Origin of the sequence: Paenibacillus allorhizosphaerae (assembly GCF_042659105.1) — a bacterium.
Lineage (GTDB): Bacteria > Bacillota > Bacilli > Paenibacillales > NBRC-103111 > Paenibacillus_G > Paenibacillus_G allorhizosphaerae.
Genome location: NZ_JBHSRV010000015.1, coordinates 57,672 through 115,342 on the forward strand (window position 1 = coordinate 57,672; position 57,671 = coordinate 115,342).

Below are 57,671 nucleotides of genomic sequence, written 5' to 3' on the forward strand. Positions count from 1 at the left end.
TTTGCGGATCATCACGGCTTCTCCCATCGTTCATTCCTAAGTTACGGTTATTGTACCATGTCGGTATATGAAAATTATAGACGATGCATGAGGGGCAATGCTATAATCAAGTCATCAGATGACCTGATTAATATTCGGTATCGCAGACGATACGATCGGACAGCCGTTGTGTTCTGATACAATAAGGCGTTGCCGTAATTCGGGATGCCTTTCCGTTCGTCGCGGCTTTCCGGGTATACAATCGGCTTGGAGGGATTGGATTGTTAGCACAGCCTGTACGGGCGCAGTTGAGCGCCATCGTCGGGGAGCGTTGGTTCCGCGACGACGCCGAATCGCTCGTGTCCTATAGCTACGACGCGACGCCGCTTTATCAGTCGATGCCGGACGGCGTTATTTTTCCTGCGTCTACGGAGGAAGTATCGGCCATTATGAAAGTATGCGCAGCGCATAAAATTCCGGTCGTCACCCGCGGAGCCGGCAGCAACCTGTGCGCCGGCGTCGTGCCGCTGCATGGCGGCCTGGTGATGGTGATGACGCGCATGAACCGGTTGATCGAGATCGATCAGGACAACTTGACGGCGACGTTCCAGACCGGACTTAATACGAAGCAGTTTCATACCGCTGTCGAGGAGACGGGATTGTTCTACCCGCCGGACCCGAGCAGCATGATTATATGTACGATGGGCGGCAATATCGCGCTCGGCGCGGGCGGCTTGCGCGGGTTGAAGTACGGCACGACCAAAGATTACGTAATCGGGCTCGAAGCGGTGCTCGCGAATGGAGACATCCTGCGAACGGGTGGCAAGCTGGTGAAGGATGTGGCAGGCTACGACTTGACGAGACTGCTCGTCGGCTCCGGCGGGACGCTTGCCGTACTGACGGAAGCGACCGTGAAGCTTGTGCCGAAGCCGGAATACCGCCGGGCGATGGTCGCGGTTTTCGCCGATCTTCCGTCTGCGGCAAGAACGGTATCGCAAATTATAGCCAACAGGATTACGCCGTGTACGCTGGAGTTCATGGATCAGGCGACGATCAAGGTCGTAGAGGATTATGCGAAAATCGGGCTGCCGGTCGATGCCGAGGCGATATTGGCTATCGAACAGGATGGCGAGGAATCGCAGGTAGAGAAAGATTTGCAGCTTATCGAGCAAATCTGTACGAACGCCGGAGCGATCCAGGTGAAGGTGGCGGCGACTCCGGAGGAAGGCGCGAAAGTTATGGAAGCGCGGCGCAGCGCGCTGGCGGCGTTGTCCCGGTTGCGGCCGACGACGATACTTGAAGATGCGACGGTGCCGCGTTCGCGAATCGCCGATATGGTGCTCGAGATCCAGCGGATCGCCGGCAAATACGACGTACAGATTTGTACCTTCGGGCATGCAGGCGACGGGAACCTGCATCCGACGGCGATGACGGATGCCCGCGATCCGGAAGAAATTCACCGAGTGGAGAAAGCGTTCGAGGAAATTTTCGATGCGGCGATCCGGATGGGAGGCACGATTACCGGCGAGCACGGGGTCGGCCATGTGAAGGCGCCTTATTTGGAATGGAAGGTCGGCGCTTCGGGCATCGACATTATGAAGCGGTTGAAAGCCGCGTTTGACCCGGACGGACTGCTGAATCCCGGGAAGCTGTTCGCCGAGACGCGCAAACGGATCGTCTTTACGGCGCCTGAAGCGGCAGCGGCGCAGGAGCTGGAGCAGGAACAGGCTGCGGCCGGAACGAAAGCGGGTGAATCCGATGGCAACGGCTGATCCGAAACAGCTGGCGGAACGGCTGAAGCTGACGCTCGACTCCGACCAGCTGACGAACTGCATGCGCTGCGGCTTTTGCCAGACGGCCTGTCCGACGTTCCAGGAAACAGGGCTGGAGGCGGCTTCGCCGCGCGGGCGGATTGCGCTCATGAAAGCCGTGTACGACGGCAAAATGGAGCCTGATGCGCTGTTCCAATCGCAGATGGATCTGTGCCTCGGCTGCCGCGCTTGCGAACCGGCATGCCCGTCGGATGTGAAGTACGGTCAGTTGATCGAACAAACGAGGGAGTCCATCGCGGAAGTGGCTGTTCACAAGTGGCCGGTCAAGCAGCTGCGCGGCTTGTTTATGGAAGGCTTGTTCCCGCACCACGGCCGGATGCGGGCGCTCGGAGGCTTGCTGAAGCTGTATCAGGTCAGCGGGCTGCGGAAAATAACGCGCAAGCTGGGGGTCATGAACTTGTTCCCGTCGCATATGCGGGAGATGGAAGCGGTGCTGCCGGAAGCGTCAAGCGACGGCGTCATCCGCCAGTGGCAAAAGCACGGCCTGCCCGCACGCTGGGAGCAGGCGGGAGCGGATGCGCAGCCGATGCTGGTCATCCCTGCCGTAGGCGAAAGCCTCGGCCGGGTCGGCCTGTTCCGCGGCTGCATCATGGATGTGCTGTTCACGGAAACGAACGTGAACACGGTCAAGCTGCTCCGCCTGGCCGGCTACGAGGTCGCGATCCCGACCTCGCAGACATGCTGCGGCGCGCTGCACGCGCACGCCGGTGAGGCAGGCAGTGCCCGCCGGCTGGCGCGGCAGAACATCGCAGCCTTCGGGGCGGCTCGCGTCGACTTCGTCGCGAGCAATGCCGGCGGCTGCGGCGCCAGCTTGAAGGAGGCGGACCACCTCCTTCCCGGCGATGACGCGGCTGCGGGCTTCGCCGCCCGCGTGCGCGACGTCTCCGAGCTGCTGGCGGAAGGCCGTCCGCTGCCGCTGAAGCCGCTGCACGCCCGGGGCGGAGCGGTGACCGCGACGTACCAGGACTCGTGCCACTTGCGCAACGTCATGCGCGTGTCCTCGCCGCCGCGGCAGTTGATCGGCGCGATGCCCGGCGTCAAGCTGCAGGAGCTGCAAGGCGCCGATCGCTGCTGCGGCTCGGCCGGCATTTATAACTTGACGCAGCCGCAAATGTCCGCCGACGTGCTCGATCACAAGATGGAGCACGTGGAGAAGACGCAGGCGCAGGTCATTTTGACCGCGAATCCCGGCTGTTTGCTGCAGATGAAGTGGGGCGTACACCGGCACGGAAAGAGCGGTACGATGGAAGCGATGCACCTCGTTGATTTCCTCGCGGAAGCGGTGGAGGAGCGGGGCGAGCAGTAGCTCGGAGCGCAGCACAGCGCGGGAACCGGTGGACCCTGTAGCAAGCGCGGCAATACGCAGCGTGCCAAACACGCTGCTGCCGCGAATACCCGGGCGCACGTTCGTACAGCGAAGCGGTCGCTGAATCTCGTCTGCCGGCTGCGCTGCTTTGGAACGACGATGTGAACGGTCGTTTCGGCTCGGTTGCAAGTTTTTGCGGTTGTTCCGCACTCGAATGGAACACGAACCAAAGAGGCCTCGGACGTACCTTATCGGTACGCCGAGGCCTCTTTTCTGACGCTTTGCTACGGTAAAAGGTTTTGAACAATATTGTCGACTTTTGTCCATCGCTCATGTTTGGACAGGTCCTCCGGGCCGGTTCCGATCGACGAAGATACTCGCCGGCTGCATCCATTCGATGCTTTGGCGCCGTTAGTCCTGTATGCTTCGGACATGAGCCCAGCCGGATACGGACGGCCGAAAAATAAATTTGCTAAGCGTCCCGTCCGGCTTTTCCGCTGCAACCAATATCCCGCCCTCAACCGGTAATATATGAAGAATTTCACTGTCCGGCAAAAGCCGCTCGACTTGAGGGGCGATCGCCGGAATGAGCGCGTCCTCCAGCCACATTCGTTCCTTGTGCCATTGCGGAGCAGGCGCTGGGGGCGGATAGCCACCGGCGGGTGCGCCAAGCGCGGAAGCCAGCTCGCTCGGCTCGGAGGGCAGCTTTCGTCCGGCGCCTACGGCGGCGACGAAGCGCAGGCATAGCTCGATGGTGCGGATCACTTCTTCGTAATCCAGAGAGCCGTTCGCATAGCGGATTTCCACCGTACCCCAATCGAACCAGGAAGCTGCGTTAATGCCGCAGCGGTGGGATTGGGGCCGACCGCGATGGCGAAGCGCATGCGGACCGGGGCTCGCTTCGAATCGCTCCAGCATCTCCTGCGTAACTGGAGGGCAGAAGATGAGGCGATGCTCGCTCGTCTGCAATATCGATCGCAGCGCATCCTGATACAGCAGCGAAGCTTCGAGCAGCGGCTTGACGATCGCCTCGTCCCACTTCTCCAGGCCGACATGCACATGCAGTCCGCAGCTCCAATTGGCCTGTGTGTTTTGCGCTTTCAGCCGGTTCAGCATTTCCCGTATTTGCTCCCGCTGTTCCCAGCGAATCGGAGGCGGCTTCAGCTCGCTGCCCGATTCCCGGCCGGCTTCATCCGTTTGCTGCTCATCCAGCGCCATGATCCAGCCCGGCAGCAACTCCACTTCTTCCGGCGCACCGCCGACGAACTCGATTTCCACCCCAAATTGCAACTCATTCCATTTCACTTCGCTTGGCCACATCGTTTGTTCCCACCTTCTCTTTTCATTGATTTTTTGCCAAACCAACGAAAAGAGGGGGCGGACCCCGGGCTTAGCGGGGGATTTTTTCTGGAGTCAAGGCTTTTTCCTCCTCACGCTTAGCGCATCTGTTGCGGCCATTATACCCAATAATTTCCGTTATGACAATGAGATGACGGGTTTGATCGCAGGGGGAGGCCGGTACCGCGGAGAGCCACGGTTCAGCTGTAGCCCGTTCATTTTCGGCATGATCATGCTCATTCGCCGTACGCATCATCGCACGAGTAACGGTTCAAGGATGATAGGTTGGCCTCTCTTAGTGGTAAATGTACATTCCGGGCGCAATTTAGATACGGCGTGTATCCCTTTACTTAGCCTTAGGTCTAGGTAACGTTCGGACTATTGTCTAATCCAATTTACTACCAAAGTGCGTGTCGATCATTTTCGATCTCCTCTATGATGGAATTAACAGAGAAACCGGGTCGCTTTAGGCAACAGACGGCAGCGCGGAAATCTTCACTGGCAGGAGGAAGATCCAATGAAAGTAACGTCTTTGAAATCGTACTTGTTATCTTTATGTTTGCTTTTATCGATTCCCGTGTTGGGGCTCATTTACACGCAACTTAACCGTGCAGGAGAGAAGACATATAGTCTGGTCACCGACTTCGATCGGCAAATTCCTTTTATCAAATGGTTTGTGCTGCCTTACCTCGGCTGGTACTTGTTTCTTTTCGCCGCTTTCCTGTACTTGGCCTATAAAAATCGCGAAGCGTATTACAGCACGGTCATTCAATTCAATGTCGGATTGCTTGTGTGCTACGGAGTTTATGCGGTGTACCAGACGTACGTTGCGCGTCCGGTGCTGGGCGGGGATGACCCGCTGCTGCAGCTCGTTCAGTTTGTATACCGTTCGGATCAGCCCTATAACTGCTTTCCGAGCACGCACGTACTTACTTCGTACCTCATGATGAGAACGTATTTGCAGGCAGCGAATATTCCGCGGCTCTACGTTACATCCGTAACCATAATGTCTTTGCTCATTATCGCCTCAACCCAGTTTATGAAACAGCACGTTTTATTCGATATTGTGGGAGCCGTCTTGGTTGCGGAAGGCGTCATCTATGCCGTGAAACGAGTTCAAGCCGTATGGCCCGGCAAACCGCTGGTTTCCGGCGCTCCGTATGGAACATTGGAAAGGAGCCTAAAATAATGCAGACGAAAGGGAAATTGCTGATTCTCACCGGGGCGCTCGGCGACGGGCATAATAAGGCCGCGCAAGCGATAGTGGAAGCGGCTCGGCATCATCGCCCTGAAATGGAAGTGAAGGTAGTCGACTTCTTGGAATGGACCCACCCGTACATGCATGTTGTCGGCAAATATTGTTTCATGCAATGGGTGAAAAGTCTGCCTTCGGTCTACGGGTTCTTGTACCGCAAGACGCGCGACGATAATACGCTCTCGGGCTGGTTCAAACGGATGCGAACGTTCAGCGCGGATCGCATGGTCGAACTGCTGAAGGAGGTTCAGCCGACGGAAGTCGTAAGCACGTTCCCCGGCGCCGCCGCGGCGATGTCTTACTTGAAGATGAAGGGCTTGGCGGATGTGACGACGGCAACGGTGATCACGGATTTTACGGATCACAGCTACTGGATTCACCCGCTCACCGACCGGTATATCGTGGGGGCCGAGCACGTCAAGCAGGCGCTGCTTCGGCACCGGGTTTCCGGGGATCGCATCGTAGTGACCGGCATTCCGATCCGGCTCCCCTTTACCCAATCCTATGATCGGGCGGCGCTTCGCGAGAAGTTCGGCTTGAATCGCCTGATGCCGACTGTGCTCGTCATGGGAGGGGGGCACGGACTGATCGGCAAACAATTCGCCTCGATCCTTCGCGAGATCCGGTTTCCTTGTCCGGTGCAGTTCATTATCGTCTGCGGCCGGAACGATAAGCTGCGGCAGCGTCTCGAAGAAGAGCTGAGCACGGCCGACATGCCGCACCGGGTGATGATCACCGGATTTGTCGACTATGTGCACGAGCTGATGGCTTTGTCCGATCTGATCGTAACGAAGCCGGGCGGGCTTACCGTATCCGAAGCGTTGGCGCTTGAGCTGCCGATGCTGCTCTACAAGCCGATTCCCGGGCAGGAGCAGGATAATGCGCGCTACTTGATTCGGATCGGAGCGGCGGTGGAGGCGCATAGCGCCGCCGAACTGACCATGCAGCTGCAGGACATCATTGAAAACCGTTCCGTGTTATTTCGGATGAAGCAAAATGCAAAATCCGCCCGCTGCAAAGAAGGCGCGGCGCAGGCGTTGACGGCCATTCTGGAAGCGAAAGCTTGCGGCGATATGATGTGGAGGGTGCCCGCGGTGGCGGCAAATGCGTAAGCTGCGGCAAGCCTCGGCACCAAAAAGCGCCTTGAATCGTGCAAGAGCGCAGCGCCATTACGCCGCTGCGAGCGCGCAAGGCAATGGCCTCCTCCAGCTCACAATGGCCGCCGATACGATGCCGACAGAGACAAATGTCGGCTTAAAACGGTTGACATGAAACCATTTGGTTTCGTATAATGTAAAAAGCGAAACCAAATGGTTTCACAAATAAGCGCTAATGGAGGCAACTTTATGTCGAACAATAATCAACCGACACTCCCGGATATTCGCAAGACACTCGTTTTGAACGCATCGATTCAGAAAGTATGGAATGCCGTCGCCACTTCGGAAGGCATTGCCGCCTGGTTCATGCCGAATGATTTTCAACCTGAGCTCGGCTATGAATTTCACCTTAATGCAGGGCCGTTCGGCAATTCCCCCTGCAAAGTAACGCAGCTCGATCCTCCGAACCGCATGTCTTTCGAGTGGGGAAGGGACTGGACGTTGACATTTGAGCTGGCCGAGCTGGAAGGAAAAACGGAATTTACGCTGATTCATGGCGGCTGGACGGCCGACATGGCTACCGAGTTCGGAGAATCTCACACCGTCGTTCGCGAACGAATGGATCAAGGATGGAGCGGCCTGGTACAAAAGCTCAGTGCGTATGTCGAAGCTTGAATCGACGGCTTCCTCGCCAAAGCATGACGTCTTTCAAGCGGTCGCCGATCCGACGCGCCGCCAACTGCTGGGGCTGTTGGTCGACCAGGAGATGCCGGTTACGGTTATCAGCGGGCATTTTCCGATGAGCCGCACGGCCGTCTCCAAGCATTTGCGCGTATTGGCGGATGCGGGGCTGGTGAAGGAAAGGAAGGTCGGGCGGGAGACGCGCTACCGTCTGGAACCGGAGCCGCTGCTCGAGCTGAAGCGATGGCTCGCCTTTTACGACCGGTTTTGGGACAATAAGTTGGCTGCGCTTCAGCGTTATGTCGAGCAAGCCGATGGGAACGACGACAGTCAAGTCGAAGCGCCGCTTACCGTTGTGAAACGGGAACCGGCTGAATAAATCAACCGAATGACAGGGAGGGGCAATCTGCCTCTCTTTTTTGCTGCATCCGGAAGTAATGCCGCTGTCTTCGTAGTAGTGGGAACGTTTACAAATCGGTATTGACAGGTTGCTATTATCGGAGGTAAGATGATCGTGCATATATAAACATTATAGAACAAAAATGATCATTAGATCGTTGTATGACATATATTCGAACATATGTGAACGAGCAAGCGTTGATATTTGATCGGGAGGGCGTTCCGCATGCTAGCAGCAGAGAGGAAATTGCGCATCGTAGAATTTGTAAAAGAGAAACGGGCTGCCAGTGTTGCTCTACTATCCAAGCATTTCGGGGTTCATGAGGTCACGATCCGCAGAGATTTGGCAGAAATCGAACAGGAAGGTCTCCTGCGCCGAACACATGGGGGGGTGATTGTGGAGCAAGGCGTAAGCATTGAGCCTCCGTTCTCCGAACGTTCCAACAATCAGGTAGAACAGAAAAAACGCATTGCCAAAAGAGCGGCCGAAATGATAGAGGACGGAGACTGCATCATCCTCGATTCGGGGACGACGACGGTCCAGATGATCCCTCATATTATGAACCGTGCCAACTTGACTGTCGTGACGAACGATATCAATATTGCAGCCGAGCTGCGCAGTCCCGACATCAAAGTCATTGTAACGGGCGGCGAGCTATATCACGAAAGCTTTGTGCTTAACGGAATGTATGCCGATAAAATGCTTGGCATGCTGCATTTGCAAAAAGCATTTATCGGGACATGGGCGATTCACCCGGTATACGGCTTGACGTACCAAGATTCGCTTTTCGTTCCGACCAAGCAGGCGATGATCAGGGCCGCGCAGGAAATCATCGTGCTGGCCGACGATACGAAGATCGGCAAGGTTGCGCTTCATACGCTCGCTCCGATTCATGAAATACATACGTTCATAACGGGAACCGAAGCGGTCGAAGCCGAGCCTTACCTCAAACAATTCAGGGATAACGGCATCCATGTCATCACAGCCTAGTTTTTTTCATACGTGGGAAAACCGATACTTGGGAGGATGATTCAAATGAAAATTCGAGGCATCGCACACAGAGGATACCCGGCGAAATACGCAGAAAATACGTTGACTTCGTTTCAAGCGGCGCGCGACTTAGGATATTCCCAGTTGGAGCTGGATGTCCATATCAGCAAGGACGGCGTCCCTGTCGTTATGCACGACGCCGCAATCCACCGGATGACGAACGGAAAAGGTTTGATTAAAGATTACACGGTCGAGCAGTTAAAACAATTTCGCATCGGCGAGACGGAGACGATTCCGACGCTCGAAGAGGCGTTGCGGCTGGTGAAAGGCCACATGATCGTCAATATCGATTTGAAACAGACGGGCGACTATTATAAAGGCATGGAAGAAGCGGTGTATGAGGTTCTTCGCGCAACCGGTATGGTGGATCAGGTATATTTGATGTCGCTCGATCATTTTTCGCTGATCAAGATGAGGAAGCTGTCGCCGGACGTCGAACTCGGCGTCTCGTTTATCGGCAGCATGCCTTGCGTATTCCCGTTTATGAAAGAAATCCGGGCGCGATATTTGGCGGTGAAACTTTGCTACATGACGGATGAATATTACCGGATGATTGAGGAGCACGGGTACGAGCTGATCGCCTGGCCGGTCAATTCGGAGGCCGATATGAGCCTGGTAGTGGAGAAATACCCGAACGCCTTGGTAACGACCAATGATTTGGAGAAGTGGATGTCCTTTTTGGAGAAAAGAAAGCAAGCAGAGCACAGCCGTATTTCATAAGCAACCGGAGCTGCGGCTAAAGCGCATAGACGTCAAAAAAGGAACGAATTGGGGAAATCGCCGGAGTGCGTGTCCGGCCTCTTCCTGATTCGTTCCTTTCGCTTTTCCGGATAGAACCTCACACTTAAGGTTTGTTTCATTTATGATATACCGGTGCGATGCGATCAATCCGATTCGTCCAAATGCCGCCGGTGAAATGGGTGGGCAGACGTGCGAGATCTTCGGCGCGATCAAACCCGGATGAAAACTCGCTGCCGTCCCCGCCTACTACAATGACACGCGTGTCCGCTCCATCCATCCGGTTTAGAAAACGGTCCGGCCATCCCCACAGCCAAGGCCCGATTTTTTCGGGAATGTGCAGCTGCGTACGTTCGCATGCCGATGGGATGTATCCCGTCCAGCCTACGGCGATGTAAGGCAGCAAGCAGCTTTTCATCGTAGCTTTGGACATGACGCGGATATCGGGCATGTGCGTTTTGACGGAGGCAATCGGTTCGTCTCCGCCATAAACCGTCAGCCGGTTTCGCCTGTCCTCGGGCAGCTTCGCGAGCGCCTGAGCGAGCTGTTCTCCTTCTTTCGGATCGTTGCTTTTTATATGTATCAGCAGCGACTGCGCGGGAAATCGCGCCAGCACTTCATCAAGCGACGGCATCCCTCCGATCCCTTTGCCGCGGAACGGGAACGTTTTCCCGCGATCGGCGGTGTAGCCGTATCCGATATCGAATTGCTTCAATTCCGCCATCGTGTAGAGTTTCGGCTCCCCTTTCGCATTCGTCCGGCAATCGAGCGTCCAATCGTGAAACACGGCGAATTGTCCGTCTTTGGTGGGCCTAATATCCAATTCGACGATATCGGCCCCTGCCTCGAAGGCCGCTTCCATCGCCGGAATTGTATTTTCCAAATAAGGATGCTCCGGCTCGTAAATGCGCTCGGCTGTGCACGTATCATTCGCGATGCCTTCCATCACGAACGTTTGCGCCAGCCCGCGATGTGCAAGCAGCAGCGGTTCTCCGCTGCGCGCTTTGGCAAAGTGCGAACTGTTATTCAAGTAGGCGAATACGAGCAATACGAGGAATAGCGCAGTCGTCTTGCCTTTCAATATTTTTTTCAGCCTGTTCATCATACACCTCCTGCGGCGAATATTGTGAGTGACGTGAAGTAGTCCTATTTTCGTCTACTTTCCGGCGGGATTCAATGACGAGGAGATGATAATCATATGATGCGTACATTCTCGCAATTCCTTGCGGTTTCGGTTTTCGTCCGTAGCGTGCCGTAAGAATGAAAACTGGTTATCTGGCAAACAATGGCAATTGCAACCAAAATTGCAAAAGGGCAGATGATCGCTGATGGAAAGAACCGTATTGATTATGACTTGGATCGTCAGCATATCGGCGCTGATTGCTTTCGTGCCGCTGCGCAGATGGAGGGAAGCGGCGGTCGTATTTTTGGCGAGTCAATCCGTAACCTGGTTCGTCAGCATTTCGTTTGTGGAATGGGGCGTGTTATGGGATCGTCGTGAGCGGGCTTTCATTGCCCGAACATTTCATAGAGAAATATACGCATCTAATTCAATATCACCATTGGCACTGGTATTATACGTGCATCAGCCTTTGTGCTACGCTATGGCTTTCACGCTTGTTTTACACCTTGTTTTTTCGAATAAAACGATCGCGCACCGACGGGGACTTCGCCGGACAATAGCGCTTGTCCGAAAATCGGCGGCACCAACGCAGACCTCTCTCTTTTTGATGGAAAAAGATTGTTAGGAAATCGGGTGCATTCCACGGTATAATAGAGCTACTCGGTTGCTATGAAGAGTGAGGGAGAAGATAAACGATGAAAAAGTTTATTCTCGGACTGTTGTGCGGGGCTGTTCTTGCGGCTTCGACGACGATTTTTGCTGCGGATGAGATCAGAGCGATGCTCTTTCCGGTTAAATTTCAATTTAACGGCGAGAGCCGGGATACCGGTTCACGTTTTGCCGTATTGAATTATGAAGGACATACGTACGTGCCTGTACGTTTCATGACGGAAAATTTGGGGGCCGGCGTCTCCTATGACAAAGATTCGGGGACGATCTCGGTCGTAACGGAACCTAAAGACGCAAGCGAAGCCGAGCGGAAAGTATGGGCCGTCATGTACCGCCTCGAGCGGGGGATGAACCAGAAAGAAGTCAAGCAGGCGCTGGGTGACCCTTCCTTCCTGACGCTGATCGACAGCTCGCGTCAGCAGGTGTGGCGTTACGATATCGGAGCCAAGACCGGCTATCAATTCGGCGGGCTGAATTCCGATACGGCCGGTTTGAAAAAAGGAGACTTGGAGGCGCAGCTGTTTATCAATTGGACGGCCGGCGGCCAAATCGACCGCTACGACCTCTGGTATGTGAAGAAAGCTGCGGACGGCAGCCGGCAAATTTATACCCACATCGTGTATCCGGACGGATCGACCGCCGGTGCGCTGTACGAATAGAGGCTGTCTGCCGTAGAACCGCCATCGATGAAAAAAGGATCACCGTGATCTCCTCTCCCGGGAGAAAGCGGTGATTTTTGTTTGGCCGGGAGCGTGCGGACCGGAACACAGGAAAAAGGCCATAGCCGCGCTATGACCTCGAAGGGGAAATGCCGTCAATTGGTATCGTTAAAGAACTAACGCACGACCTACAATCACAAGCAAGATGAAGAGAACCAAGATGACACCTGTCGAAGTAAAACCGCCGGCAACTGCACCCATGTTTCATTCCTCCTCCTTTGGTCTTTTTGTGCGGGGGGTGTTTGCTCCTTAACACATGATTACGATATGCGGGACAATCGTTTAACGGGTGGGCGCAAGCCCCTGGATGGGCAAAATGGGCGGAGATGGGATTGCGCCGCTCGAAACGCATCCATTTGTTAAGAAACGATCAAGGAAACTAACAAATCATTATCTTTGACCTAATATCCGTCTAAAGCCGGTCTGCCATAATGGTATTCAATAGAACAGCAACGGGAGGGACCGGAAAATGGCGAGAGTGATGATTGTTGACGACGCCGCTTTTATGCGCATGATGCTGCGGACCATTCTGTCGGAGGAAGGCCATGAGATTATCGCGGAAGCGACAAACGGGGCGGAGGCCGTCCAGGCATACATGGCGCACCGCCCGGACTTGGTTACGATGGACATTACGATGCCGGAGGTGGACGGCGTCGCTGCGGTGAAAGAAATTCGTGCGAATGATCCGCAGGCGAAAATCATTATGTGTTCGGCGATGGGGCAAAAAGCAATGGTGGTCGAAGCGATTACGGCGGGTGCGAAAGATTTTCTCGTGAAGCCGTTTCAGCCGGAGCGGGTTATCGAATCCGTGAACAAGGTGCTCGGATTGTAAAAAGAGAAAAAGCTCTGGGAGCGGGTCGGACTCGTCTCTCCAGAGCTTTTTTGTTGTTTCGCCCGCGCGCTTATTCTTTGAAGTCGTTATAGCCTACGCTGTTGAGCTTGCCTTGCCAAAAGGTGAGCTGCGCCGTTCCGCCGTTCTTGCCTTTATATTGATAAACGACCTGGTTTTCATTTTTCTTGACCAGCTTGCCGAGGCCGATTTTTTTGGCTACCTCATCGAAAGTCGATTCCATAGGCACGGAGTCGATTTGCTGCTTGGTGACGACCGGTTCTTGAGCGGCACCGGCAGGCGGTTCGGGAACGGCCGCTTGGGAATTATTCGCTCCGGGTGCAGGGGGTGCTGGCGGTTTCGCGGGTTGGGAAGCGTCGGTGCAACCGGCGGCGGTTAGCAAAACCAGCGCTGCAAGAATGATGAGCTTCTTTTTCATAGTCGGGTCCTCCCTGAATGCGATTGCTATTGGTATTTCCATAATATAGCTTCTTTACTCCAATATTTGCTATTCCGCTAGGCTATCGAATGTTTGCGGAAATCGGGATCGGCTACAAGAGGATTCGCAGCCATACCGGGTTATGAGAGGGCAGTTGATGGTGACATGGTGCAATCCGTGCTCCTTTCGTACATGTATTGGCTCTATTTTATTAACGCAGCAAAATGAATAATGTTTCTTCAAAAATAACTTTGAACCAAAACGAAAAGCCGGACGGGCTTCGGAACCGCGGAGAGCGGCGGCATGTATCTTTTCTGGAAAACGGAGGAAAACTACGGGTTGGCAGTGACGATAACGGAAAGAAAGGCGGTATGCCGGCATGCCATTTGCGAAAATTAACGGAGTTGCGCTTCATTATCGAATCAAAGGCGCGGGGGTCCCGATCGTGTTCATTCATCCCCCGCTGCTTGCAGGCAACGTGTTTCATCGGCAGCTTACGGAGCTGTCCGGCCGATTCCAAGTCATCGTTCCCGACTTGCGCGGGCACGGGCAAAGCGAGGCAGGGGGACGCAGCATCACCTACTCGCTGCTGGCCGAAGATATCGTAGCGCTGCTCGACGACCTCGAAATCAAGAAAGCTTATTTATGCGGATATTCGACCGGAGGGTCCGTCGCGTTGGAAGCGATGCTGGCGTACCCGGAACGGTTTTACGGGGGTATTCTCGTCAGCGCGATGTCCGAGGTGGGTACATTCAGAGTCAAAAGCGAAATTTGGGCAGCGGTTCGTTTGACGCGGTTTCGAGCGAAGCGGCTCACCGCAGCGGCGATTGCTCTTGGTAATGCGGATCGCATGGATACGTTCAAGCGGCTCTATAACGCTGCGATGCAAGGGCAAATCAAAAGGCTGCATGAATATTTTCAATGCAGCTTGATTTATAATTGTACAAACCGGCTTCATGAGATTGAAAGCCCGATCCTGTTGCTGTACGGGGAGAAGGACAAACTTTTTCGTCATCACGGCAAGCTGCTGCAGCGCGAATTGCGCAACGACACGTTTCGCACCGTAAAAAAGGTAGCCCATCAAATTCCGACGAAGGCGGCCGAGGATATGAACGGTCATATCCGGGATTGGATCGACCGTCAAGATCCTTGGAGAATGGCGCCGCGCGACCGGAAAGAAAGCCGATACGATGCGTTTCTTGTGCCCGAGGCGTACGAAGACGAGCAGCAGCCGGAATTAACGTAGGTTTATTTTATTTTGCCTGTAAAGTCCCGCGCATAGTACAATAAGGGCAGCAAGGCGATCCATCATTATCCAAAAGACATCGGAGGGATGCCTGTGAGTCCGGAAATTATCGCCTTCGTCATTATTTTGCTGCTGCTCGCGTCACTGGCGATCCGTGCGGCGATGCGAAAACCGGGTCGCCCGCGGAAACACGATCAAGGAGCAACCGATTCCGCCCATTCGTTCGGCTTGACCGATATGGACGCGGATCGTCGCCATCATCACAACCATCACAACCATCATCACAACCATCATCCTGGAGACAGCGGGCACCATGGTCACGGACACGGCCATTCCGATTCCGGGGGAGGCAGTGACAGCGGCGGCGACGGAGGCGGGGGAGGAGATTAACCGTGAGCGAAACAAACCAAACGGCGATACTCGAGCAAGCGGCAATATACGTAAGGCAAGAGCTGGAGCGGGACAGCGGCGGTCACGACTGGTGGCACATCGTCCGGGTCACGGCGATGGCCAAGCGGCTTGCCGCCGGAGAACAAGCCGACCTGTTTGTATGCGAACTGGCGGCACTGCTGCACGATGTGGCGGACGAGAAGCTGAATCCGAGCAAGGAAGCCGGGCTCAGGAAAGTGAAGTCGTGGCTTGAGCAGGCAGGAGTTAGCCCGGAAGGCGGCCTGCATATTATGGAAATCATTGCGACGATGTCGTATGGGGGCGGGAAAGGTGAGCCCATGCGTACGCTGGAAGGCCGTATCGTTCAGGATGCCGACCGGCTGGATGCGATTGGCGCGATCGGTGTGGCCCGGACATTCGCCTACGGGGGTTGGAAAGGATCGCCGATGCATAATCCGGAACTTCCGCCGAGAGAGCATATGACGGCGGAGCAATACCGGAACGAGGAGAACACGACGATCAATCATTTTTATGAGAAGCTGCTGAAGCTGAAGCAGCGCATGAATACGGATACGGCCCGCGCGATTGCCGAGGAACGGCACCGCTTTATGGAGCGATTCCTCGAACAGTTTTACCGGGAATGGGATGCGGAGGACACTCACGGGCTGTAGCGCGGAGCGTTGCCTTGTTCGGGACTGCATGGGGAAAGGCAGGAGCGAATGTAAGGAAATATGGGGCGGAGGAGTAATCAACCTGTGACGATCAGAGCAGTGTTGTTCGATTTCGATGGGACGTTGGCCGATACGTTGCCGGTCTCTTTTCGGGCTTTTCAAGCCGTTTTTCAAGCATACGATAACCGTGATGTGACACCGGAGCAGCTTGTTTCGATGTTCGGCCCGACCGAGGATGAAATTTTGCTTCGTAACTTGGGGAACAAGGAACGAGCGGCAGAGGCGATCCGCGATTATTACCGCCTATACCGGGAAGGCCATAGCGGCGGGGAATGTTTGCCGCCGGATATTGTGGCCCTGCTGGACACCATCCGATCGCTGCACATCAAGATGGGCGTCATTACCGGAAAAAGCCGGCAGGCTTACCGGATTTCTTCGGAAGCGCTGGACCTAGACCGTTATTTCGAAGTCGTAGTCACCGGGGACGATGTACGAAAGCCGAAGCCCGATCCGGAAGGAATCGACAAGGCGCTCGCCGTGCTTGGCGTGAGACGGGAGGAAGCGGTATTTGTCGGCGACAGCAATGCGGATATAGCGGCCGGCCGAGCGGCCGGACTGCGAACGTACGGGGCGCATTGGCTGTCGGTTAGCCAAACGATGGCGTTCGAGCTTAGACCGGATGACATCTTTACCGGCGTCGATCCGTTTCTCGCGCTGTTGCGTGAAGAGTCCGGTGCGAAATTTCGCTGGCTGGAGTGGGCGAAGCAAATTCAGGCGATATCGCAGACGGGGCTCGCTTACGTCAAAGACGTGTACGATAAGGAAAGGTATGAAGCGCTTCGCGAACTTAGCGTAGAGATTATGCAGCACTATACGCAGGTCGACGCAGAGCGAATTCGATTGACGTTTGCAAGCGAGCAAGGCTACGCGACTCCGAAGGTCGACGTGCGCGGGGTTGTATTTCACGATAACCGGATTTTGCTCGTTAGGGAAAAGGCGGACGGCGCTTGGGCGCTGCCCGGCGGCTGGGCCGATATCGGGTATTCCCCTTCGGAAGTCGCGGTGAAGGAAATCAGCGAGGAAGCGGGATACCGGGTGGAGCCTGTCCGGCTTCTGGCCGTACTGGACAAAAAATTTCATGATCACCCGCCGGAACCGTATCATATTTATAAAATATTTATTCATTGCGCGATTGTCGGCGGCGAAGCTGCGGGCGGCGTGGAAACGAGCGAGGCCCGCTTTTTCGGTGAAAACGAGCTGCCGCCGCTGTCATTGCAGCGCAATACGGTGCAGCAAGTCAAGACGATGTTCGAGTTTTTGCGAAACCCGGAGAAGCAAGTGATTTTGGACTAATGCTGATAACGTGTGCCTGCCATCATTTCGACATGATAGGATAGCCGTCCCGATTCCGGCCATTTGGCGGAACCGGGGCGGCTTTTTATTGGGCTGCTAGTCCTTCGCGCCTCCGCTTACTCCAACCAATCGATGACCGGGTCCCATTTCAGCGGCGGCTTATGCCGGAGACGCTTGCGGACGACTCGGCCGATTCGCTCGATGCCTTCTTCGATCTGGCTTTCGTTCGTACGGATGATGCTAACGCGCAGTCCGTTGTCTTTGGGGAAAGCAGGCAAATAGCACCGGTCCGTCGGTACGGTGAAGATGCCCTGCTGTTTGAGCTGTGCCCCGATATCGGAGGCCGGCAGGCATCCGGGCAATAGCAGCCGGGAGAAGAGGCCGGCCTTAGGGACATGGATGCGAGCCTCTTCCGGCAAATGGCGCTTGCATGCGGAATTCAGCGCTTCCATTCGGGAACGGTAGCGTGCCTGCATGTTCAGCGCGTGGCGGCCGTACATGCCGCAGTTCAAATACAGCTCAAGAGCCGCCTGCGACAGCGCGGCCGTGCTGGAGTCGGTGGAAGCTTTGAACAAGCGGAACGTTTCGATTAAAGCTTTGGGCAGCACCGCGACCGCGAGCCGCAGTCCCGGGAGCATCACTTTCGAGAAGCTTTTTACGTATATGACATGACCGGTGTCGCTGTACGAATAGATCGGGTCTGCCCGGTGGTCGGTCTCGAGATCCGCGATATAATCATCCTCCACGATGTAAACGTCATAAGCTGCGGCGAGCTGGGCGATCCGCTCCTTCTCCGTCTGGGAATAGCTCGTTCCGAGCGGATTGTGAAAACGCGGTACCGTGTAAAAAAATTTGATCGGATTGCTGCGAAAATGCCGTTCCAGCTCCTCCAGATCGATGCCTTGGTCGGTTCGGGCGATGCCGATAACGGTGACGCCGAGCAGTTCGAGCGAACGGAGCATGCCGGGATAGGTCGGCTGCTCCACAAGCACGACCTGCTTCCCGTTCGGAAACGGCATGCCGGCCAGCAGGTGGAGCGCTTGCTGCGAGCCGGAGACGACGCTAATTTGCTCCGGGCCGGCAAACACTTGCCCATCGGCCAAATGCCGCCGCAGCGCTTGGCGCAAAGAACCGAAGCCTTGCGGGTCCGAGTACGTGAACAAGCGATCCTTGTACAGCTCGATCGCGCGGTTCATACAGTGCCGGAAATCTTCATACGGCATGACGGCGGGATCGGGAGCGGCCGAGGAGAAATCGATCCCTTTGCCCGCGTCTGCGCCGCGGCTGGAAGCGGGCCGAACGACGGCGTAATATCCGCTCTTGGCTACGGAATAAACGAGGTGTTCTTTCTCGAGACCTTCGTAGGCGCGAATGGCCGTATTTTTGCTGCACGCGAAACGGGCCGTCAGTTCCCGTATGGAAGGGAGCTTCTCCCCCGGGCGAATGACGCCGGATTCAATGTCGCTGCGGAAGGCGTCCATGATCCGGTTATATTTATGCTCCATCAGATAACCTCCAGATTCGCAATTCTGTACGGGTACAGAATTCGGAAAATAACAAACAGACGAACCGTTGTGTCCAGTATACTCCATATTATCACCGCGATCATAACTTAGTGGAGGGGTACAGATGGAATGGACACATGAACGGTGGCCTTACCGGATTAGCGACAGGAAGGAGCTGCTGCAGACGGATACGGTGTATTCTTTGCTGCAGACGACCTATTGGGCGGGAAACCGTTCCAAGGAGACGATTATCCGAAGCATAGAGGGCTCTTTATGTTTGGGACTTTACGATGCGGATATGTATCAGGCTGGATATTTGCGGGTCGTGACCGACTATGCGACATTTGCGTGGGTATGCGATGTTATCGTTCATCCGGATCATCGCGGGCAGGGGCTCGGCAAATGGCTGGTGCAATGCTTGGTGGAGCATCCGAAGCTGAAGGGCATCCAAATGGTTCTCGGCACACGCGATGCGCACGGCTTGTATGAGCAGTTCGGTTTCGAACGCCGGGAAATGATGCGCAGGCTCGTACCGGTAGAAGGTAAGCGATAAAGGGGAGCAATAAAATTTTTCGGGGTCGCTTCAGTCTACCCCCCACAAAAAGACGGGCATGTCCGAAGTAATGTAAGAAAGTGTATTTTAAATGAATTTTGTCTATGCCTAAAGGAGCGCCCGTCACTTATGACCTTGTTCAATTGCAGCGGCTGCGGAAAGCTGCTTACCGGCATGATGCAATCGCTCTGTACGGATTGCCTGAAATCTCGCATTGAGCTTGCCCATCAAATCAAAAGCTTCTTGCAGGCGCATCCGAATGCGTCGATCATGGATTTGTACGAGCAAACGGGTATCCCGATCAATAAAGTCAAAGAGCTGCTGAAGCAAGGATAGCGCCTTAAGCGCATCATCGGCATGAATCAACGGTGCGCGCGGTAAACAAAGAGCAGTCTGTCATCAAGAACAGACTGCTCTTTTAAGTATCTGAATTTATTGGTTCGCCGACGTTGTTTTACTAGCGTCATCACGATTGCCACGTTTCTTATCCAATTGCGCTTTCTTTTCGTCCACGGTAATGCCTTTCTCCGCAGCGAGCTGTTCGAGCTTGGCTTGCCGCTCCTGTTCCATTTGCGCTTTGAGCTCGTCGATGGTAACGCCTTTCTCTGCGGCGAGCTGCTCCAATGTAGCTCCTTTTTTGGGGGAGGCCGCATGTTTTCCCGGCGCTTGATTCGAAACGGACGCAGAAGGTTCCGCAGCAAATGCAGAACTCATCGCGCTGATGGCGAACAAGGCTCCCTTTACGTTTCCTGAAAATATCTAGGCACAGACATTAGCGCTTGAATTCGAGGAAAGGATCAGCCGTATTCCCCGGTGGTAGGGGCATGCGACTTGGCCTGAACGTTCGTTACGAATAAATGAATGTTACTTCCATTTATCGGTCAAAGTATGGTTATCTCCGCGGCAAATTCTCAGTTAGTTTTCAGACGGGGTTCAGAGCATTTTCAGCTGCATCTGCCATAATGGATAAGAGTGACCGGCATTTATAACGGTCTATCAGCTGGAGGATCCGCATATGGGGCAATTGAAAGGAATCAAAATATTGCTCGTCGATGACGAACCGAATATATTGCAGTATCTTGAGCTCGGACTTACGAATGAGGGCTACGAGGTATGCCGAACGTTGAAAAAAACGGACAATGCGTCCGTGATCATGCTGACGGCAAAAGATGAAGTGGATGACCGGGTGAAAGGGTTAACGATCGGAGCGGACGATTATATGATAAAGCCGTTCAGCTTCGAGGAGCTGCTTGCGCAAATTCAGGCGCGAATCCGCAACCAGTTTCCCAATTTGTTCGGCGAGGTGGTGGTCGAAGATTTCCGGATCGATGACCGGCGCAAAGAGATCCGTTTCGAAAGCCGCGTGCTCGAGCTCTCGTCGACCGAGTACGAGCTGCTGAAATTTCTCATCCTCAATCAAGGGCTTGTGCTCAGCAAAGCGATGATTCTGGATAAAGTGTGGGGCTATGATTTCGGCGGAGAAGAAAACATTGTGGAAGTGTACATCCGGCCCATGCGGGAAAAGCTGAACGATCGGGAGCATCGTCTCATCCGTACATTGCGCGGGGCCGGATACCGGCTCGATATCCCATGAAAGCCCTGGATCGGTTCCGGCGCTCGGTCCTTCCGAATTCTATGCGCTTTCGGCTCTTGTCCCGCTCACTCCTAGTACTGGCAGCCTTGCTGATGCTGATCGGCATATCGCAATATTTGGTGATGCAGAAGTTCATTTATAAGAATAAAGCGCAAAGCTTGCAAAGTCAGATTTTATCCTTCCCGCGCGAGGCGTGGCAGCAGTTGGCCGAAGGTGATTCCGGCGGACCGGGAAGACGCCCGATGCTGTTTTTGCCGGATGCGTCTTTCTCGCTTATCGATGCGAATGGCGATCTTCAGGTGGTTTCTTCAGGACAGGATTTGAGCGAACCGCCCAAGTTGTCTCCGGAAGAATACCAAGCGGCGATGGAGCGGGAGAAAGAAGTCCATTTCCGGATCGTTCGCAACAGCATGGGGGAGGAGCAGCTGGTCGTGCTGCAGCCGGTGGATTCGCGCGGTCGCATGACGAGTCTCGTTCAAGTCAACACGAGCACCGGCCCGCTCAAAGATATGCTCGCAAGACAACTGATGACGTTTATCGCGCTGTCTTTGCTGGCGCTGCTCGTAGGCTTACTTGCCTTTTTGCCCGTATTGAAAAGAACGCTCATCCCGCTGTCCAATATGGTGCGTACCGTCGGTCGGATCGATGCCGGAAACTTGGCGGTACGGATTCCGTCAAATCAAGGCCAGCAGGAAATCGACAGACTCGCGGCTTCGTTTAACGGCATGCTCGAAAGATTGGAATCGTCGTTCGAGGCCGAGAAGGAAGCGAAAGAGCAAATGCGCCGCTTTGTCGCCGACGCTTCCCATGAGCTTCGGACGCCGCTCACGTCCATCCATGGATTTCTCGAAGTGCTGCTTCGCGGCGCCATGCATCAGCCGGAGCAGCTGCGCAAATCGCTCCTGTCGATGTACGGAGAATCCGAGCGAATCAACAAGCTGGTTCACGATCTGCTGCTGCTGGCGAAGCTGGACAGGGCTCCCGTCATGGAGCTCGCGGACGGCGACTTGAACCGCGTACTCCGGGAGATGGAACCGCAGTTTCGGCTGCTTGCCGGGAAACGCCATGTCGATATCCGTTTGACGGAAGAAGCGCGATGCTTGTACGATGCGGATAAAATGAAGCAGGTCGTCCTGAATTTGTTCCATAACGCCGTACAGCATACCGATCCGGACAAAGGGGATATACGGATTTCAACGGAGCCGATACCGGACGGTCTGGAGCTGGCCGTCCGCGATAACGGTCCGGGGATTGGACCGGAGCATCTTCCCCATCTGTTTGAACGCTTCTACCGCAGCGAATCGTCGCGTACACGCAAATACGGCGGCGCCGGACTCGGATTATCCATCACGAAGTCGATCGTGGAGGCGCACGGAGGCTCGATCCGGGTTCACAGCTCCCCGGGACAAGGCAGCGCATTTATTGTGACGCTTCCGGCGGGGGGACCCCCCCGAGCGGGCATGGAGCAAGGCTCCGTATAACGAAACGGCTCATTCTTTCGCAGTTGCTTGCAAAAGAATGAGCCGTTTTATGGTTCTGTGCTTGCAGGAACGGATGTTGAAATAGGTCCACGTACCGGTCCCTTCAGGCCGGTGCAATACCGCTTCGAACTGCTGCATGCTTCGTTTGCTCCTTTCGGTCATGACCCCGCTGCGAAAACTTTTTAAAAAGTCTCATGGATCATTATATCATTTTATTCTCAATCCCATTTTCCTCAGCTATAATAAAAATGGTTTATAATGGAACGGAGGTGATGCCCCGTTTGATTGGGAACGAGACAAAAGTGTAAATGGAAAGGAACGATGTTGTTGTTTCGGCGCTGAGCCGGCGGTTTGTTGTAAGCGGATACATGATGGTGCGACAGACGATGTGAAACCCCATTTCCAGTTGAATAAGGAGTGATTTCATTCGTGTACGCAGCAATAAAGATGGTAAACTCGGTTCCGTATAAGTCTCTCAAAATCTGCTTCGTCGCAACTGTCATTATGGCACTTATTGTGACCGCATTCCCTTTACCCCCTGTTCATGCGGAAACAGTAGTCGCGGCAGCGAATACTTCCTCTGGGGCTCCGGAGGGGCCGAATGTGCTTGTCAATGGCGGCTTTGAACAAGCTTCGAACGAATTGCCCGCCAGCTGGAACAAATGGGTGGCCAGCGGCAGCCCGCAGTTCGCTTCGGACGGCCAGACCGTCAAGCAAGGGAGCCGCTCCCTGAAGATTCAGGCGGCGGAAACGTCCCGGGGCAGCATGACGCAGTCGGTCCGCGTGGAACAAAATCAAAACTATCAGCTTAGCGCATGGATCAAGACGGACAATATTGTTTCAAACGATAGAGGCGTTGTCCTCCGGTACCAGTTCTCCGATGCCGACGGCAAAAAGATCGGGACGGACATGTTCACCGCAGCGCGTAAAGGGACGTCCGACTGGCAGCAGCTCACGCATAAGATGGCGGTGCCGTCTGGTGCGGTCAAAGTATTGGTCGAGTTGTTCCTATGGGGAGCCACCGGCACGGTATGGTTTGATGACGTTCGGCTCTCCAAGACGATCGCGATAACCGATCTCATTACGCCGTCGCATCCCCGTCTGCTAGCGACCGCATCGGACTTTGAAGCGCTGAAGGGGCGCATTGCTTCCGACGCCCGGCTGAAGAACTGGTACGACATTTTGCTGGCGAAGGCGAACAAGATGTTGACGGAGCCTCCTTCCAAATACGAGCTGCCGGACGGCGTGCGGCTGTTGTCGGTCAGCCGCAAAGTAATCGAGCGCATCCACAACCTGGCTCTCATTTACCGGTTAACCGGCGATGCCAAGTACGCCGAGCGGGCATGGACGGAGCTGGAGGCGGCGGGCAATTTCAAGGATTGGAACCCGAGCCATTTTCTCGATACGGCGGAAATGACCCATGCCTTCGCCATCGGCTATGACTGGCTCTATGATTATTGGACGACGGAACGCAAGACGTTTCTGCGCAATGCGACGGTGACCAAAGGCTTCGGCCCGGCCTTGACCGGCTACAACAAACCGGACTTTTGGGTTACGACGACCAACAACTGGAACTTTGTCGTCAACGGCGGCATCGGGATGGGGGCCTTGGCCTTCGGAGATGAGCCGGAAGTGAAAGCGACGGCGGAGGATTTGCTCCAGCGCGGGTTTGCGTCGCTGCCGAATGCGCTGCCCCAGTGGGCGCCGGACGGCGGATGGTATGAGGGACCGGGCTATTGGAGCTATTCCATCCAATATATCGGCCTTTACTTCAAGGCGCTCAAGACGGCGCTCGGCACCGACTTCGGCTTGTCCCAGAGCCCCGGTCTGCCGCTGAACGGCGATTTTCCGATCTATACGTCGGGTCCGGCGAATCAGACGTTTAACTTTGCGGATGCGGGGTCCGGTATTCCCAACGCGCCCTCGCTGTACTGGTTCGGCACCGACTTTGACAAACCGGAGTACGGCTGGTGGCAGACGCAGCGGATCGACAAAAATCCTTCGCCGCTCGATCTGCTCTGGTACGTGCCGAACAGTTATCCCGGACCGCGGGCGGCTGGGGTAGGACTCGACAAATATTTCCGCAACGTAGAGGCGGCGACGTTCCGCAGCGCTTGGGAAGATCCGAACGCTCTGTTTGCGGGCTTTAAGGGCACGAGCAAGGAAAAGAACCATAACAATCTCGACGCCGGCACCTTCGTCTTCGATGCGCTGGGCGTACGGTGGGCGCAGGAGCTTGGCTCCGACGACTACAATTTGCCCGGGTATTTCGGCAATCAGCGGTGGACGTACTACCGGATGCGGAGCGAGGGGCAGAACACCCTGGTCATCAACCCCGGCGAGGGACCGGATCAAAATCCAAATGCAACGATCAATCTGAAACGAGTCGAATCGACGCCGCGCGAGGCGCTCGCCGTTGCTGATCTTACCTCTGCCTATGCGGATCAAGCGATCAAGGCGGAGCGGGGCATTCGAATGCTCGATTATCGCCGCCAATTCCTGGTGCAGGATGAAGTGCAGGCCAAAGCGCCGTCCGAGTTCTGGTGGTTCATGCACACCTCGACGCAGATCGACCAGATCGATCCGAACGGTCAGTGGGCGATGCTCAAAAGCGGCGGCAAGCGGCTGTGGGCCCGCATCCTGTCGCCGGCGCAAGCGAAGTTTGTCGCGATGGATGCGCAGCCGCTGCCGACGTCGCCGAACCCGGGCGGGCAAAACCCGAACAACGGCATTCGCAAGCTTGCCGTCCATATCGAAAATGTGCAGGACCTGCGCTTATCGGTGCTGATGGTGCCGCTGCGCGAAGGGGAAGCGCCTCCGTCCGTGCTGCCCCCGGTTGTACCGTTGTCTGACTGGCACAACGACGGCACAGCGCCGCCTCTGCTGAGCGGCATCACCGTGAATGGCGCACCGCTGGCGGGCTTCTCGGCCGAGACGTTCACGTATGATGCGTCATTGCCGGCGGGAACGTCGACCGTGCCGGTCGTAACCGCTGCTGCCGCAAGTTCCGGCGCGGAAGTGACCGTGCAGCAAGCGGCCAAATTGCCGGGCACGGCTTGGATCGACGTGAAGCTTCCCGGCGGCGCGGCTTCCAGATACGCCGTTCATTTCCCCGGCAAAGTCGGCGCAGGAGAAGCCGGGCTGCCGATCCTGGATGTAACGGCCAGCGCCGATGACGGGAACGTGGCTGAAAATACGATCGATGACGATTTGGCTACCCGATGGTCAGCCGAAGGAGACGGACAGTGGATCACGTACGATCTTGGCGCGCCGACAGCGGTGCGCAGCGTATCCGTCGCCTGGTATAAAGGGAACGAGCGCACGTCTGCCTTTGATATCGAGATTTCAACCGATGGAGCGAATTGGACACAAGTGTATAGCGGCACAAGCTCCGGCATATCGGCCGAATTGGAGAATTATGCCACCCTCGACCGCACAGCGCGGTATGTCCGTATCGTGGGACGAGGCAACTCGCAGAACAAGTTCAACAGCATCGTCGAAACCCGCATATACGACCGGATCGCCCCGGAGCAAAACAAAACGCCCGCTCTGAAGAGCGTTGCCCTTGCAACCGATGTGACGGATTTGAAGGTGACGCAAACGGCGAAGCTTTCACTCTCGGGTACGATGACGACGGGGGCGCCGGCCGACCTGCAGGGGGCGAATATACAGTATCAATCCAGCAACCCGGCGATCGTTGACGTCGGCAGCGACGGTGTGGTAACGGCTAAAGCGGAGGGCACGGCCCGGGTGACGGCTGCCGTGACGCTCGGGGGATATTTGAAGTTTGGCAGCGCCCAGTTTACGGTCATCGATCCGCTGAACCGGAAGCTTTATCCGACGCACGATACGTTCGTCCGGGACGGTACGTACGCGGACACGAATTACGGCACATCCGGCACACTGACGGTGAAAAAGAGCAGTCCGGGCTTTGAACGGCAGACGTTTCTTCAGTTTGACCTTAGCGGCGTCGCCGGCGAGGTCGAATCCGCGGTCTTGTCCTTGTACGGCAACGTGGCTGACAGCGGGGGGACGGAGGCGGATCAGACGGTTCATACGGTGGAAAACGACGGCTGGACAGAGAAGACCGTAACGTGGAACAACAGGCCTGCCGTAGGGGACGCTTTGGCAACCGCAAAGGCTAACAGCACACCTGCTTGGCGCGACTTTGACATTACCGGGTACATCCGTGCGCAGCTGGCAGGCGATAAGACGGCGAGTCTTGCCGTCGTGCAGGATTCGGCTCCGGGCCTTGCCACCAACTTCAATTCCAAAGAAAACGCACAGTTCAAGCCGAACCTGACGATCAAGATCAAAGATCTTAAGGCCCCGAAGATTACGGTTACCGGCGTGACGTACGGGCAAGGCTACGCCGACAGCGTCTCCCCGGCGATTACGGCGGAGGATGCGGAAAGCGGCGTCAAAACGTTAAGCGTCACGCTGAACGGCGAGCCGTACGTCTCGGAAACGCCGATCACGGCAGCAGGTGTCCACACCCTGCGGGCGGAGGCGTCCGACTTTGCCGGCAATACGGCGACCGAAACGGTTACCTTTGCCGTCTACTACGCCAATCGAGGTCCGGTGACGGCAGCAGGCTGGTTTGCCGTAGACCGCCTCGGCACGGTTGCGGGCAGCGTTTATAGCATCAACGGCGGAGGTAGTGAGAACAACAACGGCAGCGATAAAGGCATTGCCAAGCTTCATCTGGAAGCAAACCTGGGATACGCGAGCGGGCTTGGGCCGACGGGAAGCGTAAGGCTCCACATCGAGCCGGCCGGACTCCGTCTAGACCTGCAAAAGATCGGTTTTCTGGTCATTACGGATCAAAGTGCCATCGTGCAGGGGACGGCGTCCGGCTCGGACGGCGGCAAGTACACTTTGCGCATGGCTCTGAACGATCCTGAAGCGAAGGGAAAGGCAACTCCGTCGGTGTCCCTTATCGTATGGAAGGAGGGGAGCGAATCCCCTGTCCTGGAATATTCGGAGCAGCCGCTGACCGGCGCTGTCAAGTTCCATAAGTAGCCTTATCGGACGGGAAAACCAACCCGACGAGGGAGCCGCAGCGACAATCGGGCTGCTGCTGTAGAGGCGCGTTCCGCCTGCATTGATTAGAATCGGCAGCACCGCTCATGTCCGCAGAACGATAAAGAAGTAGGACGATAAAGAATAGGAGCACTTCAATCCCGCTTTGTTGTTGCGCGGGTTGAAGTGCTCCTTCTTATTGGTTTGCCAAGCCCGCTTCCTTACGCGAGCATGCGGACCGGCCGGCCGGGCTGCGCCGCCACAGCAGCCATGCCCCGGCCATGAGCGCGGTCAGCACGGCGGCGGCAGCGCCGATCCCGGGGAGGCCGAAGGCGCCGAGCAGCGCAAATGCGGCCACCGGGCCAAGCGCTGCGCCGACGTCGACGACGGTCGTGTATGTCGTCATATAGGCTACGGCGGAGCCGCCCGCTGCGGCGTCGGCTGCAAGCGCGTCCGTCAGCGTGTTGATGGCGGTATTCGCCAGCATCACGCACAGCAGGACGGCCAGCCACGGCGCGAACGGCAGCGGCAGCGGGAGCAGCGCCATGCCGCAGGCGGCAACGCCGAGCGCGGCGAGGTAGATCGGCAGGCGGCCGCGGGGGCCGTCGGACCATCGCCCGATCAAGGGCGATAAGAACGGCGACCATGCCCAGCGCAGCGCCTGCACGAGGCCCGCCACCGAGGCGGCGCCGAGCGCAAAGCCCCATATGGGCAGCGGCTGGCCGCCGGGCAGGTGTGCCGCGATCAGCGGGCTTAGGCTGGCGATCAGCAAGCCGTAGAAGACGACGCCAACCATGAAGCCCGATGCGAGCGTCAGCATCGCTTGCGCGTTCAGCGCGCTTCGGAGCGATCCGGAGGCCGTTTGATTCACCGGCGCAGCGGTGGTGGCAGGCACATAGCGCCACGCCAGCGGCAGGCCGGCCAGCGTCACGGTGCCGAGCAGCAGCGCAACGAAGCGCACGCCGATGAGATCGGCGAGCAGGCCGCCGGCCAGCATGCCGATGAGGCTCCCTACGCCGATGATGCCGTTGTAGCTGCCGAGCAGCCTGCCGCGTTGCCCGCCGCCGGAAGCTTCCAGCACGGCCAAGTAGCCGCCGATGCGCAGCATGGACCACGCGGCGCCCCACAGCGCCCGGGCGGCGAGCAGCACCCAGAAGCCGGTGCCTGCGGCGAAGGCGAACGTCGTCAAGCAAGCGAGCACGACGGCGAGCAGGAAACCGGTCCGTTTCGGCAGCCGACCGTACAGCCAGCCGACAAACGGATTGAGCGGCAGCCGGACGAAGCGGTTGATCGACAGCAGGATCCCGACCTGCCAGAGCGCGTCCAGACCGAAAGATGCCCAGTAGACGGGCAGCACAATATACAGCATGGAATCGCCGAGCAGGCAGACGGCGGTAACCCATGCGATCATGCGGACGGCAAGGCGATTGTCGTTGTCCATGGGTCGGAGCTCCTTCCTGACGATTCTTTTTTCTCATTGTACATGGAAAAAGGGGAATAAAAAGAGTAAAATGAAACCACAATTTTTCCCCTTTTATCATTGGCATGAGAGGAGCGAGAACGAATGCAGCTGATAGAGCATTATGTCCGGCTGTACCAATGGTTGCTTCCCCGGCTCGCGGACAAGGAAGCCGAAGTTTCGCTGTCCGAGCTGTCCGATTGGCTGCATTGCACGGAGCGGAATGTGAAGCTGCTGCTTCGGGGTATGCGCAAGCAGCAGTGGATCGAATGGCAGCCCGGGCGCGGCCGGGGCCGCAAGTCTCGGCTCCTGCTGACAGCGGAGCCGGAAGAGCTTGTCCTCTCCCATGCCGGCAGCTTGCTGCACGCTGGGCGGCTCCAGGATGCGATAGGGCTTGCCGAACAGGCTCCGCTTACCGAGCGGGGAAGAGGGCGGTTTCATGTGCTATTGCAGGAAGCGCTCGGCTACCGCAAGGAAGCGGTTGCGGGTACGGCTTCCGCCGAAGTGCTGCGGTTCCCGTCCTATCGGGCGCTCGGCTCGCTCGATCCGGCCTTTGCGACGCGAAGAACCGAACTGCATATGATCCGGCAGCTGTTCGATACGCTGGTCGTGTACGACCGGGAAGCCGGCCGGTTCGTACCCGGACTCGCGCACCACTGGGAAGAAGAGAGGGCCCCGCGCGGCGAAGGGAGAGGGTGTATTTGGCATTTCTATTTGCAAAAGCATGTGATGTTCCATCACGGCGTGCCTTTCACGGCGCAGGACGCTGCCCGTACGTTCGAACGGCTGATGGACCGCCGGACGGGCTCGCCTTACAGCCCGTTATATGCTCCGATCCTCTCCGTCGTTTGTCCGGACGAGCACCATTTGATCGTGCGGCTGAAGCACCCGTACCCAGCGCTGCTTAGTTTGCTTTCGTCCGTTTGCGCTTCGATCGTGCCTGCCGAGCGTGCGGACGATTATGACCGGCTGCCGGCCGGAACCGGGCCGTTCCGTCTGTCGCGAAGAGAGGAGCGGCTGCTGGTGCTGGAAGCGTATCCCGAATATTACGGCCGTGCCGCCCATCTGGATCGCGTGGAAATGTGGCACGTTCCCGAAGATGTGTATGAAGGGCGGATCGGGCAGGATGAGCTCGGCTCGCTCAATTTCCGGCATTACTGGGAACGGCGCTATGCTACGCATGGAGAAGGCTGGCGTGAAGTGCAGTGTACGGACCGCGGCTGCAAATACATTTTGTTCAACACGAGGAAGGCGGGCCCTTTGCAGCATGCCGCGCACCGGGAGCGCGTAAGCTGGTGGATTCGCTCGATTCCAGAGGAGGAGCCGGGTTTGGGGCAGGAAGGGAACCAGGGGCCGCTCGCCTTACGATTCATCAGGGATTTGGAAGCCGGAGAAGAAAGCGGCCTGTATCGTCATGAAGCAACAAGCACCGAGAACGACGCGCCGCTTCGGGACAGTCGGCCGCTGAAGCTGCTGACGTATGCGGGAGCCGGGCATGAGCGCGATGCAAGCCGCATTCGGCAAGCGTTGCACAGCGAAGGGATCGAGGTGGAGATCGTCCTTGTACCGTACGACCGGATACTCATCGATGCACGCATTGAAGAAGCCGACCTGCTCTTGCTCGAGCAGCCGGTCGACGAAGACGAGGAATGGACGCTGCTGACGCTGCTCGCCAACCCGCATAGTCCGCTCCGGCGCTGTCTGCCTGAGACAGTCGGCGAAGAAATCGACCGGCTGCTTGCAGGCTGCGCCGAGGAACCGTCCCGGTCGCGCAGAATCGAGCTGCTGCTGGAGGCGGAACGGGTTGCGCTCCTTTCCCGCGCCGTTATCGTTTGGTACCGCTGGCAGCAAGCCGCCGCCTTTCCTCCGGCGCTTCGCGGCGTAACGATCAGCTCGTTCGGCTGGGTAAATTATAAGGACCTTTGGTTCGCCGGTTCCCCTTCGACGTAACAGCTTACCGGCCATTCGGGCAGGTGAGCTGACGACGATGGTGCCGGCCCCGGCAGCGGCGATTAACGCGCGGAGTCGTCCTTTTCTTTCGGCGTGCCGCTGCATCCGTACTTTCCGTTCCCGTTGAACAGCGTTTCCGTCAACGACCGCAGCTTATCCAGCACTTTGCCGTACCCGAAGCCGACCAAAAAGGCGATGCCGATTTTCGCTCCCATCGAATCGTTCGTTTGGAGCAGCAGAATGCCGCTCTGGAACAATATAATCATAATGACGGCGGCGCCGCCGCATTTGATCGGCCGAAGCAAATACCACATGAGCCACCGCTCCGTCATCGGATCGTCGTAATATTCGTGCAAGAGCCGCATGGCGTATAAAGTTCCCCCGATAGCCCCGGCAATCGCGTAGAAAACGTAGTCTTTGACCGGTTCCAGCTTAATGCCCCCCCAGCTTTGCAGTACCCCGCTATAGACTAAACCGAACAGCCAAAAACAGCTGACGAACCAAATAAGCAAATACAGCAACACGCCAATTTTATGTCGTTGTCCTTTCGGAAACATAACGTGCCTCCCCCTTTCCCGGATCGCTGCGTTCTTGCTTCAGCATATGATGTGAAGCGGACGAGGGTGAGTGCGAAGTTTCCGGCGTGCGGAGAGGATATGCCGGTAGCTTGGCATGGAAGGGCAACAGGAAAAATCTCACGGAGCGAGGGACGAGGCTGAACGGAAGGCGGATGATCTGAGATTAGCCTGCCGCCGGCCAATAGGATCAGGGTAGCAGACCTGAACTGGGATGGATGGGTTGCCGAGCACAGCAGATACGGGCGGGAACGAAAATGTTGTCGACAGTATTGATGACGAAATCTTTTTTTCATTTCGTTGAAATGGCCGTTGTTCTGCATTACGATGTACTTGCGACATGTTACTGCTTACAAAAAAATGTAACAAGTCGGGTTGGATCGTACCGCTTCAGCAAGGGATTTCTTTGAATGCATCCATTTCTGATTTACATAACATTAAAAAGCAAAACACGCTGAGCCCACAAAAAGCAAACCGCCGTCATTGCGTCAGGAGGACGCAGCAACCCGAGCGCGTCCTGGCTGCGAGAGCCGGCAAAATTGTTTTACTAAGGAGGGAGCGCGTATGCGGTTTGATTTGCACACGCATTAACATCGGTGCGGGCATACCGCGGACGAAATCGAGAACTACATCCGTTCGGCCGCCGACGCCGGCTTATCGATACATCATTTTAACAGGACACACCGGCACTGCAGCTTGCCTAACCCGAACACCCGGGCTTCAATAAACGAACCATAACCAATCGAAGAGGAGCGAGTTACATGAAAATCAGAGGCATTGCGCACCGAGGCTATCCCGTCAAATACGCGGAAAATACGTTAACCGCATTTCAGGCGGCGTACGAATTGGATTTTACCCATCTGGAACTGGACGTTCACCTCAGCAAGGATGGCGTTCCGGTTCTCATGCACGACTATGCGATCGATCGCATGACCGACGGCAAAGGTCTCATTCGCGACTATACGCTGGAGGAGTTAAAACGGTTCACCGTGAAAGGAACCGACTCCATTCCGACGCTGGAGGAGGCCATGAAGCTGCTGAAAGGTAAAATGAACGTGCTGATCGAGCTGAAGCAGGCGGGCGATCTGTACCCCGGGCTGGAACAAAAAGTGCTGGAAGTGGTGCGCCGCACTGACACGCTCGATCAATCGCGGATCATTTGCTTCGACCATTTCGCCTTGGAACGGGTGCGGCAGCTCGATCCCGATATCGAGCTTGGGGCGCTGTGCACCGGCAGCTTGCCGCACGTATTTCCGTTCCTGAAGCAGATCAAATGCAATTTTCTTGGCATCCAATTTCGGTTCGTAACGCCGCGTTATGCCGAAATGATGGAGGAAAACGGCGTCATCTCCGGTCCATGGCCGATAGAGACGATCGAAGATATGGAACAGATTGCGGCCAAATATCCGACAGCCTTAATTACGACGAACCATTTGGAGCGTTGGGCGGATTTTTACCGAAATCATCCGGAACTCTCAAAAGGGTGCTGAACAACCTGGCAGAGTAAAGCTGACGGGTTGTTTGCATACGCTTTCAGGGAACAGGCAAAAAATCATCTTTACTACACTAACGTATTAGTGTAGTATCTTGTTATCGTAATAAAGAAAATGGATGAAGGAGTGATCGCTTTGTTTAAGCCTATGCCATCTGACCGTCTTCTGGAAGTGGAAACCCGCCAAGCGCTCGGGAAGCTCAAGCCTTATTCGCCGGGCAAACCGATCTGGGAGGTGCAGCAGGAGCTCGGACTCGACCGCGTCATCAAGCTCGCCTCGAACGAGAATCCGCTCGGCGCTTCACCGAAAGCGCTGCAGGCGGTCCAGCGGTTTTTGCCGGAGCTCCACCGGTATCCCGACGCTCAGGCGGTTAATCTGCGGAACGCGATTGCCGAGCGGATTGAGCTGGTGCCCGAGCAGTTGATCGTCACGAACGGAGGCGACGAGCTGCTTACGCTCATATCGGAAACGTTCCTGGAGGTGGGCGACGAGATCGTTGCGCCGTCGCCGACATTCAGCGAATACGAATTCGGCGCTACGCTGATGGGAGCGGTCACCGTACCCGTCCCGTTTGCGGAGGGGTTCCGTTTCGACATCGATGCCGTATTGTCCGCTGTAACGGAGCGGACGAAGCTTGTGTGCATTTGTTCCCCGAACAATCCTACGGGAACTTACTTGCCGCAAGGCGAGCTGCGCCGCTTGCTTGACTCGCTGCCCAAGCGGGTGCTTGTCGTTTACGACGCGGCCTACAGTCATTATGTAACGGCGGAAGATTACTCGGACGGTCTGGAGTTTGTACGCAGCGGCTATCCCGTTATCGTCCTGCAGACATTTTCGAAAATATTCGGTCTGGCCGGTATCCGCGTCGGCTTCGGCGCCGCACCTCAAGATATTATCAGCAGCATTTTGAGAGTGAAAGAGCCGTTCAATGTCAACGCACTTGCGCAAGTGGCGGCCGCAGCGGCGATTACGGACGAAGACCACGTCCGGGCTTCGCGCCAAATGAACACGGAAGGCAGAGCGCAATTGTACGAAGCGCTCGGCAAGCTTGGCTACGGATGGACGGAAAGCATGAGCAATTTTGTACTTGTTCATTTCGGGCCGGATGCGGTACGCATTTGCGAGCGCTTGCTGCACAAAGGCATTGTCGTCCGTTACAGCGGGATGTGGGGGCTGACCGAATATGCAAGGGTGAGCGTAGGTACGCCGGAGGAAAACCGCCTGTTCATTGCTGCGCTGTTAGAGTAGCGCCGAGTGATACGACGGAATCGGAATGAGCAATAAGGCACGGCTGTCGGAACAACCCGGCCGCCGTTGTTTGTTTTGACGCCGATTCCCCGGAATATGCCTGGAAATGACGGTTGACAAAAGCACGGAGGTCTCTTACAATTACAAAATCATTCGGTGTTCCGGATACGCACTTGAAGTTTGGGGAGGACATGAACGACTTGGACAGCGTTTGGCATATCGATACGTTCGGGGTCGCTTTGCGGTTGACATTGGCAGTCATTTTGGGCGGGGCCATCGGATTCGAACGGGAATGGAAGAAACGGGCTGCCGGATTTCGGACGCATATTCTCGTATGTTTAGCCGCGACATGCCTGATGGTATTGTCCATCTACGGATTTGAGGACTTTTATGCGGATCCGGCCAACTGGACGGAGGATTCAGGAGGCGATCCCAACTTGCTGGCCGACCCGGCGCGTCTTGCGGCTCAGGTCATCAGCGGAATCGGGTTTTTGGGCGCCGGAGCAATTTTGCAAAAGAACGAGTCGATCATCGGCCTGACGACGGCGGCCACGGTATGGGTCGTCGCGGCGGTCGGATTATGCGTTGGCGCCGGATTTTATTACTGCGCGGTCCTGCTTACGGTGATGTCGCTGCTGACGCTGACCGTTTTGAAGTACGTGGAAGGCTGGTTCCAGATCAAGAAACAACAGAGCGGCAAATAAATGTTTAGGCATACTGAATCGTACGGATTGATCGAATAGCGAAGACGCGCTTCCACCTACGGAAGCGCGTCTTTTTTCGTCCCGCTTCAGTCAGGGAGCAGGTTTATGTCGTCGTATCGACATCCAATATATCCAATAAGAAAACGAAGATGGGGATGCCGAGAATCAAGCCCCAAATGCCCATGTAGTGCTCCGAGAAAATAAGAACGATAAACGTGTAAAACATCGGCAGGTTCATCTTGGAAGACATCAGCTTCGGATTGAGCAGATAGCCCTCCAGCGCGTGGAGTACGGCGATCATGGCTACGACATAGATGACCATCATCCACCCGCCGATATTGTAGCCGATGATGCACAGCGGAATGAGCGAGATGACAAAGCCGACCACGGGAACGAGGCTGAGCATAAAAATCATGATGCCGAGCGCGAACAAGTAAGGAAAACCAAGAATCCACAAGCCGATGACGGTAAACACCGTATTGCACAACGCGATAAGCAGCTGCGCTTCGATCACTTTTCCGAACGATAAAATAAATTTTTTGCCGAAGTATTCCAGCTCCGTATAGAGCCATGCAATCTTGCTGTCCTTCAGTCTGGAAGTAAACGCCGTAATGCGGGGCTTCTCAAGAATAAACACTAAACTTAAAATGATCGACATGAGAAACGTGGTTCCCCAATTGCTGATTCGTAGAACATATTCGAAACCGTGCTTCATATAAGACTGCAAATTCAAATCTTTCAGCGTTTTATATATATATTTCGAAAATTCGTCTTCCGGGACGGGCAAATTGGTGAGCACCACCAAATTATCTTTCAATTGCTTAATTTGAACGAGCACCTTCGGGAAATAGTTGACGATTCCGATCACCACAGTGGATACGAGAGCGACGTACAGCAGAATGATGATGACCTTGCTGTTCACGACCACATACTTGCTTAATTTTTTCGTTACGGCCTGTTGAAGACGGTTCATGACGTAAGCGATTAAAAACGTTAACAAAACCAAATTGAGCATGTCCTTTATACTGAACAACAGCAAACAGATAATGGCAAGAATGAAAAATCGCCTTACCGTCAAGTTCGTAAAAAAAAGCTTAAGTCGTTCCATGCACTCATCTCCAATTCAGGCAACCGGGTTATTTTGTCGATTATTCATAGTTTACAGTAAGGAAAACGGTATTCGCAATGGTGTACTTGGTTCTGAAGTACCTTGCGGCCGGGAGAATACGTTTTTTTACAAATCGTTCATATGAAATTCCGTTGCGGAAAGAAATTTCGAGTTTCGTCGTTATAGCTTATATACGAAACAAATGGCTTTACGATGCATGGCCTTTGGGACAGGAGGACCCCTTATGCAAGAGCAGTCCGACCTAGAGCTGGTTGAGCAGCTGCGGCAAGGAAATATGGAGGCGTATACGCCTCTTATCGAGAAGTATAAAGGCAAAATATTCGGCCTTCTCTACCGGATGATCGGACATACGCAGGATGCCCAGGATTTGGCTCAGGACGTATTTATTAAAGCGTATAATCGCATCCAAAGTTGCCGGAACGGCGCCGGTTTTTCTTCGTGGCTGTTCCGAATCGCCTACAATCATGCTTTGGATGAATTGCGCAAACGCAAGCGCCGGCCTCTTGTCACGTCGGATGAGGCCGAAGCCATATACCAAGAGACGCCGGAGTCGATTTATTTGGAAAAAGAGCGCATCGCCGTGCTGCATGAGCGGGTAATGGCTCTGGACGAAGATTACCGTACGGTTGTTCTGCTTCGTTATGTGGAAGGACTCAGCTACAAAGAAATCGGCGCCGTTCTGTCACTGCCCGTTACGACAGTGCAAATGCGGCTTTATCGGGCGCATCATCGTCTGCGCGAAGTGTGTTTACTTCCGGTGAAAGGAGACTCCGATTATGGAATGCATGAAATCTGAACAACTGGAGGCCTACCTTCACGACCGTCTCGATCCGCATGAAAGTCGGCGGCTCGAGGAACATGCAGAACATTGCGCACACTGTCAGGAGCAGATCGCAAGGAAATGCGAATCGCTTCCACGCCTTGTCATTGTACCTGCCGAGCCCATACAGCTTGCCGCCGCATTTGTTGCAGAGACGATAAGCAAAGCGGTGAAAGAGCGGGAAAAACGGGGCTTGCGGACGGCAAAGCGAAGGAGGCTCTTGCAAGCGGCCGCCCTTTCCGTCATCGGATTGTTTTTGGCCGCGTCGCTGACGCTTTTCTTGTCACCGGCATTTGCCGATTACGTAAAAAGCTTCTTCCTGTCCGGCCGGGGAGATCAAGGGCTGAAGCGTGCGGCCGAGCAAGGATTGTCCAAGCCGCTCGAACTAAAAATTGCCGATCAAGGCATTACGATTCATATCAAGGAGGTGCTTGCGGATACGGAGCGGATCGCGGTCGTATGCGACGTAACGGATGAGCAGAGCCGTTCCTTGGTCGGCCGTCCGGACCTTGATTTGACGAAGCATATCAAGTTGACGGACGAGACAGGCAGCCAGCAGATCGGATCATGGTCGTATGTGCTGAGCGACGGCCATGCGCTGTTGGAAAATGAAATCGGCAAGCTGCAATTCCGGGGAGAGCTGCCCGACAAGCTGGTCGTGCAGATGAATTATAGCGAGCTTGGCGGCGTCAAGGGCCGGTGGGAGATAGCGATCGACGTCGATTTGACCCGTGCGAAAGCGGCGTCGCGGACGGTGGCGATCCATCGGGAATATACATCACCGCAGGGCCGCACGTTCGGCCTGCAGCGGGTGGACGTCGCGCCGAGCGGCATCGGCGTCGTCGTAGAGACGAACGACGCGGACGGCATCACGAATTATGCGTACCGGCTGCTCGACGAACAAGGACAAACGCTTCGCGTGCATGAAGATTTTTACGGGGAAGAAGGGTACAAAAGCGGGCAGCTTACGGCACGGGGACCGATCGTCAGCGAGGGGAGCCGTCCCGGCGTTAAGCAATGGAGCGATTTGTTCCAGCCGCTTACCGATAAAGAAAAGAAACGTCTCGTCTTCAAGCTAGATGCGTTCTACTATAGCGAGAAGGTGGAGTTTAGCCAAACCATTGAACCGCCGAAGATGATGCATGAACCTGTAGCCCTCGATCTCGGAGGAAACCGGATCGTACTGAACGGGTTTCGAATCAAAAAGGATAAGGAGAAGGAAAGCGTTCAGGGGCGACCAGTTCTGAAACCAGGGGCGATCATGGAGTATGAAGCGACGCTCGATCGCGACGTGGTCGGGCTTCGCGGTTTCACAATCACCGATGAAAGTGGAAACCGGCTGCCGCTAAGCAACTCCATCCGCCGCAGGACGAAAGAGCACGACGGCATCATTCGTATCCAAGGCTTCTTCCTTATACCCGACATTGCGGAAGTCCCGAAACAGTGGACGTTAGCTTTTGATAAGCTGGACAAGCAGGAGCGAGTGCAGTGGGAAGTGCCCGTCAATCTTGAACAATAACGCGTGAAATAGAGCGGCTAAACCGACGGACGAACCGGAAAAAGAAAAACGAGGCTGATCCGCGCGTCAACGATGCCATTGTCTTCTGGCGCTGACATGAATGGGGCGCAGTCTGGTTACACTATCATAGATTCCATTGGGAAGGAGGGGTGATTGTGTCCAGAGACAACGCGAACAATAACGGCAAAAAACAACAGCCTGGCAATAACCAGGATTCCGAGGTGGCGGAATCGAAATCGAAGAAATAGAGGTTCCGCGCAAGCGGGAAAGGCCAGCCGGCGGACGGCTGGCTTCTTTTTGGATTTTGGGCGGATAACGGCATATAATGGGAAGTATTACAATCCATTTGGAGGGATAGCACATGGGTCTGATTCCTACGCAGGAGCAGTTGGACAAATATGCGGCATTAGCCGTTAGAATGGGCGTCAATGTACAGGAAGGGCAGACGATCGTCGTCACGGCGCCGCTCGCCGCGGCGGATCTTGTGCGGCGCATCGCGGCGAAGGCGTATGAGGCCGGCGCTAAAAACGTGCATGTCGATTGGGTCGACGAGGAGCTTACGCTCATTAAATACAAGCTGGCGCCGATGGAAGCGTTCAGCGAATATCCGATGTGGCGGGCCAAAGGGATGGAAGAGATGGCCGAGAACGGGGCGGCGTTTCTGCAAATTTATGCCCCGAACCCCGATCTGCTGACAGGCGTCGAATCGGCGCGCATCGCTACCGCGACGAAGACGAGCGCCACCGCCTTGAACAAATACCGCAGCTATTTGATGTCGCATAAGAACGCCTGGTCGCTGATTTCCTACGCCACGCCGGAGTGGGCGGCCAAAGTATTCCCGGATCTTTCCCCGGAGTCTGCGGTGCAGAAGCTGTGGGAGCGCATCTTGGATGCCACGCGAATCGACAAAGAGAATCCGATTCAGGCATGGAAAGAGCATAATGCAAAACTAGCGCAAACCGTTGAGCTGCTTAATAGTAAACGGTATAAACAGCTTCAATATGAAGCTCCGGGCACGAGCCTGACGATTGAGCTGCCAGAGGAGCATGCTTGGCTCGGCGGTGCCAAAGAAAACGCCAAGGGCGTCCTGTTCAATCCGAACATGCCGACGGAGGAAGTGTTCACGATGCCGCGCAAAGACGGCGTAAACGGAACGGTCCGCAGCACGAAGCCGCTGAATTACGGAGGACAGCTGATCGACGGCTTCTCCTTGACGTTCAAAGACGGCAAAGTGGTCGAGTTTACGGCGGATCAAGGGTATGAAGCGCTGGAGCGGCTGCTGAATACGGACGAAGGCGCGCGGTCGCTCGGCGAAGTGGCGCTGGTGCCTTACGATTCGCCGATTTCGAATGCGAACGTTATATTTTACAACACGCTGTACGATGAGAATGCTTCCTGCCATCTTGCGCTCGGTCAAGCGTATCAGGTCAACCTGAAGGGCGGCACCGGGATGACGGAGGAGGAGCTTGCCGGACACGGTGTGAACAAAAGTTTAATTCACGTCGACTTTATGATCGGCTCGGCGGAAATGAACATTGACGGGGTCACGCCGGACGGCAGACGCGAACCGATATTCCGGGGCGGCAATTGGGCCATCTGAGCCGACCATATTTGTAGGAACCTGATGATACAGGAACAAAAAAGCCGGAAGCGTTCACCAGGGGTGAACGTTTTTCCGGCTTTTGGTCTTTTGTTTGCTCCGACTGCTTTAGAGAGGAGGGTGTGTATGACATTTGCGGCACACCGGGTAGTACGAGTCGTTGCCGCCGATCTGAATTTGCTCCCCGGTATATACCGGCTTGCCCGCTTCATCCACTCTCAGGTTCATGGTCGCTTTGCGCTCGCAAAACCAGCAGATCGTCTTCATCTCTTCGATTTTATCCGCATACAGCAGCATGTAGCGGCTGCCCTCGAACAGCTCGTTCTGAAAATCGTTCTTCAGCCCGAACCCCATTACCGGAATATTCAGCTCGTCTACAATGCGGGTGAGCTGCAGAATCTGTTCTTTGTTCAAAAATTGCACTTCATCTACCAATACGCAGGAGATCCGGGTCGTCTGCTGCTGCACGATGCCGATAATGTCAGTGTCGTCGTTGATCGGAATCGCTTCGCGCCGAAGCCCGATTCGCGAGGATACATAACCGACCTCATCGCGATTGTCGAGACCGGAGGTGAAGATCAGCACGGACTTGTCCTGCTCTTCGTAGTTGTGAGCGACTTTCAATATTTCAATCGATTTGCCGCTGTTCATCGCTCCATAACGAAAATATAATTGGGCCAAAATATACACCTTCGTTCGTCGTTGTTCGCATAACGAACAATATCATAGCATAAGATTCAGAGTTGGTACAGCCGAACGAACGTCGGGAATGATGCGGTTTGGCATGGAGAAACAATGCTGCAACGGCGTCAACAAATCTATCAATATATCAGAAAAATCGAAATATTTTAAATTGCCATAAATTAAATCAGGTGTTAATATAAAACATATTATTCTTGCAGAGCTTTTGACATCTGGTGTTAGGTATTATGGCTTCCGTTGTGCTTTATTTACATGATAATCCCAAAAATTAGTAAAGAAAGGTTGCGCAGCATGAACAAATATGGATTACCCGTCAAACAGGGTCTCTATGATCCGCAATTTGAGCATGACGCTTGCGGCATCGGTTTCGTTGCTCACATCAAGGGAAAGCCATCGCATGACATTGTTTCGCAAGCGCTTACCGTACTTTGCAATCTGGACCACCGCGGCGGTCAGGGAGAGCATAATACCGGGGACGGAGCAGGCATTCTGCTGCAGCTTCCCCATAAATATTTTGTCAAGGCATGCGAAGCCGAAAGCATTCGATTGCCGGAACCCGGCCGGTATGGCGTAGGCATGGTGTTTCTGCCGCAGGATGCGGAAGCGCGGATCGCCTGTGAGCGGCTTGTCGAGGAGAAGGTGCGCGAGGCCGGGCAGCTGTTTCTCGGATGGAGAACCGTGCCGACGAATAACGCCAAGCTTGGGCAATCCGCCCGTTCGGCAGAGCCGGTCGTTCGCCAGGTGTTCATCGGCGCGTCCGACGAGGTGCCGGGCGAGATGGCGCTCGAACGCAAGCTGTACGTCATCCGCAAGCTGGCAGAGAACGGCGCCAAAACGATCAAGGATGCGGGAATGTTCTTCTTCTCCAGCTTGTCCAGCCGTACGATCGTCTACAAAGGCATGCTGACGCCTGAGCAAGTCGACGATTACTACGTGGAGCTCAAAGACCCGGATGTCGAATCGGCGATTGCGCTCGTGCATTCCCGATTCAGTACGAACACGTTTCCGAGCTGGGAGCGAGCGCATCCTTATCGATATTTGATTCATAACGGCGAAATCAACACGCTGCGAGGCAATGTGAACTGGATGCACGCGCGTCAGGCGATGTGCCAAACGGATTTGTTCGGCAACGATTTCCAAAACATATTGCCGATCATTGACGGGGACGGCTCGGACTCGCAAATGTTCGACAACTGTCTGGAGTTTCTCATGCTTTCCGGCCGCTCTTTGCCGCACGCGGCGATGATGATGATTCCGGAGCCGTGGTCCAAGCACGAATCGATGAACGATAAAAAGAAAGCGTTTTACGAATACCACAGCTGTCTGATGGAACCGTGGGACGGTCCGGCCGCCATTTCGTTTACGGACGGCAAGTCGGTCGGCGCCGTGCTTGACCGCAACGGCTTGCGCCCGGCGCGCTACTACGTGACGAAGGACGATCTGATCGTTCTGGCTTCGGAAGCGGGCGTGCTGAACATCGCTCCGGAGCGCATCGTCTCCAAGCAGCGCCTACAGCCGGGCCGCATGCTGCTCGTCGATACAGTGGAAGGGCGGATCGTCGCGGACGAAGAGATCAAGGAACGCATCGTGAGTGAGCAGCCGTACCGCGAATGGCTGAACGAGCATTTGATTTCGCTCAGCCAGCTGCCGGATGCGCCGGAAGTGCCGGAAGGCGACGCGGAGACCGTGCTGCAGCGGCAGCAGGCGTTCGGCTACACGTTCGAGAACTTGCGGAAGGTGCTCGATCCGATGGCACGCACCGGCGTCGATCCGATCGGCTCGATGGGTTTCGATGCGCCGCTTGCGGTGCTATCGGAACGTCCGCAGCTGCTGTACAGCTACTTTAAGCAATTGTTCGCGCAGGTAACGAACCCGCCGCTTGACGCGAACTTTGAGGAGATCATTACCGCGCAGGGCACGACGCTCGGACCCGAGGGCAATCTGCTCGACCCGCGGCCGGAGAGCTGCCGTCACATCCGGATCGAGACGCCGATTCTGACGAACGCCGAGCTTGCCAAGCTGCGCCATATCGAGCGGGAAGGCTTCAAGACCGTCACGCTGCCGATCGTATTCCGCGCAGCGGAAGGAACGGACGGCCTGGAGCGGGCGATGGACGCGCTGTATGCCGCCGCCGACCGGGCGATTGCGGACGGAGCGACGCTCATCATCTTGTCCGACCGCGGCGTCGATGCGGCGCATGCCGCCATTCCCGCCCTGCTGGCCGTCTCCGGCCTGCACCACCATCTGATCCGCGAAGGAACGCGGACGAAGATCGGGCTGCTGCTCGAATCCGGCGAACCGCGCGAGGTGCATCACTTCGCCCTGCTGCTCGGTTACGGCGCCGGCGCGATCAATCCGTACCTGGCGATGGAAACGCTGGACGATATGATACGGCGCAAGCAGCTGAAGGATATTACGTATGAGAAGGCGCTTTACAACTATATTAAAGCGGCCACCAAGGGCGTTGTGAAGGTGCTCGCGAAGATGGGCATTTCGACGATCCAGTCGTACCGGGGCGCGCAAATTTTCGAAGCGGTCGGCCTCGATGCATCCGTGATCGAAAAATATTTTACGTGGACGTATACGCCGGTCGGCGGCATCAAGATCGATGCGATCGCACGGGAAGCGCTGCTTCGTCATGAGCGGGCTTATTCGGAGCAGGAAGGCCGCGACCGGGTGCTCGACGCAGGCGGCGAGCTGCAGTGGCGGCGCAGCGGCGAGGAGCATCTGTACAATCCGGAGACGATTCATGCGCTGCAGGCCGCGGTTCGCACGAACAATTTCGGCATGTACAAAAACTTCGTCAAGCTGATCCATCAGGAGAACGAGCGCTTTATGACGCTCCGCTCGCTGTTCTCGTTCAAATCCGGTCGCACCCCCGTTCCGATCGAAGAGGTCGAGCCGGCGGAGTCGATCTTCAAACGATTCAAGACGGGCGCGATGTCGTACGGTTCCATCTCGAAGGAAGCGCACGAGAGCCTGGCGATCGCGATGAACCGGATCGGCGGCAAGAGTAACACCGGCGAAGGCGGGGAGCACCATGAGCGTTTCAAGCCGGATGCGAACGGCGATTTGCGCCGCAGCGCGATCAAGCAGGTGGCCTCCGGCCGGTTCGGGGTCACGAGCAACTACCTGGTGAACGCGGACGAAATTCAAATCAAGATGGCGCAGGGCGCCAAGCCGGGCGAAGGCGGGCAGCTGCCGGGCTCGAAGGTGTATCCGTGGGTGGCCGAGGTGCGGGGCGTGACGCCGGGCGTTGGCCTCATTTCGCCGCCGCCGCATCACGACATTTATTCGATTGAGGATTTGGCGGAGCTGATCCACGATCTCAAGAACGCCAATCCGCGGGCGCGCATCAGCGTCAAGCTTGTATCGGAGGTCGGCGTCGGAACGATCGCCGCGGGCGTGGCCAAAGGCAAAGCCGATGTCGTGCTGATCAGCGGCTATGACGGAGGCACGGGGGCATCGCCGCAAACGTCGATCCGCCATGCCGGATTGCCGTGGGAGCTGGGTCTGGCCGAGACGCACCAGACGCTCGTGCTGAACAATCTGCGCAGCCGCATCACCGTCGAAACCGACGGCAAGCTGATGACGGGACGTGACGTTGTCGTCGCTGCGCTGCTGGGCGCGGAAGAATTCGGCTTCGCGACGACGCCGCTCATCGCGCTCGGCTGTATCATGATGCGCGTCTGCCATCTGGACACGTGTCCGGTCGGCGTGGCGACGCAAAATCCGGAGCTGCGCAAGAAATTTACCGGGGATCCGCAGCATGTGGTCCATTTCATGCATTTCGTCGCGCAGGATACGCGGGAGCTGATGGCGGAGCTAGGATTCCGTACGGTGGAAGAGATGATCGGGCATACCGAGATCCTCGAAACGAGAGAAGCCGTCAAACATTGGAAAGCGAAAGGCATCGACCTGTCGGCGCTGCTGTATCAGCCTGAGGTCGGCGAAGAGGTGGGACGTTATTGTTCTGTCCCGCAGGATCACGGGTTGGCTCGTTCGCTCGATATGACCGAGCTGATGAACATCTGCAGGCCGGCGATCGACAATAAAGAGAAGGTCAGCGCCATATTGCCGATCCATAACGTCAACCGGGTCGTCGGCACAATTGTCGGCAGCGAAGTGACGCGCAAGTACGGGTTGGAGGGGCTGCCGCACGATACGATTCGTCTGCACTTTAACGGATCCGCGGGTCAAAGCTTCGGCGCATTCGTGCCGAAAGGCATGACGCTGTCGCTTGAAGGCGACGCGAACGACTACTTCGGCAAAGGGCTTTCGGGCGGCAAGCTCGCCGTATTCCCGCCGGAGAAGGCCGCCTTTGCCGCCGAAGACAACATTATTATCGGCAACGTCGCGTTCTACGGCGCCACAGACGGCGAAGCGTACATTCGCGGCATCGCCGGCGAACGGTTCTGCGTACGGAACTCCGGCGTCCGGGCGGTCGTCGAAGGCGTCGGCGACCACGGCTGCGAGTATATGACCGGCGGACGCGTCGTCGTCCTCGGCCCGACGGGCCGCAACTTTGCGGCGGGCATGTCCGGGGGCATCGCCTATGTGTTCGATGAGCACGGAACGTTCCAGCAGCAGTGCAACAAAGAAATGGTGCTCCTTGAAGCGGTGGAGGAAGTGTACGAGGCCGCGGAGCTGAAAAATATGATTCAGCATCATGCTTCTTACACGGACAGCGCCGTCGCCCACCGCATTTTGCAAAACTGGGAAGCGAGTTTATGGAAGTTCGTCAAAGTGATACCGAAGGACTACAAGCGGATGTTCGAGGCAATCGAGCGCGTGAAGCGATCCGGCCTCAGCCAGCAGGAAGCGATGCTCGTCGCCTTCGAGGAAAACATGAAAGACGTCTCCCGCGTCAGCGGAAACTAAACGTCGGATGTTGATTAACGTTTTCAACCTTGAGTCTGGAGGAACCAATCGATGGGTAAACCAACCGGTTTTTTGGAATACGGGCGCGAAGTTCCGGTCGAGAACAACCCTCTGCTGCGCATAGCGAACTGGAAAGAATTCAGTACGCCGCTGCCGGAGGAGAAGCTGCAGCAGCAAGGGGCCCGCTGTATGGATTGCGGCATTCCGTTCTGTCATACGGGCAAAATCATCAGCGGCATGGCGGCCGGGTGTCCCGTGAACAATCTCATTCCCGAATGGAACGATCTCGTCTATCAGGGGCGTTGGCGGGAAGCGCTGGACCGGCTTCATAAGACGAACAATTTCCCCGAGTTTACGGGCCGCGTCTGTCCGGCGCCCTGCGAGGGCTCCTGTACGGTCGGCTTGAACGGATCGCCGGTGACGATCAAGAACATTGAGAAGTCGATCATCGACAAAGGTTTTGCCGAAGGCTGGGTGACGCCGCAGCCGCCCGAAGTGCGTACGGGCAAAAAGGTGGCGGTCGTCGGCTCCGGCCCGTCGGGTCTCGCCTGCGCGGCGCAGCTGAATAAAGCCGGACATACGGTCACGGTATACGAACGGGCGGACCGTCCCGGCGGGCTGCTCATGTACGGCATCCCGAATATGAAGCTTGACAAGAAGTATGTGCAGCGACGGGTCGACCTGCTGGCCGCGGAAGGCGTTACTTTCGTGACGGGGACGGAGATCGGCAAAGATATCCCGGCTTCGAAGCTCAAGGAGGAGTTCGACGCGATCGTGCTGTGCGGCGGAGCGACGAAAGGACGCGACTTGAACATCGAAGGGCGGGAGCTCAAAGGCGTCCACCTTGCGATGGAGTTTCTGTCGAAGAACACGAAGAGCTTGCTCGACTCCGAGCATCAGGATGGACAGTATATCTCGGCGGAGGGCAAGGACGTCGTCGTCATCGGCGGCGGCGACACCGGTACGGACTGCGTGGGAACCTCGATTCGCCACAAATGCAAAAGCGTGACGCAATTCGAGATCATGGCGAAGCCGCCGGAAACGCGTCAGCCGAACAACCCGTGGCCGGAATGGCCGCGCGTCCTCAAGATTGACTACGGCCAGGAGGAGGCAACCGTGCTGCAAGGCGAAGATCCGCGCAAATACTTGATCTCGACCAAGAAATTCGTCGGCGACGAGAACGGGCATGTGAAGGAGCTTCATACGGTGCTCATCGAGTGGAAGAAGGACGATCAAGGGCGTTTCGTTCCGGTCGAAGTGCCAGGCAGCGAGCAAGTATACCCGGCTCAGCTCGTGCTGCTGGCGATGGGCTTCATGGGCCCGGAAAACACCGTGCTCGATCAGCTTGGCGTGGAAAAGGATGAGCGGTCCAACGCCAAGGCGGACTACGGCAGGTTCGCGACGAGCGTCGAAGGTGTGTTCAGCGCAGGCGATATGCGGCGCGGGCAAAGTCTGGTCGTTTGGGCGATCAACGAAGGCCGGGAGGCTGCACGGGAAGTGGACCGGTATTTGATGGGCGCTTCCAATTTGCCGTAACGATGATGTGTTAGCTCCAATGATAAGGGAGGAAGAGGAATTCGGCTTGCGCTTTTGCAGCGCGGGGCGAGCCTTTTCCTTCATTTTGCGATTGACAATAGTTTTGAATTGGGGTTAAATGGAAGCATCCGATGGTTCGTTTCTACAGCTAAATTTTTCTAAATGACACCGGTGTCAAATCAGTCAGCAAGGTGAGAGAACATGGATAAAAAATATACAATCCGGGATATCGCGGACTTATCGGGCTATTCGTTCAAAACCGTTTCGCGCGTCATTAACAATGAGCCTAACGTCAAGCCGGACACCCGGGACAAAATTTTAAAGGTCATCGCCGAAACGAATTTTAAACCGAACTTGTTCGCCAAAAATCTAAGTACGAAAACGATGAAGAACGTTCTCGTCTCCATTCGCAAAACGTACGGGCAAAATACGACGCAATGGTTCGATATCCTGATGTCTTACATGAACCAGGCGGCCCGAAGCCGACGGTACAGCTTGATCCAGGAGATCATTTACGATGATGCCGATTTGAGCCATTCTATTCTGGAGCAGTCCAGCGGGTACATCGATGCGGTCGTGCTGTTTTATTTGCAGGAACATGACAAGAGGATCGAATTGGTGCGCGGCAACCGGATCCCGTTCCTATCGTTTGAGCGAAACAGGCAGGTTCCCGTCTCCATTAGCAACAATAACAAGAAAGGCATATTGGAAGCGACGCAGTATTTGTTCGGCAGGGGACTTACCCGCATTTGTCTGCTTCTAGGCGCCAAAATTGAGGTGAACCTGGAGAGGGAGGAGGCGATCAAGGACGTTTACTTGCAAAGCGGCGTATCGCTGGATCAACTGGAAATCGTTTACGACATGAACAATCTGGAACGAATCAAGCTTTTTGTGGACGGCAAGCTGGCATCCGGAGATATTCCTCAAGTTTTCTTCGTCTCAGGGGATGAGAAGGCGATAGCCGTCTATCATTCGATTTATGCGCACGGCCTGTCGATCCCGGGTGATGTTTCGATCATGGGTTTCGATAACATCCCGATTTCCCAATACTACTGTCCGCCTTTGACGACGATGGCGCAAGATTTTGAAAGACTCGCGAACGAAATGTTCGAAGTGATTGAGAAGCTGCTTGATCAAACGGAACCGGTTCATTCCATCGAGGTCGACCCTCGATTGGTTATCCGGGAAAGCGTCAAATAGAGGCGCACAATCCGTCGGGGGCTGAAGCGAAGCGATCGCTTCATGCGTAAGGAGGGTGACGCTGCGCCGTCTCATCCGCTGCATCAGGCATAACAATACGGTTTACAAAAAAACGACAAACATGAGGTGTTTACAGATGTCCAATCATTTTACCAACGCCGTTGGCGAACGGTCCAAATTCAATGAAGACGGCTCCTTCCGTTCGTTTCCAGGAAACACCATCGTTTGCAATTTGACAGACCCGCGCAGCGTGATCGAGGAGATCGTACGGGTACAGCAAGAGCACGCTTCCGCGCTTCCTTTCGCGCATAAATTTTCTTGGACGCCGCCCGAATCGTTTCATATGACGGTCATTGAGCTGCTGTGCCATTATCATCGGAAGACCCCGTACTGGTCGTCCTTTCTGGATCTGGATGCGCCGATTGAGGAAACGGATCATTTTTTTGCAAAAGCACTGGAATCTATTGCGTTCCCTGAGCAATTTCAGATGAAGGTGGAGCGGCTCAACAAAACGACAATTAGCGTAAGCCCTTATGATGAGGCGACGCGTCAGCGTCTTCATGAGTTCAGGGAACAAGTATCCCGCGCGACGGGCGTCCGTTTCCCGAACCACGATAGTTATAGCTATCACATTTCATTCGGCTATCAGCTAATTCAGATGACACCGGAGGAGGAGATGCATTTCAGGCAGTTTCAGCACGAACTTTCACGGCTGCTTGTCGAGAGGCTGAACGTCATTGAAATGGGAAAAGTCGATTATACGGTGTTTGAAGATATGACGAAATTCGTTCCGTATACGCCGGAGGCGCGGGAGTTGCTTCAGCGGGAAAAGCAATCTGTTTAGGAAAACAGCGGAGAGCGGAAGTGCATCTGCGACCTGTTTTCGCTATATTTTGACACCGGTGTCAGTCTGGTTGGATAAGCGCGGCAGCATCATTATGACCAGGGAGGGTTTTAAATATGAAAATAAAAAAGAAGAAGTATGTCGGATTCATCTCCGCATGTGCCGGCTTATCCATCATCCTATCCGGATGCGGCGCGAACTCGGCAAATTCAGAAGATGCCGGCAGCAAAAACAGTCCCCAACAGAACGCGCCATCGGTAAGCACAGAGCCGGTAACGCTTAAAATCGCGATACCGCTCAGCTGGCTCGGAAAAGGCGAATACGAGAAGTACATCGTAGAGCCTGTCAAAAAGAAATACCCTCATATTACGCTTGAGCTTCTCGATGTGTCGGCCTATGATAAGATCGTGGCGGCCGGGCAAATTCCGGATATTGCTTACACCGCTTCCCCGCTGATTAACCGCCTGACTCAGGTCGAATTGCAGGATAACATGGAACCGCTCATTAAAAAATTCAACTTCGATCTTTCCAAGTTAAATAAAGTGGCGTTGGAATCGGTAAAAACGGCAAGCGGCTACGATTATTTAATCGGCATTCCGTTTACGATGCACTTTAATGCACTGTATTACAACAAAGATATATTCGACCGATTCGGCGCGCCCTACCCCAAGGATGGAATGACGTGGGAAGATACTCGGGAGCTTGCAAGAAAAGTGACGCGCTTGGAAGGCGGAATCCAGTATCGCGGCTTGGAGCCCGATTATTCATACCGGGTAGCTTCTGTTCTCGGGCTGGGAATCGACGATCCGAAGACAGGCAAAGCAACGGTAAACAATGACGGCTGGAAAAAAGTGTTTGAATTGCTCAAAAGCATCTACGACATCCCCGGCAATGCCGCGCTTAAACTCGGAACCCCGGCGCAGGATCTATACTTTAAGACGAGGACGCTAGCAATGCTGCAGGGATTGAACTTCTTGCCGAGCTTTAACGGGGCGGAGGGGCTGAACTGGGATATGGTCCAATATCCGCAGTTCAAGGAAGCGCCGAATACGGGCATGCAGGTGGATGAATGGATTTTGCATGTGACGAAGCAGAGCAAATATAAAGATCAGGCGTTCCAGGTCATTGCCACCGTATTATCGGAAGAAGTGCAGACCGATATGGCGCGAAACGCAAGATTCCCGATATTGACCGGAAAGAAGGTGGAGGAGGAGTTCGGCAAGGACATACCTTATTTGCAAGGGAAAAACTTGAAAGCGGCTTTTCTGTCTCAGCCTTCAAAAGCCCTGCCGATTACGAAATATGGAGAAAGCACCAGAAAAATAATGGAGGACGCGATCAAACCGGTCATTAAAGGGGAAAAGGATATTAACACGGTCCTTCGCGAATCCGAGGAAGCCATTAACAAATTAATTGAGAAGGATAAGAGCAAATAAGCCTTGATAAATAGAGGATATTGCTTCCAAATGAAGTGCGAGCCGCAATCCATAATGAGTGGACAAGGAGATGCAAACGATGGATAACCAAAAGACAACGGAAAAGAACGGAATCACCAGGAGGAAAATGTTGACGGCGCTAGGGGCGGCTGGCGCAACGTTAGTCGCGGGAGGATTATTAGGCGCTGTACCGCCCGGCGTAACCGCACAATCGGTCACGCAATCCGTCTACGGCGGCAATAACGGCACAAGCTCCGGGATAGCGCTGTATAACGTGAAAGATTTCGGGGCCGCAGGCGATGGAACCGCGGACGATACGGCGGCGATTCAAGCTGCGCTCGATTATGCGTATGCGCAGGGCGGCGGGACGGTGTACGTTCCCGGCGGCATCTACCCGATCACCGCTACGCTCAGCATATTTGCCCGTACGAAGCTGGAGTTGGCAAACGATGCGTCAATTCGCCGGAACAGCAGCAACGTTAAGCCGATGCTGACCAATGGGCGGAAAGGGCAGAACACGGGGCCCGGATACGACGGCCATGGGGACATTGAGATTGCCGGAGGAACGTGGGACGGCAACTCGGCGAACTTCCCGACGCAATTTCCGCATATGTCGTTTGCCCATGCCAAAAATTTGGTCATCCGCGATACGAAAATCATTAATAACGTTAACGATCACCACATTGAAGTCAATTCCACGAACGGCTGCCGCATTTTGAATGTGTGGTTTCAAGGGTACCTCCGGACGTCGAGGGAGGCGGAGGCAATCCAGATCGACTTGTCGACGCAAAGCGCTTTTCCGCATTTCGGGCCATGGGACAATACCACCTGCAAAAATGTTTTGGTCGATGGCTGCACTTTTATCGACTGCTGCCGGGGCGTAGGAAGCCACTCGGTAGTCGACGGCTACAATCACAGCAACATCCGGATCGCCAACTGCCATTTCGAGAATATGTCGGACAACGCTATTTTTGCATGGAACTATGATAATTTGCTCGTCAGCGGCAACACGTTTCAGGACTGCGTGTCCGGTATCGACATCTCCTCCAGAGCCGGCGAAGTCCATAACGTGATCGTTTCCGGCAATATTTTAAGAAAAATCAATCCGAAAAGCGATTGGGGCGCCATTCGAGTGTATACGCCTGTAAGCGTTGCCACGGCTGGAGGACGGGTTCACAACATTGCGATCACCGGAAATATAATAGAAGATGTATCGGGTGTCGTAGGCATTCACGCCAACCAAATTTCGCGAATTACGATAAGCGATAATACGGTGCGCAATATCGGTATGAGTGCGACGGGGAAAGGGATTTACGTCGGCAGCTGCATGGAGGGGGCGGTCGTCAGCGGCAATCACGTAACGCAATGTACGGAGAGAGGCATCGCGGTCGTTCAGTCGCAAGGACCGGTCAACATTGTCGGCAATGTTGTCGCTGCGGCCAAATCGCACGGCATTCATTCCGACAGCTGCCAGAACGTGGTATGCACCGATAACGCCGTCACCGATACGGGCAAAGACGGAGTAGGCAACGGAATATATTTTCTGAATACCCATCGCTCGCAAATGGCGGACAACATCATAACGAACAGTGCGGAGAACAACATCAATATGAAGAACAGCAATGATTGCAATATAAACAATAATACGTTGACGGGAGCGCCTTTAAAAATATCCGACGGAAATCAGAGGCATTACGTTGGGGGCAACATTGTTAGAAGAGGCGACAAGTCGATGGCGGACGGCGTCATTGTTGCTTCCAGTTCGTCAAGCATCGCACTGCTCGCTAACGATTTGAGGCTGTCGGGGACTTCCGGGGCCATCAACGACAGCGGTTCGGAGACGATCAAGTCAGGCAACCTGACGGATACCGGCATCGTCTAGAGGGAGCATGCTTCGCTTGGCGGACTGCGGGGAAGCAGTCCGGTTTCGATTTCGTATTGCTGAGATAAACGGCCCGACCGTTCTTGCTCTGTATCTGCGACTCTGCGTTGCCAATGGAGAGCACAGCCGGCGGTGCCGTTTATCCTTCGCTGCTGAGGGCATGTGCTACCTTCTCCGTTTCACCCTGCACGGAACTACATTCCGTGACCGGAAAGGCGTGGAGCGCATCGTCACAGTTTTTCTTGGAGACTGGAACGTTTGGACGATCCGAGGCACATCCTGATTGACCATCCGCTTTAACAGCTCAATCGCCGCGCCGTACTTCTTGTAATTGTAATCCCCGGTTTTGTTATCCACGAAAGCGTAAGGCAGCTCCCCCGGCGTACTGTACGCGATGACGCGTCCGTCAAATTCCGCCAAAAAGCCAAGGGGAGAGTCTTCGTAGCCCCGGTCGATCCATTCCTTTTTCGTCATTCGATAAATAAGCAGCGCAAAAATATCGTCGTATACCTTTCCTTTATACTTAAAACGGAAATGCACCTCATACTCCGTTTCGCGATCCAGTTTGGCTCTGCTCACAATGCAGTAATTGCGCCACCATCCTGGAAAACGCAGCGTAAACCCATAGCGTTCGTTCCGGTATACAATCTGGTTCCGTTTGATCACTCGACCCGAGCTCCTTTCCGTTTGACCGCTTACTATAACGTATTCAAGGAAAGGACGGATTATGGCTTGAACCAGAGGTTTTTGAACTGCACCCAATCCAGTGCATCGAGCGAAATGCCTTTGACCGAAGAATGATAAATCGTCTTCAATCGTTTGAAATATAAAAAATGCAGCACCATCCTGCCGGTCAAATGCGACTCGATCGCCTGCAGCAAGCCGGCGCGCCGGTCGCGCGCAGGCTCGCGCAGCGCCAGTTCAAGCAGGGCGGACACCTTCGCTTTGGCGCGGGGCTCGAGGTGGCGCTGCATGCTTTTGTACAAATCGATGATCCGCAGCTCGGCATCATTGTCGAGCATGATGGAGAAGAGCAGCAAATCGGCATACAGCCGCTGCTCCCCCTTGAATTCCTCTACCGTCAGCAGCTTTACTTCGACGGCAAGTCCGGCTTCCTGCAGCTGCGACTGAACAAGCAGCGCATCCCGTTCGTATTGGGTGATGGTACATAGAGACAGCCGTTCACCGGCATAACCGGCGCGTTTCAGCAGCGTACGAACCGCATCGGGCGGGTAGCGGAACGGTTCGGACGCTGCGGCGTGCTCCGTCTGGTGGCGGATAAAGCTGTCCGCGCAATAGATCGCGTCCCCGCTGAGCCGCTCGAGCAGCTTGCCCCGTTCCAGGGCGGCACAGACGGCGCCGCGCAGGGCAGGGTCGCTGAGCGGGCCTTGCTTCAGCAGGTTGAAGGTCAGGAAACGGCACGTCGTCCCTTGCTGCTGCACTTGCTGCCACGAATCGGCCGCCTCATCGGGCAGCCGGTAATTGTGAATGACCTGGAAGCTTTCCAGCGCCCGGTACCGGTCCTTTTCCTGAAGGCCTTCGATGGACCAGAGCTCGACCCGGTCGAGATGCGCTCTGCCTTGGAAATAAGCGGGAAACGCATCGAGCACGCACATCGACCGGTCAAGGTGCGTGAGCTTGAAGGGGCCGGTGCCAACGGGCGAGAGCGAGAACCCGTCACCGGCTTCCTCGCAGCTGTCGGCGGGTACGATCGAGGCCCGGCTTGTGCCGGCGAACTGAAGGAACAGTTCGTTCGGTTCCGTCAGCTTGAAGCGGATGGTAATCGGGTCGACGGCTTCCACCGATTCGATTTGCTGCAGCACCCAGCTGTACAAGGAGCCTTTGGCGCGCTTCATGAGCCGCTCGAACGTATACCGGACGTCATCCGCCGTCAGCTCGCGACCGTGATGAAACTGCACGCCTTTGCGCAAATGAAACGTCCAGCAGGTGCGAGTCTCGTCCGTCTCCCAGGCGTGAGCGACGTGCGGCTGTATCGTTTGCGTCAGCCGGTTATAGCGGACGAGCGGGTCGAATAACTGATGCACGAGATGCGCCTCCGTAGAGAAGTTCATGGTGGCGGGATCGAGCGAATGCAGCGCTTGGGTTAACGGAAAACGGAGCGTGTCGTATCGTTTGCTGCCCTGTACTTCGCTGCTATACCCGAAATAACCGTTCAGCCAGCTGTGAAAATTTTCCTTCAGCGAATCGGGCAGCGTGGACACGTTCATTTGCTCCAGCGCGCCGCGCAAATCTTTTTTTTCCACCAGCTCTTTGGCGACGGCCAAGATCATATTCTCGGCAGGAAGCAGAAACGTTAGCAGGGAGCGGCTGCCCCGGCCGCGCTTCGGAGCCCACTGCAGCCAGCCTTCGCCGCTCATCCTTCCGAGGATCAGCACGACGTTGCGATGGGTGCATCCGAGCAGCATCGCCAGCTCGTCTAAAGTAACGTCAATTTCTTGACGTTCCGGGATATGAGGGTAATGACCGCGCAGGCGTATATAATGGCTGGCAAGCTTCATAAGACCATCCTTTCCGTACAAGACAAGGGCATCCGAACGTAACACCGAAAAATATGAAATTTCATAATTAAAACTTACTCTTTTTATTCCTGTTTTACAAGCTACAATAAACGTTGTAGGCTACCATGACGGGAGGTTTATAGTCCTATGAACGGATTGGCATGGAATAAACGAAAGGCGGCGCACCGCAGTGCCGTACGTTGGCCGTTGACGATGTCCTGGAGAATGCAGCTGATCGCCGAAGCGGAAGCGGCCGCCCGCAAGGCCGAGACCGGCGCGGAGCTAAGCAGGGCCGTCTGGGCGCTGGCCAAGATTGCGTACGCGCAAATGGAGGAGAAGACGCCTGAAGTGCTGCTGTTTGTCCGCGAGGAAACGGTGGCGCGCAAGCTCTCCGCCGCCTTTGCCCTCCCGGACGGTGCAGCGAAGCTGCTGCTCGAGCTGGCGGCTGGCGACGCGGAGGAGAACGTCGTGAAAACGAAGGATGCGACGACCATTCGATCGCTGCAGAAGCTTGCGGTTCGTTTGATTCAATATACAAGAAGCGTCAGGCTGGCGTTAATAGCCGCGCGCTGAACTGGTGCTACGAAGCCAGCATTGCTCCGCAATGCTCTTAGGAGGGAACCCAATGTCCGGCAATTCCACCGATACTGTGAAGGAAAGATGGATGCTGCTGGCCGCGCTCGGTTGCGGCATAGCGCATTACTATTTGTTTTTCGGCAACGAGTGGGGCGTGTCTTACCCGATCTTCGTCCTTCTGTTCTATTCGTACTTGTTTTGGGCTTTAAGGGAAAGGCAAGTACTTGCATTCAGTTGGCCGAATGCATTGTTGATACCGGTGCTGCTGCTCTCGCTTACATACGTTCTGTTTACGAATTTATTGTTGGCCGTATTGAACGCGCTTGCCGTGCCGCTGCTGATTGTGTGCCATGCAACATGGCTGGTTCACGCGGACACATTGCGCAAGCGGACATCCAGCGCGGCCGTCCTCGTCATGGAACAGCTGTTTATTCATACGATGCAGTATATTCCCAGGCCGACTGTCGTCTTGGTTCAATCGGTCGCAGGCAAACTGAAGGCGGGCCGTTCCCGGGAGCTGCTCAAGGTGCTGATAGGGCTGCTGCTTTCCGTTCCGCTGCTTATTATCGTCGTGACCTTGCTCGCTTCCGCGGATTCGATGTTCGACCGGACGATGTCGAAGCTTCCGCAGCTGTTGGAGGAGGCGGAGGTGGCGACGGGAGTATTGCGCCTGTTGTGGATCGGCGTGATCGCTTCCGGGCTGTTCGCTTTCATTTGGGGATTGCTGCATCCGAAGCCGCCTCAACACCAACCGAAGCAAGAGGAGGGCGCCGTACAGTGGGAGCCTCCTGCGCTGCCGGCAGCCCCTCTTCCGCGAATGGATGCGACCGTCGCCATCACGATGCTGGTTATGCTAAATAGCGTGTATTTGTTGTTTGCGGTCGTGCAGTTCTCTTACTTTTTCGGCGGCGGCACGGCCGACCTGCCGGACGGGACGACGTACGCGGCTTACGCGCGCAGAGGCTTTGCGGAGCTCGTCGTAGTCACGCTGATCAATTTGACGGTCATGATGGGCTCCTTATACGGGGTCAAGCGCCCGGGCGCGGGAGGTTGGGCGGTTTTGCGCGTGCTGCTGGCGGTCATGGTCGGTTTTAGCGGCATTATGTTGAGCTCGGCTTATTTGCGCCTGTCTATGTATGAAGAGGCCTACGGTTACACCATGACGCGGATCCTGGTACACGCTATTATGCTGTTCCTAATTGTGCTCTTCGTGCTAGCACTGGTAAAGCTGTGGAGGCAAGAGACGCCGTTGCTCCGCTGCTATTGCATCGCAGGAGTGGTTGCGTACGTCATTGTGAACTACGCGAACGTCGACGTGATGATCGCGCGCAATAACATGGATCGATACGAAGCAACGGGCAACGTCGATACCCGTTATTTGGCGAGTTTGAGCTACGAGGTCGTGCCGCACCTGCTGGCTTGGAAACAAAAACACCCGGACATGCCGGGGATCGATGAAGCATTGCAGGATATGAGATCCAGACTGACGCCTACCGGCGAATCCGCATGGATGGAGTTTAACTGGTCGGAGCGGAGAGCAGCCAAGGCGTTAAAGGAGAGCGAATAGCGACAAATGTTCAACCGCCGCTGGTCCCCCCGTACTTCCGCCGATAATGCGCAAGAGCGAGCAAAGGCCATATCCGATTGTAGCTGTAGTAGCGGATATAAAAGTCGCCGGGCAGGCCGGCTCCCGTCGGATACGAAGCGGTCCAATCGCTGCGGTTCAGGGAGGCGATGAGCGAATCGACGCCCCGCTCCATGCTCGCTGTCGGCTTGTCGAATACGGCAATCAGCGCATCCAGTGCCCAAGCCGTTTGCGAAGGAGTGCTTGCGCCAAGAGGGATATATTGACGCTGTTGGTCGCTAAGACACGACTCTCCCCAGCCGCCGTCCGCGTTTTGCGCGTTCAGCACGAAACGGACCGCCTTTTGAATCGTTTCATGCCCGGACGAAACGCCAACCGCCTTCAAGCCGGTTAAGGCCGCCCACGTGCCGTACAAATAACATACACCCCATCGGCCGTACCAAGAGCCGTCCGGCTCCTGGCGTTCGAGCAGCCAATCGACGCCTTGCTTTACCAGAGGATGCCGCTGTGTAAGCCCGCATCTCCCCAAATATTCCAGAACGCGTCCGGTCAAATCGGCCGTAGAAGGGTCGACAGCCGCCGCATCGGCTCCGTCGATCGGCAGCATAGCCAGCAGCGCATTGTCTTTGCCCCGTTCAAAGGCTGGCCATCCTCCATCCTTATTCTGGATGGAAAGCACCCACTGCAGCCCCCGATCTACGGCATCGCGCACCTGTGGGGCATCCGTCTCGCGCGACGGAGAT

General features: G+C 55.5%; 51 protein-coding genes (2 of these 51 cut by a window edge). 36 read left to right on the forward strand and 15 right to left on the reverse strand.

The window, feature by feature from the left end; genetic code table 11:
• A protein-coding gene (locus ACFQI7_RS31470) for a FadR/GntR family transcriptional regulator (protein WP_218101752.1) crosses the window boundary here: on the reverse strand, positions 1-12 show its beginning. Its footprint begins 669 nt before the window's first position; only the first 12 of its 681 coding nucleotides appear in the window; the start codon lies at positions 10-12; the stop codon falls past the left edge of the window.
• A 248-nt stretch (positions 13-260) separates the two neighbouring features.
• On the opposite strand from ACFQI7_RS31470, the gene ACFQI7_RS31475 reads away from it, so the two are divergent.
• Complete coding sequence (locus tag ACFQI7_RS31475) at positions 261-1,751, forward strand: FAD-binding oxidoreductase (protein ID WP_218101751.1); 1,491 nt, start codon at positions 261-263, stop codon at positions 1,749-1,751.
• Positions 1,738-3,117, forward strand: coding sequence for a (Fe-S)-binding protein (locus ACFQI7_RS31480; protein WP_218101750.1), 1,380 nt, complete (start codon positions 1,738-1,740; stop codon positions 3,115-3,117). Before ACFQI7_RS31475 ends, ACFQI7_RS31480 begins: the two co-directional genes overlap by 14 nt.
• 411 nt (positions 3,118-3,528) lie before the next feature.
• Here ACFQI7_RS31480 and ACFQI7_RS31485 read toward each other — a convergent pair whose 3' ends face one another.
• A complete protein-coding gene (locus ACFQI7_RS31485) occupies positions 3,529-4,437 on the reverse strand; it encodes an amidoligase family protein (RefSeq protein ID WP_218101749.1) in 909 nt (302 codons plus the stop codon).
• Positions 4,438-4,972: 535 nt separating this feature from the next.
• On the opposite strand from ACFQI7_RS31485, the gene ACFQI7_RS31490 reads away from it, so the two are divergent.
• From ACFQI7_RS31490 to ACFQI7_RS31515, 6 genes are all read left to right on the forward strand, one after another.
• Entirely contained in the window at positions 4,973-5,644 is a 672-nt protein-coding gene (locus tag ACFQI7_RS31490) for a phosphatase PAP2 family protein (protein ID WP_218101748.1), read from the forward strand.
• Positions 5,644-6,822 carry an MGDG synthase family glycosyltransferase gene (locus ACFQI7_RS31495; protein WP_218101747.1) on the forward strand — a complete coding sequence of 393 codons (1,179 nt, stop codon included), beginning with the start codon at positions 5,644-5,646 and terminating at the stop codon, positions 6,820-6,822. Before ACFQI7_RS31490 ends, ACFQI7_RS31495 begins: the two co-directional genes overlap by 1 nt.
• Before the next feature lie 234 nt (positions 6,823-7,056).
• On the forward strand, positions 7,057-7,482 hold the full coding sequence (locus tag ACFQI7_RS31500; RefSeq protein WP_218101746.1) for an SRPBCC family protein: 426 nt from the start codon (positions 7,057-7,059) through the stop codon (positions 7,480-7,482).
• Positions 7,469-7,867: an ArsR/SmtB family transcription factor gene (locus ACFQI7_RS31505; RefSeq protein ID WP_218101745.1), complete on the forward strand. Its 399-nt coding sequence runs from the start codon at positions 7,469-7,471 to the stop codon at positions 7,865-7,867. The genes ACFQI7_RS31500 and ACFQI7_RS31505 overlap by 14 nt, the downstream gene beginning before the upstream one ends.
• A 246-nt stretch (positions 7,868-8,113) precedes the next feature.
• Complete coding sequence (locus tag ACFQI7_RS31510) at positions 8,114-8,878, forward strand: DeoR/GlpR family DNA-binding transcription regulator (RefSeq protein WP_218101744.1); 765 nt, start codon at positions 8,114-8,116, stop codon at positions 8,876-8,878.
• A gap of 45 nt (positions 8,879-8,923) precedes the next feature.
• Positions 8,924-9,658 (forward strand): glycerophosphodiester phosphodiesterase, encoded by a 735-nt coding sequence (locus ACFQI7_RS31515; protein WP_218101743.1) that lies wholly within the window; start codon positions 8,924-8,926, stop codon positions 9,656-9,658.
• Positions 9,659-9,794: 136 nt separating this feature from the next.
• Here ACFQI7_RS31515 and ACFQI7_RS31520 read toward each other — a convergent pair whose 3' ends face one another.
• Positions 9,795-10,778 carry a glycerophosphodiester phosphodiesterase family protein gene (locus ACFQI7_RS31520; protein ID WP_218101742.1) on the reverse strand — a complete coding sequence of 328 codons (984 nt, stop codon included), beginning with the start codon at positions 10,776-10,778 and terminating at the stop codon, positions 9,795-9,797.
• Positions 10,779-10,961: 183 nt separating this feature from the next.
• On the opposite strand from ACFQI7_RS31520, the gene ACFQI7_RS31525 reads away from it, so the two are divergent.
• From ACFQI7_RS31525 to ACFQI7_RS31535, 3 genes are all read left to right on the forward strand, one after another.
• A complete protein-coding gene (locus ACFQI7_RS31525) occupies positions 10,962-11,177 on the forward strand; it encodes a hypothetical protein (RefSeq protein WP_218101741.1) in 216 nt (71 codons plus the stop codon).
• On the forward strand, positions 11,174-11,359 hold the full coding sequence (locus ACFQI7_RS31530; protein WP_377518186.1) for a hypothetical protein: 186 nt from the start codon (positions 11,174-11,176) through the stop codon (positions 11,357-11,359). Before ACFQI7_RS31525 ends, ACFQI7_RS31530 begins: the two co-directional genes overlap by 4 nt.
• 135 nt (positions 11,360-11,494) lie before the next feature.
• Positions 11,495-12,127: a stalk domain-containing protein gene (locus ACFQI7_RS31535; RefSeq protein WP_218101740.1), complete on the forward strand. Its 633-nt coding sequence runs from the start codon at positions 11,495-11,497 to the stop codon at positions 12,125-12,127.
• Between the two features lie 168 nt (positions 12,128-12,295).
• Here the strand turns inward: ACFQI7_RS31535 and ACFQI7_RS31540 are convergent, their stop codons facing one another.
• Positions 12,296-12,388: a YjcZ family sporulation protein gene (locus ACFQI7_RS31540; RefSeq protein ID WP_218094092.1), complete on the reverse strand. Its 93-nt coding sequence runs from the start codon at positions 12,386-12,388 to the stop codon at positions 12,296-12,298.
• A 268-nt stretch (positions 12,389-12,656) separates the two neighbouring features.
• On the opposite strand from ACFQI7_RS31540, the gene ACFQI7_RS31545 reads away from it, so the two are divergent.
• The gene (locus tag ACFQI7_RS31545; protein WP_218101739.1) at positions 12,657-13,019 is read left to right on the forward strand and encodes a response regulator; all 363 of its coding nucleotides are present in this window, start codon (positions 12,657-12,659) and stop codon (positions 13,017-13,019) included.
• A gap of 70 nt (positions 13,020-13,089) precedes the next feature.
• Here the strand turns inward: ACFQI7_RS31545 and ACFQI7_RS31550 are convergent, their stop codons facing one another.
• Positions 13,090-13,455, reverse strand: coding sequence for a hypothetical protein (locus ACFQI7_RS31550; protein WP_218101738.1), 366 nt, complete (start codon positions 13,453-13,455; stop codon positions 13,090-13,092).
• Positions 13,456-13,834: 379 nt separating this feature from the next.
• Here ACFQI7_RS31550 and ACFQI7_RS31555 point away from each other — a divergent pair, with 379 nt between their 5' ends.
• From ACFQI7_RS31555 to ACFQI7_RS31570, 4 genes are all read left to right on the forward strand, one after another.
• Positions 13,835-14,701, forward strand: a complete 867-nt coding sequence (locus tag ACFQI7_RS31555; RefSeq protein WP_218101737.1) for an alpha/beta fold hydrolase — start codon at positions 13,835-13,837, stop codon at positions 14,699-14,701.
• A gap of 93 nt (positions 14,702-14,794) precedes the next feature.
• Positions 14,795-15,091 (forward strand): hypothetical protein, encoded by a 297-nt coding sequence (locus tag ACFQI7_RS31560; RefSeq protein ID WP_218101736.1) that lies wholly within the window; start codon positions 14,795-14,797, stop codon positions 15,089-15,091.
• 2 nt (positions 15,092-15,093) lie between these two features.
• Positions 15,094-15,762: an HD domain-containing protein gene (locus ACFQI7_RS31565; protein WP_218101735.1), complete on the forward strand. Its 669-nt coding sequence runs from the start codon at positions 15,094-15,096 to the stop codon at positions 15,760-15,762.
• 84 nt (positions 15,763-15,846) lie between these two features.
• Complete coding sequence (locus ACFQI7_RS31570) at positions 15,847-17,115, forward strand: NUDIX hydrolase N-terminal domain-containing protein (protein WP_329958271.1); 1,269 nt, start codon at positions 15,847-15,849, stop codon at positions 17,113-17,115.
• A gap of 116 nt (positions 17,116-17,231) precedes the next feature.
• Here the strand turns inward: ACFQI7_RS31570 and ACFQI7_RS31575 are convergent, their stop codons facing one another.
• Positions 17,232-18,620: an aminotransferase-like domain-containing protein gene (locus ACFQI7_RS31575; RefSeq protein ID WP_218101733.1), complete on the reverse strand. Its 1,389-nt coding sequence runs from the start codon at positions 18,618-18,620 to the stop codon at positions 17,232-17,234.
• A 124-nt stretch (positions 18,621-18,744) separates the two neighbouring features.
• Between ACFQI7_RS31575 and ACFQI7_RS31580 the strand changes: the two genes are divergently transcribed.
• Positions 18,745-19,173 (forward strand): GNAT family N-acetyltransferase, encoded by a 429-nt coding sequence (locus ACFQI7_RS31580; RefSeq protein ID WP_218101732.1) that lies wholly within the window; start codon positions 18,745-18,747, stop codon positions 19,171-19,173.
• 129 nt (positions 19,174-19,302) lie between these two features.
• Positions 19,303-19,509: a hypothetical protein gene (locus ACFQI7_RS31585; protein WP_218101731.1), complete on the forward strand. Its 207-nt coding sequence runs from the start codon at positions 19,303-19,305 to the stop codon at positions 19,507-19,509.
• A gap of 96 nt (positions 19,510-19,605) precedes the next feature.
• Here ACFQI7_RS31585 and ACFQI7_RS31590 read toward each other — a convergent pair whose 3' ends face one another.
• Positions 19,606-19,905, reverse strand: coding sequence for a hypothetical protein (locus ACFQI7_RS31590; protein WP_218101730.1), 300 nt, complete (start codon positions 19,903-19,905; stop codon positions 19,606-19,608).
• Between the two features lie 283 nt (positions 19,906-20,188).
• Here ACFQI7_RS31590 and ACFQI7_RS31595 point away from each other — a divergent pair, with 283 nt between their 5' ends.
• Together ACFQI7_RS31595 and ACFQI7_RS31600 are read left to right on the forward strand one after the other, a co-directional pair.
• Positions 20,189-20,767, forward strand: coding sequence for a winged helix-turn-helix domain-containing protein (locus ACFQI7_RS31595; protein ID WP_218101729.1), 579 nt, complete (start codon positions 20,189-20,191; stop codon positions 20,765-20,767).
• Positions 20,764-22,248: a sensor histidine kinase gene (locus tag ACFQI7_RS31600; RefSeq protein ID WP_218101728.1), complete on the forward strand. Its 1,485-nt coding sequence runs from the start codon at positions 20,764-20,766 to the stop codon at positions 22,246-22,248. Before ACFQI7_RS31595 ends, ACFQI7_RS31600 begins: the two co-directional genes overlap by 4 nt.
• 9 nt (positions 22,249-22,257) lie before the next feature.
• Here ACFQI7_RS31600 and ACFQI7_RS31605 read toward each other — a convergent pair whose 3' ends face one another.
• Positions 22,258-22,386 (reverse strand): hypothetical protein, encoded by a 129-nt coding sequence (locus ACFQI7_RS31605; RefSeq protein WP_268966851.1) that lies wholly within the window; start codon positions 22,384-22,386, stop codon positions 22,258-22,260.
• 291 nt (positions 22,387-22,677) lie between these two features.
• Between ACFQI7_RS31605 and ACFQI7_RS31610 the strand changes: the two genes are divergently transcribed.
• A complete protein-coding gene (locus ACFQI7_RS31610; protein ID WP_218101727.1) occupies positions 22,678-27,270 on the forward strand; it encodes a CBM96 family carbohydrate-binding protein in 4,593 nt (1,530 codons plus the stop codon).
• 196 nt (positions 27,271-27,466) lie between these two features.
• On the opposite strand, the gene ACFQI7_RS31615 is transcribed toward ACFQI7_RS31610, so the two are convergent.
• Positions 27,467-28,711 carry an MFS transporter gene (locus ACFQI7_RS31615; RefSeq protein ID WP_218101726.1) on the reverse strand — a complete coding sequence of 415 codons (1,245 nt, stop codon included), beginning with the start codon at positions 28,709-28,711 and terminating at the stop codon, positions 27,467-27,469.
• Positions 28,712-28,834: 123 nt separating this feature from the next.
• Here ACFQI7_RS31615 and ACFQI7_RS31620 point away from each other — a divergent pair, with 123 nt between their 5' ends.
• Entirely contained in the window at positions 28,835-30,679 is a 1,845-nt protein-coding gene (locus ACFQI7_RS31620; protein ID WP_218101725.1) for an ABC transporter substrate-binding protein, read from the forward strand.
• Positions 30,680-30,741: 62 nt separating this feature from the next.
• Here ACFQI7_RS31620 and ACFQI7_RS31625 read toward each other — a convergent pair whose 3' ends face one another.
• Positions 30,742-31,236, reverse strand: a complete 495-nt coding sequence (locus tag ACFQI7_RS31625; RefSeq protein ID WP_218101724.1) for a hypothetical protein — start codon at positions 31,234-31,236, stop codon at positions 30,742-30,744.
• 779 nt (positions 31,237-32,015) lie between these two features.
• Between ACFQI7_RS31625 and ACFQI7_RS31630 the strand changes: the two genes are divergently transcribed.
• From ACFQI7_RS31630 to ACFQI7_RS31640, 3 genes are all read left to right on the forward strand, one after another.
• Positions 32,016-32,744, forward strand: a complete 729-nt coding sequence (locus ACFQI7_RS31630; RefSeq protein ID WP_218101723.1) for a glycerophosphodiester phosphodiesterase — start codon at positions 32,016-32,018, stop codon at positions 32,742-32,744.
• A 150-nt stretch (positions 32,745-32,894) separates the two neighbouring features.
• Positions 32,895-33,995, forward strand: coding sequence for a histidinol-phosphate transaminase (hisC, locus tag ACFQI7_RS31635; protein WP_218101799.1), 1,101 nt, complete (start codon positions 32,895-32,897; stop codon positions 33,993-33,995).
• A gap of 200 nt (positions 33,996-34,195) precedes the next feature.
• Positions 34,196-34,699: an MgtC/SapB family protein gene (locus ACFQI7_RS31640; protein WP_377518193.1), complete on the forward strand. Its 504-nt coding sequence runs from the start codon at positions 34,196-34,198 to the stop codon at positions 34,697-34,699.
• A gap of 103 nt (positions 34,700-34,802) precedes the next feature.
• Here the strand turns inward: ACFQI7_RS31640 and ACFQI7_RS31645 are convergent, their stop codons facing one another.
• Positions 34,803-35,807 carry an AI-2E family transporter gene (locus ACFQI7_RS31645; RefSeq protein ID WP_218101721.1) on the reverse strand — a complete coding sequence of 335 codons (1,005 nt, stop codon included), beginning with the start codon at positions 35,805-35,807 and terminating at the stop codon, positions 34,803-34,805.
• 244 nt (positions 35,808-36,051) lie between these two features.
• Here ACFQI7_RS31645 and ACFQI7_RS31650 point away from each other — a divergent pair, with 244 nt between their 5' ends.
• From ACFQI7_RS31650 to ACFQI7_RS31660, 3 genes are all read left to right on the forward strand, one after another.
• Positions 36,052-36,624 (forward strand): RNA polymerase sigma factor, encoded by a 573-nt coding sequence (locus tag ACFQI7_RS31650; RefSeq protein WP_218101720.1) that lies wholly within the window; start codon positions 36,052-36,054, stop codon positions 36,622-36,624.
• Positions 36,605-38,167: a DUF4179 domain-containing protein gene (locus ACFQI7_RS31655; RefSeq protein WP_218101719.1), complete on the forward strand. Its 1,563-nt coding sequence runs from the start codon at positions 36,605-36,607 to the stop codon at positions 38,165-38,167. Before ACFQI7_RS31650 ends, ACFQI7_RS31655 begins: the two co-directional genes overlap by 20 nt.
• A 361-nt stretch (positions 38,168-38,528) precedes the next feature.
• Positions 38,529-39,767 carry an aminopeptidase gene (locus ACFQI7_RS31660; RefSeq protein WP_377518196.1) on the forward strand — a complete coding sequence of 413 codons (1,239 nt, stop codon included), beginning with the start codon at positions 38,529-38,531 and terminating at the stop codon, positions 39,765-39,767.
• Between the two features lie 108 nt (positions 39,768-39,875).
• Here ACFQI7_RS31660 and ACFQI7_RS31665 read toward each other — a convergent pair whose 3' ends face one another.
• The gene (locus ACFQI7_RS31665) at positions 39,876-40,448 is read right to left on the reverse strand and encodes a thymidine kinase (RefSeq protein WP_218101718.1); all 573 of its coding nucleotides are present in this window, start codon (positions 40,446-40,448) and stop codon (positions 39,876-39,878) included.
• Between the two features lie 312 nt (positions 40,449-40,760).
• On the opposite strand from ACFQI7_RS31665, the gene gltB reads away from it, so the two are divergent.
• The 6 genes from gltB to ACFQI7_RS31695 all read left to right on the forward strand — a co-directional run bounded on the left by gltB (position 40,761) and on the right by ACFQI7_RS31695 (position 52,248).
• Entirely contained in the window at positions 40,761-45,350 is a 4,590-nt protein-coding gene (gene gltB, locus ACFQI7_RS31670; RefSeq protein WP_218101717.1) for a glutamate synthase large subunit, read from the forward strand.
• Positions 45,351-45,401: 51 nt separating this feature from the next.
• Positions 45,402-46,886, forward strand: a complete 1,485-nt coding sequence (locus ACFQI7_RS31675) for a glutamate synthase subunit beta (protein ID WP_218101716.1) — start codon at positions 45,402-45,404, stop codon at positions 46,884-46,886.
• A gap of 201 nt (positions 46,887-47,087) precedes the next feature.
• Positions 47,088-48,086 carry a LacI family DNA-binding transcriptional regulator gene (locus ACFQI7_RS31680; RefSeq protein ID WP_218101715.1) on the forward strand — a complete coding sequence of 333 codons (999 nt, stop codon included), beginning with the start codon at positions 47,088-47,090 and terminating at the stop codon, positions 48,084-48,086.
• 136 nt (positions 48,087-48,222) lie between these two features.
• Positions 48,223-48,930, forward strand: a complete 708-nt coding sequence (locus ACFQI7_RS31685; RefSeq protein WP_218101714.1) for a DUF1868 domain-containing protein — start codon at positions 48,223-48,225, stop codon at positions 48,928-48,930.
• Between the two features lie 116 nt (positions 48,931-49,046).
• Complete coding sequence (locus tag ACFQI7_RS31690; RefSeq protein ID WP_218101713.1) at positions 49,047-50,366, forward strand: ABC transporter substrate-binding protein; 1,320 nt, start codon at positions 49,047-49,049, stop codon at positions 50,364-50,366.
• Between the two features lie 79 nt (positions 50,367-50,445).
• Positions 50,446-52,248 carry a right-handed parallel beta-helix repeat-containing protein gene (locus ACFQI7_RS31695; protein ID WP_218101712.1) on the forward strand — a complete coding sequence of 601 codons (1,803 nt, stop codon included), beginning with the start codon at positions 50,446-50,448 and terminating at the stop codon, positions 52,246-52,248.
• Positions 52,249-52,413: 165 nt separating this feature from the next.
• Here ACFQI7_RS31695 and ACFQI7_RS31700 read toward each other — a convergent pair whose 3' ends face one another.
• Complete coding sequence (locus tag ACFQI7_RS31700; RefSeq protein WP_218101711.1) at positions 52,414-52,914, reverse strand: hypothetical protein; 501 nt, start codon at positions 52,912-52,914, stop codon at positions 52,414-52,416.
• A 59-nt stretch (positions 52,915-52,973) separates the two neighbouring features.
• Positions 52,974-54,767: an ABC transporter substrate-binding protein gene (locus ACFQI7_RS31705; RefSeq protein ID WP_218101710.1), complete on the reverse strand. Its 1,794-nt coding sequence runs from the start codon at positions 54,765-54,767 to the stop codon at positions 52,974-52,976.
• A gap of 147 nt (positions 54,768-54,914) precedes the next feature.
• Here ACFQI7_RS31705 and ACFQI7_RS31710 point away from each other — a divergent pair, with 147 nt between their 5' ends.
• Entirely contained in the window at positions 54,915-55,340 is a 426-nt protein-coding gene (locus ACFQI7_RS31710) for a hypothetical protein (protein WP_218101709.1), read from the forward strand.
• Positions 55,341-55,392: 52 nt separating this feature from the next.
• Positions 55,393-56,910 carry a DUF4153 domain-containing protein gene (locus ACFQI7_RS31715; RefSeq protein WP_218101708.1) on the forward strand — a complete coding sequence of 506 codons (1,518 nt, stop codon included), beginning with the start codon at positions 55,393-55,395 and terminating at the stop codon, positions 56,908-56,910.
• A 10-nt stretch (positions 56,911-56,920) separates the two neighbouring features.
• Here the strand turns inward: ACFQI7_RS31715 and shc are convergent, their stop codons facing one another.
• On the reverse strand, positions 56,921-57,671 hold the final stretch of the coding sequence (shc, locus tag ACFQI7_RS31720; protein ID WP_218101707.1) for a squalene--hopene cyclase. The gene runs 1,163 nt beyond the window's last position; only the last 751 of its 1,914 coding nucleotides appear in the window; its start codon lies beyond the right edge, outside the window — the gene reads right to left on this strand; its stop codon occupies positions 56,921-56,923.

Excerpts from the sequence above, each read along its gene's own strand:
- ACFQI7_RS31480 (WP_218101750.1), top strand. The coding sequence starts at position 1,738 with ATGGCAACGGCTGATCCGAAACAGCTGGCGGAACGGCTGAAGCTGACG.
- ACFQI7_RS31485 (WP_218101749.1), bottom strand. The coding sequence starts at position 4,437 with ATGTGGCCAAGCGAAGTGAAATGGAATGAGTTGCAATTTGGGGTGGAA.
- ACFQI7_RS31490 (WP_218101748.1), top strand. The coding sequence starts at position 4,973 with ATGAAAGTAACGTCTTTGAAATCGTACTTGTTATCTTTATGTTTGCTT.
- ACFQI7_RS31495 (WP_218101747.1), top strand. The coding sequence starts at position 5,644 with ATGCAGACGAAAGGGAAATTGCTGATTCTCACCGGGGCGCTCGGCGAC.
- ACFQI7_RS31500 (WP_218101746.1), top strand. The coding sequence starts at position 7,057 with ATGTCGAACAATAATCAACCGACACTCCCGGATATTCGCAAGACACTC.
- ACFQI7_RS31505 (WP_218101745.1), top strand. The coding sequence starts at position 7,469 with ATGTCGAAGCTTGAATCGACGGCTTCCTCGCCAAAGCATGACGTCTTT.
- ACFQI7_RS31510 (WP_218101744.1), top strand. The coding sequence starts at position 8,114 with ATGCTAGCAGCAGAGAGGAAATTGCGCATCGTAGAATTTGTAAAAGAG.
- ACFQI7_RS31515 (WP_218101743.1), top strand. The coding sequence starts at position 8,924 with ATGAAAATTCGAGGCATCGCACACAGAGGATACCCGGCGAAATACGCA.
- ACFQI7_RS31520 (WP_218101742.1), bottom strand. The coding sequence starts at position 10,778 with ATGAACAGGCTGAAAAAAATATTGAAAGGCAAGACGACTGCGCTATTC.
- ACFQI7_RS31525 (WP_218101741.1), top strand. The coding sequence starts at position 10,962 with ATGGCAATTGCAACCAAAATTGCAAAAGGGCAGATGATCGCTGATGGA.
- ACFQI7_RS31535 (WP_218101740.1), top strand. The coding sequence starts at position 11,495 with ATGAAAAAGTTTATTCTCGGACTGTTGTGCGGGGCTGTTCTTGCGGCT.
- ACFQI7_RS31540 (WP_218094092.1), bottom strand. The coding sequence starts at position 12,388 with ATGGGTGCAGTTGCCGGCGGTTTTACTTCGACAGGTGTCATCTTGGTT.
- ACFQI7_RS31545 (WP_218101739.1), top strand. The coding sequence starts at position 12,657 with ATGGCGAGAGTGATGATTGTTGACGACGCCGCTTTTATGCGCATGATG.
- ACFQI7_RS31550 (WP_218101738.1), bottom strand. The coding sequence starts at position 13,455 with ATGAAAAAGAAGCTCATCATTCTTGCAGCGCTGGTTTTGCTAACCGCC.
- ACFQI7_RS31555 (WP_218101737.1), top strand. The coding sequence starts at position 13,835 with ATGCCATTTGCGAAAATTAACGGAGTTGCGCTTCATTATCGAATCAAA.
- ACFQI7_RS31575 (WP_218101733.1), bottom strand. The coding sequence starts at position 18,620 with ATGGAGCATAAATATAACCGGATCATGGACGCCTTCCGCAGCGACATT.
- ACFQI7_RS31580 (WP_218101732.1), top strand. The coding sequence starts at position 18,745 with ATGGAATGGACACATGAACGGTGGCCTTACCGGATTAGCGACAGGAAG.
- ACFQI7_RS31585 (WP_218101731.1), top strand. The coding sequence starts at position 19,303 with ATGACCTTGTTCAATTGCAGCGGCTGCGGAAAGCTGCTTACCGGCATG.
- ACFQI7_RS31595 (WP_218101729.1), top strand. The coding sequence starts at position 20,189 with ATGGGGCAATTGAAAGGAATCAAAATATTGCTCGTCGATGACGAACCG.
- ACFQI7_RS31600 (WP_218101728.1), top strand. The coding sequence starts at position 20,764 with ATGAAAGCCCTGGATCGGTTCCGGCGCTCGGTCCTTCCGAATTCTATG.
- ACFQI7_RS31605 (WP_268966851.1), bottom strand. The coding sequence starts at position 22,386 with ATGCAGCAGTTCGAAGCGGTATTGCACCGGCCTGAAGGGACCGGTACG.
- ACFQI7_RS31615 (WP_218101726.1), bottom strand. The coding sequence starts at position 28,711 with ATGGACAACGACAATCGCCTTGCCGTCCGCATGATCGCATGGGTTACC.
- ACFQI7_RS31620 (WP_218101725.1), top strand. The coding sequence starts at position 28,835 with ATGCAGCTGATAGAGCATTATGTCCGGCTGTACCAATGGTTGCTTCCC.
- ACFQI7_RS31625 (WP_218101724.1), bottom strand. The coding sequence starts at position 31,236 with ATGTTTCCGAAAGGACAACGACATAAAATTGGCGTGTTGCTGTATTTG.
- ACFQI7_RS31630 (WP_218101723.1), top strand. The coding sequence starts at position 32,016 with ATGAAAATCAGAGGCATTGCGCACCGAGGCTATCCCGTCAAATACGCG.
- hisC (WP_218101799.1), top strand. The coding sequence starts at position 32,895 with ATGCCATCTGACCGTCTTCTGGAAGTGGAAACCCGCCAAGCGCTCGGG.
- ACFQI7_RS31645 (WP_218101721.1), bottom strand. The coding sequence starts at position 35,807 with ATGGAACGACTTAAGCTTTTTTTTACGAACTTGACGGTAAGGCGATTT.
- ACFQI7_RS31650 (WP_218101720.1), top strand. The coding sequence starts at position 36,052 with ATGCAAGAGCAGTCCGACCTAGAGCTGGTTGAGCAGCTGCGGCAAGGA.
- ACFQI7_RS31655 (WP_218101719.1), top strand. The coding sequence starts at position 36,605 with ATGGAATGCATGAAATCTGAACAACTGGAGGCCTACCTTCACGACCGT.
- ACFQI7_RS31660 (WP_377518196.1), top strand. The coding sequence starts at position 38,529 with ATGGGTCTGATTCCTACGCAGGAGCAGTTGGACAAATATGCGGCATTA.
- gltB (WP_218101717.1), top strand. The coding sequence starts at position 40,761 with ATGAACAAATATGGATTACCCGTCAAACAGGGTCTCTATGATCCGCAA.
- ACFQI7_RS31675 (WP_218101716.1), top strand. The coding sequence starts at position 45,402 with ATGGGTAAACCAACCGGTTTTTTGGAATACGGGCGCGAAGTTCCGGTC.
- ACFQI7_RS31680 (WP_218101715.1), top strand. The coding sequence starts at position 47,088 with ATGGATAAAAAATATACAATCCGGGATATCGCGGACTTATCGGGCTAT.
- ACFQI7_RS31685 (WP_218101714.1), top strand. The coding sequence starts at position 48,223 with ATGTCCAATCATTTTACCAACGCCGTTGGCGAACGGTCCAAATTCAAT.
- ACFQI7_RS31690 (WP_218101713.1), top strand. The coding sequence starts at position 49,047 with ATGAAAATAAAAAAGAAGAAGTATGTCGGATTCATCTCCGCATGTGCC.
- ACFQI7_RS31695 (WP_218101712.1), top strand. The coding sequence starts at position 50,446 with ATGGATAACCAAAAGACAACGGAAAAGAACGGAATCACCAGGAGGAAA.
- ACFQI7_RS31705 (WP_218101710.1), bottom strand. The coding sequence starts at position 54,767 with ATGAAGCTTGCCAGCCATTATATACGCCTGCGCGGTCATTACCCTCAT.
- ACFQI7_RS31710 (WP_218101709.1), top strand. The coding sequence starts at position 54,915 with ATGAACGGATTGGCATGGAATAAACGAAAGGCGGCGCACCGCAGTGCC.
- ACFQI7_RS31715 (WP_218101708.1), top strand. The coding sequence starts at position 55,393 with ATGTCCGGCAATTCCACCGATACTGTGAAGGAAAGATGGATGCTGCTG.